This is a genomic window from Rhodococcus sp. 14C212 (assembly GCF_011058195.1).
GTDB classification, from domain to species: domain Bacteria; phylum Actinomycetota; class Actinomycetes; order Mycobacteriales; family Mycobacteriaceae; genus Rhodococcus; species Rhodococcus aetherivorans.
In genome coordinates this window covers 56,807-113,555 of record NZ_JAALEH010000003.1, presented here as the reverse complement: position 1 = coordinate 113,555, position 56,749 = coordinate 56,807, and the positions used below count along the sequence as shown (strand labels likewise).

Genomic DNA, 56,749 nt, shown 5'->3' with positions numbered 1-56,749 from the left:
CGCCGGCGGCTGCGGAACTCACCCGCGCAGACTAGCGTGTCCCCGCCACAGCGATGCCGGGGTCACAACCCGAGGTTCTTCGCGACGATTGTCTTCATGACCTCGCCGGCGTTCCTCCTCCGGGACACGGAAGCCTGGTGGCGACGAGACCGCCGCCGCGGCCGCGTCGTACCCCCGCCGGCACGGTCGCGACCGGCAGTCCCGGTCAGCGAAATAGAATTTTGTTCTACTTCTCGAGGTCATGTATTCCAGAAGTTGGGTTCTTGAACGAGCACCACTATGGACCGGATGACCAGCGAGCTTCGGATAGGGAGGAACATGATTCTATTGAACGCGCCTCCGGGGGTCGGCTACGCTGCGGGGCGGACACCCGGCGGCCTTCCCGGCACCGAGCACCCGAAGTCGTGCGCTCCCCGTCGACAGGATCGACTACCGGAGGTGCGAGCCGCCCTGCAGGGCAGTCCGCGCCCGTGCGGACCCCTCGTCCCCGGCCCATGGGGCCGACATCCACCGAAGCAAGGAGACGCCGTGAGTGACACGGACCTGACCGGCCGCACCGCCGTGGTGACGGGAGCCGGGTCCGGCCTGGGCCGGGCCGAGGCACTGGCACTCGCCGCACGGGGCGCAGCCGTCGTCGTGAACGACATCGGAGCCGCTGCACACACCGTTGCCGCCGAGATCGAGGAGCGAGGTGGCAAGGCGATCGCCGTCGAAGGTGACGTCGGAACCTGGTCGCTCGGCGACCGTCTCGTCGACGCGGCCGTCGACCGGTTCGGCAGCCTCGACGTCGTGGTGAACAACGCCGGCATCATCCGTGACGCGATGCTGGTCACCATGACCGAAGGGATGTGGGACGAGGTGATCCGCGTGCACCTGAAGGGGCATGCGGCACTGACCACCGCGGCGGCGAGATACTGGCGTGCGCAATCGAAGTCGTCGGGTTCACCGGTGTACGGACGGCTGATCAACACCACGTCGGAGGCGTTCCTCTTCGGTGGGGCGGGGCAATCGAACTACGCCGCCGCCAAGTCCGGGATCGTCGCCCTCACCCTGGCCGCGGCACAGGGGTTGTCCCGGTACGGGGTGACCGCCAACGCCATCGCCCCGAGGGCCCGCACGGGGATGACCGCGCACGTCTTCGACGAAGACCCGTCCGGTTCGCCCGTGGACATCCTGGCTCCCGAGCGGGTGGCAACCTTCGTCGCCTACCTGGCGTGCCCCGCGTCCAGCCGCGTGAACGGGCAGGTCTTCGTCGTCTACGGCGACATGGTGGCGCTGATGGCTCCGCCGGTGGTGGAGAACCGATTTACCGCCGGCTCCGGGGTCTTCACCGTCGACGAGCTCGACGTACAGGTCTCCGGATATTTCGCCGATCGTCCCGCCGACCGTACATTCTCCGCCCGCAGCGTCGCAGCCCTGGACACCACCGGCGTGCGCACCAAGCTCCCATGACGGCATCCCGCCGGGGCGGGGCGACCGGCACCGATCGTCGCCCGGAAGAACCGCCGCGCCGGTCCGGCGACGGCGCCTCCGGCCCCGGTCGGGACCCCTCGGGTACGCGATTCGTCGCCACGGCGGAAACGCCTCGACTCTGTTCGATCGCATTCCGTCGGAGCGCTCACCGCAGACGCGTTCCGTTCCCGCCGGGTGGGAGCGCCGGTGTTCCGCGTAGCGCACCAAGCAAGTGCTAGGTAATGTGAGTTGAAGGAGGCCAGACATTGACTGTGATGCATAGTGACCCGATTCCGTTGCCGGACATGCCGCGCGAGCAGCGCCCCAGTGTCGCAGAGCGGTTCACCCAGATCCTCGACGTCTTCGCGTCCGGTCCCGACCGGATGTTCCTCGAGGAGATCACGGCCGCCACCGGGCTGCCCCGCTCGACCGTCTTCCGCCTCCTCACCCAACTCGTCGACCTCCACTGGGTCGAACACGACTCCCGCGGATACGGCCCCGGTCTGCGGATGCAGACGATGGCCCGGCCCCGGGACTACTCGCAGCTGCGCGCCGCGGCCGCGGGGATGCTCAACGACCTGCAGATCGGCACGGGCGGAGTCGCGCACCTGACCGTGCTCGAAGGCTCGTCCGTGTACTTCCTCGACCGGATCGGGGGCGCGGCCAGCGCGGGCATCCCTTCTCAGGTGGCAACCCGTCTGCCGGCCGAGAGCACCGTCAGCGGACGGGCGCTGCTCGCCGGCCTCGAGCCGGAGCGGGTCGACGCCCTCATGACGGCCGGACCGCACGTACGGTCCCGGGCCGACCTGTCGGCCCTGCACGACCGCCTGAACCGCGTGCGCCAGCGGCAGGGTCTCGCGTTCGTGCCCGGCCACTCGTGCCCGATGTCCATCAGCGCCGTCGCCGCACCGGTCGTCGGCCCCGACGGCGTCGTGGGTGCGATCTCGGTGGCGTGCCGCGGAACGGTCGAACTCGCCCACATCGCACCGATGGTCTGGGCCGCCGCGCGCCGCACCTCACGGGTGCTCACCCCCGGCCGGTCCGGTTCCACCGCGCGGACCCGCCTGTCGCACCGAACGCGCTTGGGTGTCGTGAACTAGAACGCGACGGCGCGCCGGAGGCCGTCCGGCGCGCCGTGAATTCGCTTTCCCTGCAAATGTTCCGTCGACGGAACCGGTCATTCCTCCACGCGAACGAACACTCCCCGCGCCTCGACCGTGCGCTCACCGCGGCATTCGATCCAGCCCTCGGCGACGGTCTTCCGGCCCTCGGTCTCGACGATCCGCGAATACAGATCCAGCGGCTCGTCGAGCGGCGTACGCCGCAGGTAGCGCAGGTCGAGCGACGCCGTCAGCGAACGGCTGCCCCGCGCCTGCATGAGGGTGCCGAGCATGCAGTCCAGCAGGTGGGCGCTGAACCCGCCGTGCACGCTGTCGGGCGGGCCCTCGTGCAGGGCGTTCGCGACCAGCCGGGCCCGCGCCTCGTCCGCGCCGAAGTAGATCTCGAGCGGAATGCCCATCGGGTTGTGGGTGAACAGCGCCCACGGCTCGCGCCCGCCCGTGTCCCTGGACCGCGACGGTCCGCCGAACGGGGGACGCAGCACCCGCGGACGCGGCCGGCTGCCGAGGGTCTCGGCCAGTTCGGCGATCGTTGCGCGGGCGGCGCGGACGGTGTCGGCGTCCGCCGTCGTCGTCGCCGCGGCCAGCATCAGCGCGCGGGTCGCGGCGACGAGTTCCGCGGTCGCCTCCCGCAGGTCCGTGGGCACGTCGGTGGTCCCGGTCATTCGTCACCGCCCGGTAGCGTGCGCGAGACCGTGACGACAGCAGAACCTTCCGCGGCGCTCCAGCGCGTGCCGGTGACGAGCGCCGACTGCCCGTCGTTCGTCATACGGGTGCCCCGATCCTGGGCGCGGACCCGAGGACGTCTCCCAGCGCGGCCGCGGTCGCGTCCGCACCGCCGAGGGTGAAGCACAACTGCCGCCCCCACAGGAAGTAGCGGTGGATCGGGTAGTCCACGTCGGCACCGATACCACCGTGCAGGTGCTGCGTCGCGTGCACCACCCGCAGACCGCCCCGCGACGCCCACCATTTGGCGACGAGAACCGCGGACTCGGCCTCCTGCTCCCGTCCGGCGTCGAGCAGCCACGCCGCCCGCCGGGTGGTGAGCCGGATCGCCTCGGTGTCGAGGTAGGCATCGGCGGCGCGCACCGCCACCGCCTGGTTGGTCGACAGTGGCCGGCCGAATTGAATTCGCTGCGAGGTGTATTCGGCCGTCGTCTGCAGCGCCTGCTCACACACGCCCAGCTGCACCGCGGCGAGCGCGAGCTGGATCCGGCGGCGCACCCAGGCGACCGTCTCCGCGCCGTCGCCCGGCAGACGATCGACTGCAGGCACGACGACGTCGTCGAACCGGACGTTGGCGAAGCTGCCCCGGTCGGTCGCGGCGACCGGTTCCACCGTGACGCCGTCCGCCCCGGTCGGTATCACCACGACGGCGAGCGAACCGTCGTCGCACCGGACCGGAACGGTCGTCGCGGCGGCCACGGCTGCGGCGGGCACACCGGCGACGGTTCCGCTGACGACCAGGTCGTCGCCCTTGCTCACCGCCGACAGCGACGTGAGTTCACCGTAGGGGGCGTCGAATGCCGCGACGACCGGCCGGGATCCGTCCACGATGCCGGGGACCAGGCGTTCGACCTGCTCGGCCGTGCCGAACCGGGCGATCGCCGAGGCGGCCGCCGTCACCGACCACAGCGGTACCGGCGCCACGTGCCGACCCTGCTGCTCGAGCACGGTGCTCAGGCCGAGCAGACCCATCCCGGCACCCCCGGACTCCTCCGGCACCGCGATGCCGAGCAGGCCCGCGTCGGCGAGGGCACCCCACAGCGTCGCGTCGAAACCGCCCTCGTTCTGCTCCACCTCGACGACCCGCTCCACCGGCGCGAGCTGCCGGAAGAGCTGGGACGCCAGATCCTGCACACTCGTCAGGTCCTCGTCGAGTTCGAAATCCATGTCAGCTCCTCGTGCTGGTGGGGGCGTCGGTGCGGCGACGGGCGGCGAGCGTCATGCCGAGGCACTTGGCAGCGACGATCTCGCGCATCACCTCGTTGGTGCCGCCGCCGAACGTGTTGTTCTGGGCTCTGCGCGCCAGGGTTTCGACGCGTCCCTCGACGACGGCTCCGGGGCTACCGGGCCGCAGCAGGCCACGGACACCGAGGATCTCCTGCATCTTGCCGTAGGCGGTGACGACCGCCTCGGTGCCGAAGATCTTGGCGGCCGCGGAGTCACCGCCGCCGAGGGTGTTCGCGGCGACGTCCGCGACGAGCCGGAGGTTGACGAGGTCGGCGGCACTGAGCAGTGCGTACGTCTCCGCCAGATTGGTGCGCACCCAGGGCAAGTCGTAGACGGTCCCGACGCCCAGGGGCTCGGACTGCGCCCAGGCGAGCACGGCGTCGTACAGCTCGTTCGCGATGCCGCCGCGGGCCGCGAGCGCGACCCGCTCGTGGTTGAGCTGGTTGGTGATCAGGCCCCAGCCCTGGTTCAGCTCGCCCACGACGTTGGTCAGCGGCACGCGGACGTCGTCGTAGTAGGTGGCGGAGGTGCTGATGCCACCGACGGTGTGGATCTCGGTCACCGAGAACCCGGGCGCCGACGTCGGTACCAGCACCACCGAGATGCCCTGGTGCCGCGGCGCGTCCGGATCGGTGCGGACGGCCAGCCAGACCCAGTCCGCGTAGACGCCGGCGCTGGTGAAGATCTTGTTGCCGTTGATGACCAGTTCGTCGCCCTCGATGCGGGCGCGGGTCTGCAGCGAGGCGAGGTCGGTGCCCGCGTTCGGTTCGGTGTAGCCGATGGCGAAGATCAGTTCACCGGCCAGGATCGGCGGCAGGAAGAAGTCCTTCTGCGCCTGGGTCCCGTGTTTCATCAGCGCCGGCGCGACGGTGTTGAGGGTGACCAGCGACAGCGGTGCACCGGCGCGGATCACCTCGTCGTAGAACACGTACAGGGCCTCGGGATCCTCACCCCGGCCGCCGTATTCGGTGGGCCAGCCGAGACCGAGCCACCCGTCGCGGCCCATCCGCCGCAGGATGCGGTCGAACACGGGACCGCCCTCGGTCTGGTCGACGAGGGCGCGTCGATCGTCGTCGTCGATGATCTCGGCGAAGTAGTTCCGCAGCTCGGTGCGGAGCCGACGTGAATTGTCGGACAGTTCCGGGTGCATGGCCCCTCCAGGTTCGTGTGATGGATTCGGTGTCAGCGCGGCAGACCCAGCACGCGACGGGCGATCACGTTGAGCTGGATCTCGATGGTGCCGCCGCCGAAGAGCACCGCGGGCAGGCCGATGTGGTCGATCATGTGCCCGCCCTCGTCGACGGCGCCGAGCGGACCGAGCAGCGAGACCAGCCCGCGCGAGCCGTCGCGTTGGGCGATGGCGCTGAAGACCTTCTGCACGCTGATCTCCGCCCCGGCGTCGAGACCGGACAACCGGCGCAGCACGCTGCGCAGGTTCATCGCCGACAGGGCCATCTCCCGGCCGGTGTTGCGGCCGAGGACGCGCAATGCGTCGTCGCGGGCGGCGGCGTAGCGCCCCGACTCGACGACGTCGCGCACCCGCGCGGCCGCACCGTGCGCGAGCTGTGCGCCCATGCTGAGCCGTTCGTTGGCGAGGGTGGTCACCGCGAGGCGCCAGCCCTGCCCCGGTTCCGAGACCAGGCAGTCGTCGGGGACGAAGACGTCGTCGAAGAACACCTCGTTGAACTCCGCCCGTCCGGTCGCCTGTCGCAGTGGCCGCACGTCGAGCCCCTCGCTGCGCATGTCGACGAGGAAGTACGAGATGCCCTCGTGCTTGGGCGCCTCGGGATCGGTGCGAGCCAGGCAGATTCCCCAATCCGCCTCGTGGGCCATCGAATTCCACACCTTCTGTCCGGTGAGGACCCAACCGCCGTCCACCTTGCGGGCGCGGGTGGACAACCCGGCGAGGTCCGAGCCGGCGCCCGGCTCGCTGAACAACTGGCACCAGACGATCTCGCCGCGCAGGGTGGGGGTGACGAAACGCCGCTGCTGGTCCTCGGTGCCGTGCCGCAGCAGGGTGGGCAGGGCCCACTCGCCGATGACGGTGGTCGGTAGTTCGAGGCCGCGGCGCGCGAATTCGTCCGCGATCACGGCCTGTTCGTGCGGTCCGGCAGCGAGGCCGTAGGGCCGGGGATAGTGCGGGGCGACGAGTCGGGCCTCGGCGAGCCGGGCGCGACGTGCCCCGCCGCGTGCCGGCGCCCAGCCGTCGCTGCGCACCGCGTCGTCCGGCAGTGCCCGTACCTCGTCGAGGACGGCGCCGACCTGCGCACGCAGCTCCGGTAGCGCATCGGCTTCGACGAAGGAGAAGTCGCGCTCGCCCGACAGCGCGAGCTCACCGAGCCGGCGTGCCCAGACGTCCTCCGGGCCGGCGACGGAGGCGATCGACAGTGCCCGTCGCGAGTACAGGTGCGCGTCGTGTTCCCAGGTGAAGCCGATACCGCCGAGCAACGTGACGCATTCGAGCGCCACGTCGACGGCCGCCGGCACAGCCGTCAGCCCCGCCTGCGCCGCCGCGAGACGCTGCTGCTTCCGATCCTGGCGCACCGAGCGGGCGGCGTCCCACGCCGCCGCGCGGGCGATCTCGCTGCGCACCAGCATCATCGCGGCCTTGTGCTGCACGGCCTGGAAGCTGCCCACGGGGCGGCCGAACTGGTGACGGTTGCGGACGTGGTCGACGGCGGTGTCCAGCGCCCACGCCGCGATCCCGGCGGCCTCGGCGCCGAGCACGGTATTGACGATCAGGTGCACGTCCTCGTCGGCGATCGCCGGGAGCAGGTCCTCGGGCATGACCACCGCACCGGACAGCCGCAGTCGTCCCACCGACCGGGTGAGGTCCACGCCGTCGGCGACCTCGACCTCCCCGGCCGCCGGTGGGAGCCGGAACCACACGGGCGCGCCGTCGGCGGTGGCGCGCACGATCACCTCGTCGGCGCCCGGCAACCCGAGCACCGGCTCGGAGACACCGGTGACCGTCCATCCCTGCCCCGACGCGGTCGCGACGAGGCCGGGGGTGGTGACGGCGGCGCCGGTCGCGCCCTCGGCGAACCGCCGCAGCAGGTCCGCGACGAGGCCCTCGGGCGGGAGGGTGGCGACCAACGCCCCGGCCAGTACGGTCGGCACCCACGGGCCGGGAACGAGGGCGCGGCCGAACTGCTCCGCCACGACCGCGAGTTCCGGCAGTCCCGCCCCACCGCCGCCGTGCTCCTCGGGTAGGTGCAGGGCGTGCAGGCCCTGCGCGACGCACGCATCCCAGATCTCCGGTCGCTTGCCCGCCGCGAGGTCGGCGAATGCGGCCCGGGTGCGTTCGATCGGGGCGTGGCGACGGGCGAGGCCCGCGACGGAGTCGGCGAGGTCGCGGTGGTCGGCGTCGAGTGCGATCGTCATGGCCTACATCCGTTCCAGAATCATGCACGTCGTGGCGGCGGACGCGCAGATGGCGATCATCGCGACCTGCCGGTTCCGGCGTTCGAGCTCGTCGATCGCGGTGGCCAGCAACCGGATTCCCGTCGCGCCGGCCGGGTGGCCGAGGGCGATGGCACCGCCGCCGACGTTGAGCACGTCCGGGTCGATCTCGAGCACCTCGGCGAACGACATCGGCACGGCCGCGAAGGCTTCGTTGACCTCGAACAGGTCCACGTCGGCGACCGTCATCCCGGTGCGGTCGAACAGCATCTGCGCCGCGGCCACCGGGCCGTCGAGCATGAACTCGGTGTCGCCGCCGATGACGCACTGCGCGAGCAGCCGGGCCCGCGGCGCCGCACCGAGTTCTCGTGCCCTGTCCTCGGACATCAGGACCGCGGCGCTCGCGCCGTCGGACACCTGCGACGAGGTGCCGGCGGTGTGCAGGCCGCCCTCGATCGTGGGACGCAACCGCGCGAGCGCCTCCGTGCTGGTCTCGCGCAGTCCCTGGTCCCGGGTGACGGTGGTGCTGCCGTCGTCGCCGGGGACGGCGATGGGGATGATCTGCCGGTCGAACCACCCGGCATCCCAGGCGTCGCGCGCCCGCTGCTGCGACCGCAGGCCGAACGCGTCGAGGTCCTCGCGGGCGAAGCCGCGGTGCCGGGCGATGCGGTCGGCCGCGGTGTACTGGTCGGGGGTGTCCACCGACCACGACGCCGGTCGCGGGGTGCCGGCGCCCGTGCCGACCTTGTAGGTGAGCGGGACCCGCGACATCAGCTCGACGCCGCACGCCAGGCCGACCTCGAAGGTGCCGAGCGCGATCTGCCCGGCGACGAGATGCACCGCCTGCAGCGCGGTGCCGCACTGGGCGTCGATGGTGGTGGTCCCGGTGTGGGAGGGCAGGCCCGCGTGCATCCACGCGGTGCGGGTGATGTTGCCGAACTGCTCCCCGATCGGGGTGACACACCCGCCGACGGCCTGCTCGACGAGGGCGGCATCGACGCCGAGCCGGTCGAGCACGCCGCGTTGCGCGAGTCCGAGCAGCTCGGCGGCGTGCAGGCCGGAGATCCAGCCGTCGCGCTTGCCGAAGGGGGTGCGTGCGGCGTCGACGATCACGGGTTTCATGCGGGTACCTCCGGTCGGGTCCACTGTCGGTTGTCGAGCCCGCGGACCTCGAGCCCTGATTCGTCGACGAGGCCGGGGCCGGCGGTGATCCGGCCGGTGAAACGGGACGGCACGACGGTCACCGCCACTTCGCGGCGAAGGCGTGGATCGCGCCGGTCACGCGGGTGACCTCCTCGTCGGAGAGCCCGTGACTCATGCCCAGCGTCATGCCGCGTTCGAACACCGCATCGGCCTCGGGCAGCCCCTCGTCGGGCACGCGGTGCTCGACGCCCGCCATCATGGGATGGCGGGTGATGTTGCCGCTCCACACGGTTCGGGTGTCGATGCCCTGCGCTTCGACGAACTCCTGCAGGTCACTGCGGGAGAACGGGGCGTCGGCGGAGACCGTGACGGGATAGCACAGCCAGGCGGTGTCGAGGCCGTCGGTTTCGACCGGCGTGCGGAAGAACTCGGGGTAGGCGCCGTATGCGGCGGTGAACTCCGCGAAGGTCTTGCGGCGCCGCTCGTAGTTCTGCGCGAGCTTGTCCAGCTGCACGACGCCGTAGGCGGCGCCGAGTTCGGACGGTTCGAAGTTCCACGGCAGCAGATCGAAGATGAAGTCGTTGTCGTAGTCGACCCCGTCCAGATCCTCCCGGAAGACGCGTCCACCCCCGTTGCCGAACAGGTTCGGCTCGGAGCGACGCCCCCAGCGGCGCAGCAGGAGTGCACGATCGCGGGCCTGCTCGTCGTCCATCATGACCATGCCGCCGGTGCCGGCACACGTGATGATGTGGGCCATGGAGAAGCTGGTGACGCTCAGGTCGGCACGCGCGCCGGTGGGCGTGCCGTGCAGCCGGGCACCGAGGGTGTCGCAGGTGTCCTCGATCACCTTCAGGCCGTGCCGGTCGGCGACGGCCCGGATCGCGTCCCAGTCGGGGCAGTTGCCGGCGAGGTTCGGGACGAGCACGGCGCTGGTGCGGTCGGTGACCATCGCCTCGATCTTGGTGACGTCGACGTTGAACGTGTCCGGTTCGACGTCGACGAAGACCGGTACCAGGCCGGCGCGTACGAGGGGCGCGACGTCGGTGGAGAAGGTCAACGGCGAGGTGATGACCTCGCTGCCCTTCGGCAGGTCGAGCAGCTCGACCGCGAGGTACAGGCCGGAGGATCCGGAGTTGCACATCACGCCGTACTGCTTCCCGGACAGCTCGGGAATGCGGCGTTCGAGCTCGAAGACGTTCTTGCCGATGCGCAGCCCCTGATGGCCGCTGCGCAGGACGTCGACCACCGCTCGGATTTCGTCCTCGCCGTGGGTGGCGCGGGCATAGGTGAGGCGTTCGGTCATGTTCGGACTTTCTCTGGATGGGTGGTCGGTCAGTTGTCGGCGGAGAGCACGAGTGCGCTGTGCGGCACCGGGGAGCCGCCCGTGACCAGAACGTTCGACACGTCCTTGCCGGGCTGGTTCACCGACGTGCCGCGGATCAGGCGCACGCCCTCGGCGATTCCGTTGACGCCGTGGATGTATCCCTCGCCGAGTTGTCCGCCGTGGGTGTTGACGGGCAGGCGGCCGTCGAGTTCGAGGTTGCCGTCCGCGATGAAGTCCTTGGCCTCGCCGCGGGCGCAGAACCCGTACTCCTCGAGTTGCAGCAGCACCATCGGGGTGAACGCGTCGTAGAGGATCGCGGCGTCGATGTCGTCCGGATCGATGCCGGCCTGATCCCACAGCTGCCGTGCCACCAGCTCGACCTCGGGCATCTCGTCGATGTCCTCGCGGTAGTAGCTGCTCATGGAGATCTGCTGGGGCCCGACGCCTTGTGCGGCGGCGGAGACGACGGCCGGCGGGTGCGGCAGGTCGCGGGCCCGCTCGGTGCTGACGATCACCAGGGCCTGGCCGCCGTCGCTCTCCTGGCAGCAGTCGAGCAGCCGCAGCGGGTCGGCGATCATCCGGGAGTTCTGGTGGTCGTCGAGGGTGATGGGCCGCTCGTAGAACCAGGCCCTGGGGTTGACGGCGGCGTGCTTGCGCGACAGCACCGAGACGCGGCCGAAGTCGGCGCTGGTCGCCCCGTACTTGTGCATGTAGCGCCGGGCGAGGAACGCCTCCTGCTGGGCGGGGGTGAGCAGCCCGTAGGGGTTGATCCAGTTGCGGTATTCCTGATCGGTGTTGGCCGTGTAGGCGAACGGCGGCGGCCCGGCGCCGAACCGGGTGCCGGAGCGTTCGTTGAAGGCCCGGTAGACGACCACGACGTCGGCGACCCCGCTGGCCACGGCGAGTGCCGCCTGCTGCACGGGTGCGCACGCGCCGCCGCCACCGTGCGGGATGCGGCTGAAGAACTTCAGTTCGGGGATGCCGAGTGCGCGGGCGACCGCGATCTCGGGGTTGGTCTCCATCGTGAACAGCGCGAAGCCGTCCACCTCCTCGACGCCGATCTGTGCGTCCTCGAGCGCGGCGAGCACACTCTCGCAGGCCAGCTGCCATTCGCTGCGCCCGGATTTCTTGGAGAATTCGGTGGCGCCGATGCCGGCGACCGCCGCCTTGCGGGCGAAGCCCCCGCTGGGAATTATCCTGCCGCTCATCGTGTCTGTCCTTCGTACGGTGCGACGGTGACCTCGGCGGTCACGTGCGTTCCTCGGGCGTTACGGCCGAGCACCTCGACGGTGACGGCGCCGGCGTCGACGCGGGTCACCGTCCCGGTCAGGCGCATGGTGTCGCCGGGAAAGTTGGGGACTCCCAGGCGCAGCGCGACGCGGCGGATGCGGACGGCCGGGCCGGCCCAGTCGGTGATGTAACGGTCCACGAACCCGTTCGTCGAGTTGATGCTCATGAAAATATCCGGCGTACCGCGTTTTTCGGCCGCACCCGGATCGTGGTGCACGTCCTCGAAGTCCTGGGAGGCGATGGCGGTGGCGACGATGGTGCTGCGATCGAGCGGCAGATCCAGTGCCGGCAGCTCGGTGCCGACCACGACCGGTGGCAGACTCATGCGGCACCCCCGCCCGGAAGGCGCAGCTGCGGAAGGATTTCACCGTGTGCGTGCTCGGCGAAGCCGACCTCGAGCTCCATCCCGATCTGCAGCCGGTCGTGCTCGACCCCGGCGATGTCGGCGACGATCCGGATGCCCTCCTCGAGGTCGATCAGCCCGACCGCGAGGGGATAGTCGAAGGACGGGTCCTTCGGGTGATGGATCACGGTCCAGCTGTGCAGGGTGCCGCGGCGCGACGACTCGACGGTGTCCCACTTGAAGGAGCGGCACTTCGGGCACGCCGGTCCCGGCGGATGCCGGAGTGCGCCGCAGTCGCTGCAGCGCTGGATCTCGAGCCGGCCCTCGCGGGCGGCTGCGAACCAGAACTCGTTGTCCTGGGTGACGGTCAACCTGGGAACGGCCGTCATCACGCCTCCTCGGTGGTGTTCGGGTTGAAGCGGAGCAACCGGAATCGCTCCTCGACGAGCAGTTCGCCGTGCTGGTTCTCGTAGCGCTTGTGCAGGGTGACGAAGCAGCCGCGGCCCAGGCCGGTGCGCTTGACCGGGGAGATCGACTCGATGGTGAAGTGTGCGGTGACGTGGTCACCCGGGACGAGTTCGCGGTGGTAGTCCTGCTCGACGTTGGTGGCGACCACGGAGGTGAAGCCGTGCCGGTCGAGCAGCGCGAGCAGCGCGGAGTAGGCGAAGTCCTCGGTCCGTCCTTCGGCGCGCAGCCGTTGCACCTCGCGCCAGCGGCGGTAGCCGGCCATCACCCACGTCGAGATCATCGCGGGCGGGCACACCACGTCCGGTCGTCCGGTGGCACGGGCGGCGTCCCGGTCGACGTAGACGGGGTTGTCGTCGTCGTGCGCCTCCACCCAGTTCCGGATCATCGCCTCGTCGACGGCGTACCGGGCCACCCGGGCGGGCTCGGCCACCTGCCCGACGTACTGCTCGAACTCCCGTTCCAACTCCTGTTCCAGCGTCGGCACGTCCGCACCACCTTTCTTGAGCAAGCGCTTGGTGCAGTACGGTAGGCGCGGATGCCCCGCCGGGACGGCCCATTCCCACTCAGCTGGAACGGACGGCAGAAAACTCGAGCCGAACCGGCGAAACGGAAGGGAAAGTGACCATGACGTCGGACCGACGCGACGAGATCATGCGGCTCGCGGCCGAACTCTTCGCAACCAAGGGGATCGCCCCCACGACGGTCCGCGACATCGGCGAACGCGCCGGAGTGTTCTCCGGAAGCCTGTACCACTTCTTCAGATCGAAGAATGCGATCGTCGCCGAGATCCTCAGCGGCTTCATGGCCGACATCGACCAGCGCTTCCGGCGCGTGGTGGAGACATCGACGAGCGCCCGCGAGACGGTGCGCGGCCTGATTCGGCAAACGCTCGCCGTGATCGAGGAACATCCCCATCCGACGGCGATCTACCAGCAGAACCGGCAATACCTGCGCGACAACGGCCTGCTCGACGTCGTCGACGCGCCGTCACGCACGGTGCGTGACTACTGGCTCACCGCCCTCGCCGCCGGTGTCGCCGACGGCAGCTTCCGCTCCGACATTCCCGCCGAGATCTTCTACCGCACCGTGCGGGACACACTGTGGGCGAGCATGCACTGGCCGGGACGCGACGACTACACGACGGACGAGTTCACCGACCTGCTCGTCGCGCTGTTCTTCGGGGGCTTCGCGGAGGAGAAATGACGCCGTGTTCGCGGGCGTGGTGCTACGCCCCGTCGGGCCGGGCCGACGGCGCCGGCGTCCCCGCCTGGGCATCCAGGAGCGCGTCGATGCTGCCGGGTCCCAGCCCGAGTTCCGCCAGAACCTCGCGGGTGTGCTGCCCGTGCTGTGGCGCCGGGCGCGCCCCGGTGTACTTCCCGTCCCAGCGCAGCGGGGAGCGCGCCGTCGGCACCGCACCGACGCCGGGCTGCTCGACACGTTCGATCACCGCGTACTCGCGGGCGGCCACCTCGTCCATGGTCCGGTACGGCGCCCACAGCACCCGGCTGCCGGACAGTTCCTTCTCGATCTCGGCGAGCGTGCGCGCCGCGAACCACGGACGCAGGATCGCGGTGATCTCGTCCCGCGCCGCGTAGCGGTCGCCCTCGTCGGCGAATCGCAGTCCGCGATGCCGTTCGAGTGCCGCGAACACCTCGGCGGTGCCGGTGACCTCGACGAGTCCCCGCCACTGGGCGGCGGTGAGGCCGACAACCATGACGGCACGGCCGTCGGCGGTGGCGAAATCCGATCCGTAGCTGCCGTACAGCGCGTTGCCCTGCCGCTCCCGGCCGGCCCCGCGTTCCTCGGCCTCGGCCAGCCAGCCCATGCTCGCGACCGCGGACACGGCGACGTCCTCGAGGGCGAGTTCGAGGTAGGCGCCCTCACCCGTGCGATCCCGCCGGCGCAGCGCGGCGACGATGCCCAGGGCTGCCTGCACCCCGGTGATCAGATCCCAGGCCGGCAGCACGTGGTTCACCGGGACCGTCCCGTCGACGGGTCCGGTCATCAGGGGCAGGCCGACGGCGGCGTTGACGGTGTAGTCCACGGCGGGCGAGCCGTCGGCATTGCCGGCGATGTGCAGATGGATCAGGTCGGGCCGGCGTGCGGCGAGCACGTCGTGCGCGAGCCAGGGCGCCCGGGCCGCGTTCTCGAGCACGATGCCCGCCTCGGCGATCAGGTCGGTGACGACGGCACGGCCGTCCTCGCTGCGCAGATCCACCGCGACGGACCGCTTCGCCTGGTTCAGGCCCGTCCAGTACAGGCTCGCCCCCGACTCCGCGAGGGGCCAGCGACCACCGTCGACCGCGCCGCCGATCGGGTCCACGCGGATCACGTCCGCGCCGAGTTCGGCGAGGATGCGCCCGGCGGTCGGGCCGGCGACGAAACTGGACAGGTCGACGACGCGGACACCGTCGAGCGGCCGGATCGTCATGCCACCCTCTCGAAGATCGCCGTCAGGCCCTGCCCACCGCCGATGCACATCGTCTCGAGGCCGTACCGCGCTCCGCGGCGGTCGAGTTCGCGCAGCAGCGTGGCGAGGATGCGCACGCCGGTCGCCCCCACCGGGTGACCGAGCGAAATTCCCGAACCGTTGACATTCGTCCGCTCGAAATCACTTGTCCCGAAGTTCCATTCACGGGTCACCGCGAGCGCTTGCGCCGCGAACGCCTCGTTGAGTTCGACGAGGTCGATGTCGGCGAGCGTCAGGCCGGCGCGCTTCAGGGCCTTCTCGGTGGACGGCACCGGGCCGATGCCCATCTCCGCCGGCGCGACACCGGCCACCGCCCACGTCACCAGCCGGCCCAGCGGCCGCAGACCGAGCCGCTCCGCGTGGGCGCGGGTCGTGACGAGACACGCTGCGGCACCGTCGTTCTGACCGCTGGCGTTACCGGCGGTCACCGTCGCCTCCGGGTCCTGCGCCGCCATGATCGGCCGGAGCTTCGCGAGGGTGTCGACGGAGGCGTCGGCCCGCGGATGCTCGTCCCGGTCCACGATGCGGTCGTCGCCCTTGCGCTGGGGCACGGACACCGGCACGATCTCCTCCGCGAACACCCCGGAATCGATCGCCGCCACCGCGCGCCGGTGCGACTCGACCGCCAGCTCGTCCTGTTCGCGCCGGCCGATCCCGTACTTACGGCGCAGGTTCTCCGCGGTCTCGAGCATGCCGCCGGGCACGGGATGGTTGCGCCCGCCGGCGGTGACACGGCCACGGGCGAGCCGGTCGTGCAGCGCGGCCGGCGCGCCCTTGGCGCCCCACCGCATCGATTCGGTGTAGTACTCGGCACGGCTCATGGATTCCACGCCGCCGGCGATCACGACGTCGGCCACGCCCGTCTGCACGCGCATCGCGGCGTCGAGCACGGCCTGCAGACCGGAGCCGCACCGCCGGTCGAGCTGCAGGCCCGGCACGGTCACCGGTAGGCCCGCGTCGAGCGCGGCGACGCGGCCGATCGCGGGGGCCTCCCCGTTGGGATAGCACTGGCCGAAGATCACGTCGTCCACCGACTCCGGGTCGATGCCCGTGCGCGCCAGCAGTTCCGAGATCACCCCAGCGGCGAGGTCGGTGGCGGGCACGTCGACGAACACCCCGCCGTACCGCCCGACGGGCGTGCGCAGGGGTTCGCAGATCACCACGTCGTTGGCGGTCGCGTCAGTTGTGGTCACGGCGGAAATCCCTTTCCCGGTCGGTCCAGTCCTGCGCCCACTCGCGCAGCTCCACGGCACGGATCTTGGTGCCGTTGCCGCCCACCGTGGTGGGCATCGCCTCGATGACGTGAATCGCGGTGGGCACCTTGAACGCGGCGAGTGTGTCGGCACACCATTCCTTCAGCGATGCCGCATCGAAGTCGGCCGGGTCGTCGGCGTCGTCGGCGGGGACGACGAAGCCCACGGCCCGGGTGTAGCCGCCGTCGCCGGTGATGCCGACTACCTTGGCCGTCCGCACCCCGGGGTGCTCGGCCAACCGGTGCTCGATCTCGGCCGGGTCCACGAGAAACCCCCGCAGCCGCAGCACGTCTCCCATCCGGCACACGTAGGTGTAGCCGCCGTCGCCGGTCGCGACGGCGAGATCGCCGCTGCGGAACCAGCCGTCGGCGGTGAACGCGCGCGCGGCGGCGTCCGGGTTGCCGAGATACGCGTCGACGACGTTGGGGCCGCGCAGTTGCAGCTCGCCCTGCTCGCCGTCCGGCAGCACCCGGTCGTCGAGCGGGTCGGCGATACGCACCCGGATCGCCGGATCGACCGGCCGGCCGCCGCCGTTCCACCGCACCGACTCCGGGTCGTCGTCCGACCAGAGCAGAGTCAGCGCGAACACCTCGGACGAGCCGAACACCCCCGAGGTGTGGGCGGCGAACTCGTCACGGGCCCAGCGGGCGATCTCGTGGGAGCGGCCGAGGAAGTCGGCGATACCGAGCCACTTCAGCGCGAACAGGTCGGCGCGCACCTCGTCGTGCCACGTGTCGTACAGGCGCCCGAACAGGTCGTCGCCGCCGACCACGTGCGTGACGTGCAGGTGCTCCATGCGGCGCAGCGTCGCCGCCGCGTCGAAGACCGGCTCCATGAGCAGCGTGGCGCCACCTGCCAGGGCGGCCATCGCGGTGCTGTAGCCGAACACGCCGGACACCGGCAGCACGCACAGCGCGACGTCGCCGGGGGCGACCCGCATGATCGCGGCGTCCGCGCGGGCGTGCCGCACCACCGCGGAGTCCCGGTGCGCCGCGAGCTTCGGGGTGCCGGTGGAGCCGGAGGTGGTGAACGCGACGGCCAGCGGATCCGCCGGATCGTCCTCCACCCCGGCCGGGGTGGGTACGGCGGTGTCCGGGGTGTCCGGGGCGCGCACCCCGCGGGTGTCGCCGCTGCCCGCCCACCAGGAGCCCGCCCCGAGATCGAACCCGGTCGGATCGCCGGCGTCGGTGCCGGGGCCGCCTACCACGGCGACGGCGGGCGGCGGCACCGTCGCGGTGCCCGCCGCGTCGCGCAGGGTGCCGAACAGGTCGAGCCCGTGGAAGCCGGCCGCGACGGCCACGACCGCGGGCCGCGCGGCGGTGAGAATGTGGGCCACCTCGCCGGTGTTGTAGCGGGTGTTGACCCCGATGACGTGGGCGCCGAGCGCGGCGGCCGCGAACTGCCACACGAGCGCGTCGGACCAGTTGGGAAGCAGGACGGCGACGCACCGGCCGCGCTCGACGCCGACGGCCTCGAGTTCGGTCCGCAGCGCCTGCGCGCGGCGGCGCAGCTCGGCCCGAGTGCAGGCCAGCAGCCGGCCGTCGGCGACGTCGTAGGTGGCCACGGCGTCCGGATCGGCGGCGACGAGGTCGTCGAGGAAGGCGGCGAGCCCCGCGGTGGTCGTGGCGGTCACGACAGCACCTCCGTGGTGGCGGCACGTAGCTCGGTGAGCCAGGCGTCGGCGAGCGCGACGAAGTCGTCGACCTCCTCCATCGGGTAGTGGCCGATGCCGTCGAGCCGGGTGAACCGTGCGCGGCCGGGCGAGATCTCGTTGATCCGGTCGGCGAGGTCCGCGACGGCGGCCGGCTCGAGCCACGGGTCGTCCGATCCGACGACGAGGTGCAGGGGGCAGGTCAACTGTGACAGGCGGTCGCGGACGTCGTGGGTGCCCCAGCCGATGAGGTCGGACGACGAGATCTCCGGGTCCTCCCGCTTGTGCATGAGGGCGATCCGGTGCGCCGTCGCGGCGGGTACCGAATGCCCGACGGAGGCGAGGGTGCCCAGATAGGTGCGTTCGGCACGCGACGGTCCGGCGACGTCCTCGAGTTCGCGCCGCAGACCGGCGACGTTGACCCGGCCGGGGGCGGCCTCGGCCTCCATCGCGACGGCGCCGGCGAGCGGCCGCTCGGGCCGGGTGGCGAGCTCGAGGGTCAGCTTGCCGCCGATGGAGCAGCCGAGCACGTAGGGCCGGTGCACGTCGAGCGCGTCGAGCAGGGCGCCGAGCCAGTCGCCGTAGGTGGTGAGGCTGGTGACCGGTCCGGCCGGGGCCGGCTCGGAGCGGCCGTGGCCGGGCAGGTCGGGCACGAGGACGCGGTAGCCGCGGACGGCGAGGTCGCGGGCGACGTGCCGCCACTGCACTCCGCTCTGGCCGGCGGTGTGGAGGCACAGCACGGTGGGCACCGTGTCGGCGGCGGGAGTCCCGTCGGGCGTGACGATCTCGACGAACCCGAGGGCTCCGTCGATGTCCAGGTAGCGGGCCTCGATCATGAGCGGGCCTTTCTCGCGACGGCACGGGCGTGGCCGATGATCAGGTTCAGCGGTTTGGTGAGCCGGAGGTACTCGTATCCGTCCCCGGTGGCGGAGAATTCGCCACCGATCGCGCGGCGCATGAAGTCGTCGCGCGCACCGAGGACCAGATCGACCCACAGGTGGTCCGGTGCGACGAAGGTGAAGGTGGCCCCGTGCGGGGTGCGGCGGGTGACGTCGACGATGCGGCCACGGTAGATCCGCAGGTGCACCTCGCGGTCGCCGCTGCGCAGGCCGACGGTGCCGTCCCAGGTGGCCAGCGACGAGGCGAAGGCCGGATCGTCGGCGAGGCTGTCGCGCAACAACTCTCCCCACGCGGGGGTGCAGAAGTCGAGTTCGGTGGCGGTCGCGGCCGGCGAGTCGAGCTGCCAGGTCTCGGTCCCCTCCTCGCGGACGGCGCCGGCGGCGTCGAGCACGCGGACGAACCGCTCGGCGGTGGTGCCCTCGACACGGGTGACGACGGCCTCCGACCGGATCCGGTCCACCGCCGTGACCGGCGCGATCGCCGTCCAGCGCAGCCCCGTGCGATGTGCGGCCGGCACGCGCGGCGTGAGTAGCTCGGCGGCCACGGTGCCGAGAGCAAATGTGCCTGTGGGGAGGACGATTCCGGAATCGGAAAGCAGATCGACGGTCATCCGGACGGCGCCGGCGGTGCGATCGCCGACGCGGACGGTGTGCGATGTGGTCACGGTGGTGCTCATGCGGTTTCCGGCCTTCCGAGCAGCTCGTCGGAGATGATGCGCATCTGGATCTCGCTGGTGCCTTCGAAGATCTTCGTCAGGCGGGCGTCGCGCCAGTGCCGTTCGACCTGGAAGTCGGTGGTGTAGCCGGCGCCGCCGTGGATCTGCACCGCCTCGCTGGTCACCTGCTCGGCCATCTCGGTGGCGACGAGCTTGCACATCGACGCCTCGAGCGAGCAGCGGCGTCCGGTGTCGATGTCGGTGGCGACGGAGTACATGAGCTGGCGGGCCGCCTCGATGTCGGCCGCCATCTTCGCGATCTTGAACCGCAGGTGCTGGAAGTCGCCGATGGGTCGGCCGAACTGGCGCCGGGTGTGCACGTAGGCGATCGAGTCCTCGAGGGCTGCGCGGGCGAGACCGATCGCGCGGGCGGCGGTGTGGGCCCGGCCGACCTCGAGCCCGGAGACGGCGAGATAGAAGCCCTTGCCCTCCTCGCCGAGCATCTTGCCGGCGGGGATGCGGAAGTTGTCGAACGACAGTTCCCAGGTGCTCCAGCCGAAGTAGCCGATCTTGCGGACCTTGGTGCCCGAGATCCCCTCCGGGAAGACGCCGCGCTGCTTCTCGACGAGGAACGCGCTGATTCCCCGGTGCGGCTTGGCCGGATCCTTGTGCGGATCGGTGCGGGCGAACAGCACCAGGTAGTCGGCCTCGTCGGCGTAGGTGCACCACATCTTGGTGCCGTTGACGACCCATTCGTCCCCGTCGCGGACGGCCCGGCAGGAGATGTTGGCGACGTCGGAGCCGGCCTCCGCCTCGGACAGGGCGTACGCGCCGAGGTATTCGCCGCGCGCCACCTTCGGCAGCAGGGCGGCCTCCTGCTCGGGCGTGAAGCCACCGCCCATGCCGTTGCCGCGGGCGAGGAGACCGGACACGCTCATCCAGGCCCGGGACAGTTCCTCGGCGACCAGGCAGTACTCGAACACGCCGAGACCGAGGCCGCCGTGCTCCTCGGGGATCATGATGCCGAAGAACCCGGTCTCGGCCATCTCCTTCTTCAGCGAGTCGGGGATGGTGCCCTGGACGGGGTCGAGTTCGTTGGCGACGGGCAGCACCTTCGTCATGGCGAAGTCACGGGCGAGGTCGCGGATGGCGAGGCGCTCTTCGGTGAGGTACCGCGGGGTGCCGGTACGGGGCTGCGACGGCCGGTGGGTCATGGGGGACTCCCTCGGTGAACCAGAATCTGGTTATTAACGCTTGTTCACCCAGTACAGCACGACCCCGCTCGGGCGTCAACGCCGGAGTTCAGGCGGGGCGGTATCCGAGCAGGTTGAGCGCGTACCGGCCGTAGTCGTCGGCCACCTCGGCCGCGCCGAGCGGTCCGTCCGGGCGGAACCACAGCGGGATACCGGCGCACATCGTGAGGACCGCCGTCACGGCCTGGTGCACATGCGGAACGTCGAAAATCCCCATCTCCGAGCCTTGTTCGGCGATCTCGACGAACAGCTGCTCCTGCGCGTCCCGCGAACCGACCACCCGCTTGCGATCCACCTCGCCGAGGTACCGGAGCTCGGTGTTCGCAACCAGGCATTCACGCGGATTTCGGGCGGTGAACAGCGCGTGCGCCACCACGGCGGCCCGCCAGCGCTCGGCGGGGTCCGCACCGGCCTTGCGCAGCGCGTTGCGTGTGGCGGTGAACTGCTCGTCGCTGGCCGCCCGGAGGATCTCGACGAGCAACTCCGACTTGTTCTCGAAGTGGTTGTAGACGTTCGCAGCGCTGCAACCAGCACGATTGGCGATCGTGCGCATCGTGGCGCCGTGGAATCCGGCCGCGAAGAACTCGCCGAGCGCCGCGTCGAGGATCCGGTCGCGGACGCCCATCAGGGCCGTGCCCGATCGAGTGTTCATGAGGTGCAGGGTAGAGGCCCGGGTCGGGACCAGCAAGAAGTCGGTCTTGACGCTGCCATTGCGGTCCGCTTATGGTCCACCTCACATGAACATGCGTTAACCACCTCGTCGAAGGACGCACTGTGACCACCCTCCCCGACATCACGCTCGCCGATCGGATCGCCCGCCTCGAGGACCTCGAGGCGATCCGCTCGCTCGACGCCCGCTACTGCCGTCACCTCGACGACGGCGACTGGGACGCCCTGATGGACCTGTTCACCGACGACGGCGAGTTCGACGGCCTGTCCCACCCCCGCGGCAAGGCCGAGATGCGCGAATTCTTCGCCGGACTCGCCGCCGGCGGGCTGACCACGTTCTGGCACTTCATCACGAACATGGAGATCGACCTCGACGGCGACCGCGCCACCGTGCGGTCGTTCCTGTGGCAGCCCTGCGTCACCGACGGCACCCCCGCCATCGCCGCCGGCCGCTACACCGACGAGGTGGTCAAGGTCGACGGCCGTTGGCGCTACCGGGTCAAGCAGGTTCGCTTCCACTTCTTCGGTCCCCTCGAACAGGGCTGGGACGAGAACCTCTTCGCGCTGGAGACGGCACGCCGCGCGGCGGTGCGGCCGTGACCGAGCTGCAGACCGGAACGCAACCGACCTGGAGTGCCATGCTCTCCCTGCCCGAGGTCGTCGAACTGCGCCGCCGCCGGCGCACCGTCACCAACTCCCTCGGCGCCCTCGCGATCACCCTCTTCGCGTCCTTCCTCGTCGGCTTCGCCTACTTCCCCGAATTCCTCGGTGACACCGAGCTCCTCGGAGTTCCCCTCTCGCTGTGGGTCGTGTTCTCCCAGTTCGCCGGGACGTGGGTCCTCGTCTACGCCTACTTCCGGCTCACCCGCATCTACATCCAGCCCGCCGCCGACGCCGCCGTCGCGGCCGTCCTCGAGAACCAGGAGCGTGCGGCATGACCGGCGACGCCGACTACCTCGCGATCGCGATCTGCGCGGCGGTGATCTCGCTGACCCTGTGGGTCACGTTCGCCGTGTCCCGGCGGGCCCGCAGCGCCGACGGATTCTTCGCCGCCGGCCGTTCGATCTCCAGCTGGCAGAACGGCTTCGCCATCGCCGGTGAATTCATCTCGGCCGGAAGCTTTCTCGGAACCACCGGCCTGATCTTCTACAAGGGCGTCGACGGCGCCGTCATCCTCTGCACCTCGGTGATCTCGTTCCTGCCCGTGCTGTTCCTGCTGGCCGAGAAGATGCGCAACGTGGGCAAGTACACCCTCGCCGACGTGCTCGTGTTCCGCACCGAGGCACGCAGCGTGCGGGTCGTCGTGGCGTTGAGCACCATCGCCACCGGCACCTTCGTGTTGCTCGCGCAACTCGTCGCGGCCGGGGTGCTGCTCGAGTCGGTCTCCGGTATCCCGTTCTGGCTGTCCGTCATCGTCGCCGGCACGCTCATGGGCATCTACGTCTTCGTCGGCGGCATGCTTGCCACCACGTGGGTGCAGGTCATCAAGTCTACGATCCTGTCGGTCCTCGCGATCGTGGTCGGGCTGGGCATCCTCGCGCAGTTCGGGTTCAGCTTCCCGAAGGTCCTCGACACCGCGACCGAGCACGCGGTGGCGGGCGAGGCCATCCTGTCCCCGGGCCTGATCTTCGGGCAGACCAGCGCGCTGAACCTCGTCTCGTACTCGCTGGCGTTCGCGCTCGGCACGGCGGGCATGGCGCACATCCTGATCCGCTTCTTCACCGTCCCCGAGGCGAGCACCGCCCGGCGCTCGCTGGGCTGGACCGTCGCGCTGTGCAGCATGTTCTACCTGATCGTCATCGTGATGGGCTTCGGCGCCGCAGCCCTGCTGGGGGACGGCGGCGCCGATCGCGTCGGCGCCGGCGGCAACCTCGCGGCGCCCGTACTCGTCACCGAACTCGGTGGCGGTGTGGGCACGATCGGCGGCTCGATCGCCCTCGCGATGGTCGCGGCGGTCGCGTTCGCGAGCATCGTTGCCGTCGTCGCCGGCGTGGTGATCTCCGCCGCGGGCACCTTCGCCCGCGACATCTGGCCGGCGCTGACCCGCAAGCCGCCGGTGGACGAACTCGACGTCGCGGCGCGCACGCGCGAGGAGAACGCTCAGGCCCGTATTGCCCGGTTCGGTGCGGTTGCTTTCAGCGTCGTCGCGATCGTGCTGACCATGCTGATCGGCGACGACACGAACATCACCTACTTCATGGGCATGGCGTTCATGGTGGCCGGCAGCGCCCACCTGCCGTCCCTGGTGCTCAGCCTGAACTGGCGGCGCTTCAACAGCACCGGCGCCGTGTGGGGAATCCTCACCGGCCTGGTCTCGACCATCGTCAGTCTCATGCTCACCGAGGCGCTGTGGCTCGGCAGCGGCCCGGCACCACTCACGATCCAGCTGCCGGTGATCGTCACCATGCCGCTCGGCCTTGCCGCGTGCGTCGTCGGCTCACTCGTGGCCGAGAAGCGGCGCGGACGCTCCGCGCACGAGGACGAGAAGTTCGCCGAGATGCTGGTGCGCGCGGAAACCGGGATCGGGGCGGAGGTCGCGACCGCTCACTGACGACGACGGGCACCCGCACTCGGGAGATGCGAGTGCGGGTGCCCGTCATGTCAGGGCAGGTCGAACAGCGTCGGATGGTCCTGCTGCGCCTGTTCGGCGAGCACCGTGCCGTGTCTCTCGCACATCTCGCGTGCGATGTGTTCGGGGCACGCGAGTTCGCGACCGATCTGTTCCCAGTCCCACCCGGACGCGTGCAGTTCCCAGGCGACGCGGCCGTCTTCGTCCCAGAGTGCCGACATGGCCCGATACTGCTCCGTGTCGAGCGCACGGCCAACGACATTCGTGCGCGTGTCGCGGATCGGGCTGCCGTCCGCGACCGAAAGTGCTTCCTGCGCGCGTGAGAACGCGCGCATCGAGCACCACGGCGCGCGGCGCAGTGACGCGGGGCGAATCGTCTAGTCGAAGGTCATCCCCGCGTCGGTGCCCTGCTGCCTGGTGGTGTTCGCGCCGTCGAGGGATTCGCGGATGATGTCGGCATGACCGCTGTGGTGGGCGGTCTCCCGGATGATGTGCAGCAGCACCTTTCGGGCGCTCCACCACTGTCGCTCCGGCGCCCACGGCGCGGTGGGCAGCGGCACCTGCAGGTCGAGGTCCGCGAGGCCGGCGACGAAGGCCTCCGTCTGTTCCGCGATCGCCTCGTACCGCTCGAGCAGGCCGGCGACGGTCTCGTCGTCGCGCAGGTAGTACTGCTCCATCGCGGACTCCATGTCGAACTCGGCGGTGTCGTCGAGCGTGCGGATGGTGTCGATCCAGTGCTGCTCGGTGGTCGAGACGTGCTTGAGCAGACCACCCAGGGTCAGGTCGCTGACGGTGCTGCGGGTGCGGGCCTGCTCGTCGTCGAGGTTGCGGAGGGTGATCAGGAACATCCTCCGCTGCTCGGCCAGCATGTCGAGGATGTCGGCGCGTTCTCCGGAGAGGGTCCGCTCGGTCATGTCGCTTCCGCCCTTCGTGATGTCGATTCTGCTGCTACGACTACGACGGTAGGGAGGAATGCGGACAGTTTCGGTCCTCGATAGGTGACCGGACATCAGGTAGCGAAGAAGACCGCGCCGGTCACCGGCACGAGCGTCAGGAACAGGACCGACAGGACGAACAGCGTGATCGTCAGCTTCCTGTTCCATCCGCCGCGCGTTCCACTCGCGGCGAGCACGAAGAGCACGAATCCGACGCAGATGGACACGATGCCCACGATCACGGGTGTCTCGATCATCTGTTCATCATCGCGGAGGCCCGCGCACCGCGCCCACGGTGGGCGGCGTCGGGAACGGCGACGTCCCCGACGCCGCCCGTGCTCAGCCCGGGCAGTGGATGGTCACGTGGCCGCATTTGACGGACGCGCTGGCGGTGGCGGCGTTCGCGGCGCCTGCGGTGCCGAGGACGACGGTGAACAAGGTCGCGACGACCGCGACGGTGGTGCGGATCCGGGTCTTCATGGCAGCCTCCTGCAGGTGGTGAGAAACGGGGTTCGCCCATCGTCGGCCGCCGTCCGGGTCCTCGACAGGCACCCTGTGGTGCCGATGCGGCCACCCCGGATCGCCTGCGGAGCGCAGGACCACCCCGAGGCGGATCATGAAGCCATGACGACCGCCCCTTCCGCGACGACCGTCGCGACCATCGCCGAGGCCGCCGAGCGCACCGGTCTGACCACCCACACCCTCCGCTATTACGAGCGCGACGGCCTCATGCTGCGCGAGATCGGCCGCTCCTCCTCCGGCCACCGGCTCTACACCGAGGACGACCTCTCCTGGGTGGTGTTGCTGACCCGGCTGCGGGCGACGGGCATGCCGATCCGCGAGATCCGCGAGTACGCGGCCCTCTGCCGGGCCGGCAGCGGCAACGAACAGGACCGCCTCGCGCTGCTCCGCGCGCACCGGGCGCGGGTGCTCACCCAGCTCGACGAGGTGACCGAGCACCTCGCCGCGATCGACGGCAAGATCGACATCTACCTCTCCCGGACGAGCGGCCTCGACGACGGACCGTGCGAGAGCGCTCGCGCTTGACTTCGAGCGCGCTCGAAGGTCTTGACTCGACGCCATGACCACGAACAACACCTCTCGGCCCCCACTCGGCACCCGCACGCTCGGCACCGCGTCGCCGCTGACGGTCTCGGCGATGGGACTCGGGTGCATGGGCATGTCCGAGTTCTACGGCACCGGGGACGAAGCCGATGCCGTCGCCACCATCCACCGGGCCCTCGAGCTCGGCGTGACGTTGCTCGACACCGCCGACATGTACGGCCCGTTCACCAACGAGAACCTCGTCGGCCGCGCCGTCGCGGATCGCCGCGACCGCGTGGTCCTCGCGACCAAGTTCGGCAACGAGCGCGCCGAGGACGGCACCCGCCTCGGCATCAACGGCCGGCCCGAGTACGTCCGCACGGCCTGCGACGCGTCGCTCCGCCGCCTCGGCGTCGACCACATCGATCTCTACTACCAGCACCGCGTGGACAGGACCGTGCCGATCGAGGACACCGTCGGCGCGATGGCCGAACTGGTGCAGGCCGGGAAGGTCCGCCATCTGGGTCTGTCGGAGGCATCCGCGGAGACGATCCGCCGGGCCCACGCCGTCCACCCGATCACCGCGCTGCAGACCGAGTACTCGCTGTTCACCCGCGACATCGAGGACGAGATCCTGCCGACTCTGCGTGACCTCGGCATCGGGCTCGTGCCGTATTCGCCGCTCGGGCGCGGCATCCTGACGGGCGCGATCACGGCACCGTCCGATCTCGAGAGCTCGGATTCTCGCCGCACCGCCTATTTCCCGCGATTCCAGGGTGCGGCGCTGGAGGCGAACCTGGCGCTCGTGGCCGCCGTCCGCCGCCTGGCCCGATCCAAGAACTGCACCCCTGGTCAGCTGGCACTGGCATGGGTCCTCGCCCAGGGCGACGACGTGGTCCCCATCCCGGGGACGAAGCGGGTGCGTTTCCTCGAGGAGAACATCGCGGCCGCGGACGTGTCGCTCACCGCGGACGAGCTGGGCGCGATCGAGTCGGCGGTGCCCCGGGAGGCGGTCGTCGGGGAGCGCTACGGGGACATGTCCAGCATCGACGCGTGAGCGACGCGTCGCCCGCCGGGAACGGGCGACGCCCACGCCGATCCTCCGTGCAAGCGGTTACATGAAGCTTGACAAAGCGATGTAACCGCTTGCACAGTGGGTGGACCCCACCCCCGAGGAGAACCCATGGCGACGCTTCGCGAGGTCGCGGCGCGCGCCGGCGTCTCGACCGCCACGGTCTCCCGTGTGTTCTCCCGACCGGAGGCCGTCAGTCCCGACACCCGCGCGAAGGTCTTCACCGCCGCAGAGGCGCTGTCCTTCACTCCGAATCCCACCGCCCGCTCGCTCGCCCTCGGTCGCACCCACAACCTGGGCTTCCTCGTCCCCGACATCCGCAATCCCGTGTTCGGTCCCGCCGTCGAAACCGCGCAGGACCGGGCGCGCGAGCGCGGCTACTCCCTCTTCGTCGCGGCGGGCGAAGGACGGTCCGCCGACGAGCTCGACCTCGTCCGGGCGATCGCCCGGCAGGTCGACGGACTGGTGCTCATCGCCCCGCGCATGTCCGACACCGACCTCGAGGATCTCGCACGGGTCACCCCCGTCGTACTGGTCAACCACACCTGCGGGGAGCTGCCCGCCGTGCTGCTGACCTCCGACGACGGCATGTCCCAAGCAGTGGACCACCTCGCCGACGCCGGGCACACCGCCGTCACATACCTCGGCGGCCCCGAGTACTGGCTCGCCCAGCGACGCCGCCTCGCCGCCTTCGTGAAGGCCTGCGCCGACCGGGGGATCACCGGCACGGTGCTCGGCCCCCTCGAGCCCGACTTCGTCGTCGCGGGCCGGAAGGCGGCCGAGGAACTGGTCGGCACCGGGACGACGGCCGTCGTCGCATACAACGACCAGGCCGCCGTCGGCCTCATGCAAGGCTTCGCCGAGCACGGACTGCGGGCGGGCCGCGACTACTCCGTCGTCGGATTCGACGACTCGTGGCTCTGCGAGATGACCTCGCCGCCGCTGACCACCGTGCATCTGGCGTTCGACGAGGCCGGCGTGACTGCAATCGACCTGCTGTGCGACGTCCTCGACGGAAAGACCACACCCCGCGCGGCGCCCGTGGAACTCGGCACCCACCTCGTCGTGCGCTCGAGCACAGTGACCGCCGGCCTGCCCGTCGGCTGACAGACCCGTCCGGGAGTTGACCCCCGGAACACGCAGAAAACAAAGGAGATTCGCCCATGACCTCGGTGCTCGTCCTCAACGGCCCCAACCTCAACCTGCTCGGCACCCGCGAGCCCGGCGTGTACGGCGCGCAGACCCTCGAGGACGTGGAGACCCTGTGCCGCAACGTCGGCAAGGAACTGGGCGTCGACATCGACTTCCGGCAGTCCAACCACGAGGGCGTCCTCATCGACGCCCTCCACGACGCCGGCGCCGCGGTCGCCCGCGGGGAGTCCCTCGGGGTGGTGTTCAACGCGGGCGCCTACACGCACACCTCGGTGGCCCTGCACGATGCGATCAAGGGCGCCCACGTGCCGCTCATCGAGGTACACATCTCCAACGTCCATGCCCGCGAGGAGTTCCGCCACCACTCCTACATCTCCCCGGTCGCCTCCGGGATCATCGTGGGCCTCGGCGTCGCCGGCTACGAATGGGCGCTGCGCGCACTCGTGGCCCAGCGCACGACGCAGGCGTAACCGGCGCCGTCACCGGTCCCCTCGCGCGTGACCCGCAGCGAGCCGTCCGAACCGATACCGCCGGAGCGGACCCGTCCCGGCGTACCGGTCCCCGATTCCGCGCCCGCCCGCACAGGCGGCCGCCTTGGAGGAGCCCGACCATGACCCACCCCCGTCCTGGGACCAAGCGCGCCAAAGCAATCGCCACCGTGTGCCTGTCCGGCACCCTCGAGGACAAGCTCGTCGCCGCCGCCCACGCCGGGTTCGACGGCATCGAACTGTTCGAACCCGACCTGCTCGGCTCCCCGCTCACCCCCGCGGCGGTGCGCGAGCGCTGCGCCGAACTCGGGCTGAGCATCCCGCTGTATCAGCCCTTCCGCGACTTCGAGGCCGTCCCGGCCGAGATCTACGCCCGCAACATGCGCCGCGCGCGGCGCAAGTTCGACGTGATGGAACAGCTCGGCACCGACCTCGTGCTGGTCTGCTCGTCGGTGTCGCCGCACACCGTCGACGATGTCGATCTCGCCGCCACCCAGCTGCGGGAACTAGCGGATGCGGCAGCGCAGCGGGGCATGCGGATCGCCTTCGAGGCCCTGGCATGGGGCCGCCACGTGAACACCTGGCAGCGCTCGTGGGAGATCGTGCGCCGGGCCGATCATCCGGCCCTCGGGCTGTGCCTCGACAGCTTCCACATATTCTCCCGCACCAAGGACGTCGCCGGCATCGCGGACATCCCGGGCGAGAAGATCTTCTTCCTGCAACTCTCCGACGCACCGGAGATGGACATGAACGTCCTGCAGTGGAGCCGCCATTACCGGGTGTTCCCGGGCGAGGGCGAGTTCGATCTCGTCGGACTCGTCGGGCACGTCCTCGCGGCCGGCTACACCGGTCCGCTCTCGCTCGAGGTGTTCAACGATGTGTTCCGCCAGTCGGCGCCGGTGCCGACGGCGATCGACGCGATGCGCTCGCTGCTCGATCTGGAACTGCGTCTCGACGGTGATCCCGACCCGGTGCAGGTGCGCGGGCACGCGTTCACGGAGATCGGAACCCCGCCCACCGCCGCGGAGCCGGTCCGTGCGGCCCTCGCCTCGCTCGGCTTCACCCACTCGGGGCAGCACCACAGCAAGCCGGTGGAGCTGTGGGAGCAGGGGGACGCGCGGGTGCTGGTGAACACCTCGAACCCGGCCCACAGCGCGGCCGAGGGCGCGGCCGTCACCGCTCTGGGGATCGAGGTCGCGGACGTCGGCGCCGTCTCCCGGCACGCCCACGAACTGCTGGCACCACAGCTGGCGCGGGTCGTCGGCCCGGGTGAGGCACCGTTGTCCGCAGTGGTCTCCCCGGACGGCACCGCCCTGTTCCTGTCGTCGCGGGGCGACGGCCCTGTCGACTGGCGCAACGACTTCCGCCCCACCGGCACGACGCCGACGACAGCGGTGGGCGTGCGGTGCACCGAGTACGTCGCGCTGACCCAGGCCTATGACCGATTCGACGAAGCCACCCTGTTCTACCGGTCGGTGCTGGGCCTGACCGACGCCGAGGCCGCCGAGTACGCGGGACCGTTCGGCTTGGTGCGCAGCCGCGTCCTGGCCACGGACGGTTTCGAGGTCGGCCTGGTCGCCCCCGTGCTCCGTCGCGGCGAATGGGCACCGGGCGTGCGGCACCCGCAGCACATCGCGTTCGGCGTCGACGATGCGGTGGAAGCCGCTCGTGCCCTGCATGATTCGGGAGCGCCGGTGCTCGAGATCCCCCGCAACTACTACGACGATCTGGATGCGCGCCTGGCTCCGGACCCGGAAATGCTTTCCGCCCTTAGGCAATACAAGGTGCTCTACGATCGGGACGAGGACGGCGGCGAGCTGTTCCAGGTGTTCACCAAGGTCGTCAGCGCCCGGGTGTTCTTCGAGTTGGTGCAGCGGCGCGGCGGCTACCGGGGCCACGGCACCGTCAACGCCCCGATCCGCATGGCCGCGCACGCGGCCGCGCGACGCTGACCCACTGCACCGCTACCGGGTGGCACCCACCGCCTGCGCCAGCGCCGCGAGGGTCTGGGCGCTCGTGTAGCGCGGCTGCCAGCCGAGCTGTGTCCGGGCCTTCGTCGTGTCCATCACGACGGACGTACGACCGGTGTGGATCCACTCGACCACCGAGGGCATGAACGGCAACCGCGCCACCACGGCCGACGCCGCCGTCGCGACCGACGCCGGAACCCGGATCGGCTGGGCGCCGAGCGCGGTCGCGACGTCCGAGAGGGACACCACCCCGTCGCCGGCGATGTTGTACGCGCCGGGCGGCCCTTCGGACGTCACGGCGGCGACGACGGCACTCGCGACGTCGTCGTGGTGCACGAGCTGGAGCGGATGACCGGGGTCGGGGAACACCGGACGCGGCAGGGGCAGGGCGCCGGCGGCCTTCCGCACGGCCCCGGGCAGGTGCTCGGCGATCTGTCGCCACGGCATGGCGTCGGCCAGGGCGGTCGCGTTCGGGCCCGCGACGATGCACGGTCGCAGCACGAACACCTCGAGATCCGATCCGCGGGTGACCTCGTCGAGGGCGTGCTCGAGTTCGGCCTTCTGTTCGGAGTAGTAGTGCTCGTGCGAGCCGCGGGTGGGCACGTCCTCGGTGATCGGGGTCGGATTGTCGGGGTGGTAGCCGTACGCGGCGACGGACGAGGTGTACACGAGACGCCGCGGCCGGGCGGCGGCAACCGTCGCCTCGAAGACGTTGCGAGTCCCGGCGATGTTGATCCGGTGACTCTCGGCGCGCGAGCCCATGATGACGAAGGCCAGGTGCACGACGACGTCGGCCTCCGCGACGAGGGCGTCGACGGCACCGCGGTCGAGGATGTCACCCTGCCGGTACTCGGTCTTGGTCCACCCATGCGCGGCCGGGTCGAACGGGCTTCGTGCCATGCCGAGGATCCGGTCGATGCGCGGGTCCTGCTCGAGGGCCGCGACCGCGGCCCTGCCGATCTCGCCGGTGGGGCCGGTGACCGCAACCGTCGTTCCCATGGAATCCCCTTCGCTCGTGACGCCGTCCGTGCGATTCATACCGCGTTCCCGGGCCGGTCCGGGGGCAAACCACGGTCCGGGTCGTGCCGTTAGACTCACCGCCACTGCGGACAGGGGGCGAACGGTGGGCGACGGCGGGTTGACGCAGATCGGCGACGGGGTGTGGGCGTTCGTGCGGACGCCGGGCGGCTGGGGCGAGGCGAACACCGGTCTCGTCGTCGACGCGGGCACGGCGTCGCTGGTCGTGGACACCGCGTGGGACACGCGGCTGGCGCACCGGATCGCGGAGGCACAGCACCCGCTGGTGTCGCGGGCACCGATCACCGAGGCCGTCAACACCCATTCCGACGGCGACCACTGGTGGGGCAACGACACGCTGCCGGCGACGACCCGCATCACGACCAGTGCGGCCGCGCTGCGCGGCATGCGCGAGGATCTCCCTCCCGCCGCAGTGGCGGCACTGGCGACGGCGGGCCGGTGGCTGGGCGCGGTGCCCGGTCGGGTCGGCGCCGCGGCCGCCTACATGCGCCGGGTTCCGGGCGGCGCCCACCTGCCGTGGCGGTCACCCCGGCTCCCCGACCACACCTTCGACATCGATCTGCGGCTCGAGGTGGGACAACGTCCGGTGGCGTTGGAGCGGCTCGGGCCGTGCCACACCGCCGGGGACGCGATCGTGCACGTGCCGGACGCCGGCGTCGTCTTCGCCGGCGATCTGCTGTTCATCGGCTCGACGCCGATTCTGTGGCACGGGCCGCTCGAGAACTGGATTGCCGCGATCGATCGGCTGCTGGCGCTGGACGCAGACGTCTACGTGCCGGGCCACGGGCCGCTGTGCGGACCGGACGAGATCCGCGAGTTGCGCGCCTACTGGGTGTGGCTCGAGCAGGCCGGTCGGGAACAGTACGCGCGCGGCGCCGGGCCGCTCGAGGCGGCCCGGCGGCTGGTGCGCGATCCCGAGTTCGTCCGGTGGGGCGACTGGATCCACCCGGAGCGGATCGCCCTGAGTCTGAGCACGCTGTTCCACGGGTGGGGCGGGCATCCCCCGGCGCCGCCCACCGTCGTGCGACGGGCGCGGGCGTTCGCCGACGCCGAGACGCTGCTGCGCGAGTCGTCCGTGACGCGGTGAGGATCCCGTGATCGGTGCGGACGCCCGGGTGTGCAGACGTGGGTGGCTACTTGCGGCCCGGCGCCCAGTTCATGCCCCAGCCGTAGGCACGATCGAGGTCGGACTGGCTGCCGTCGACGTACTCGACGAGCCGCGAGGCGCTGATCTCCCGGCCGGTGTTCTGCAGCATCGCGATGGCACAGATCCGTGCACCGTTGTTCGGCGAGTCGAGGCGCACCTCGATCTGCGGTCCGGAGGGCGGAGTGAGGGTGACGACACCGTCCACGGCAGCCCAGTTCGGGGCGCCCTCGTAGATCATCGCGAAGATCAGGATCCGGCGGAATCGTTCGGGTCGGCCCAGGTCGATGCGCATGGTCTCACCGGCCGAGACGGCGCCGGTGCGGTCGTCGCCGTCGAGCGCGATGAACGGGGGTTTCTCCAGCGCACCGAAGCTGTTGCCGAGGGCCTGGACGACACCCTTGGAGCCGTCGGCAAGCTCGTAGAGGCAGCCGAGGTCGAGGTCGACGCCGCGTCCCGTCGCGCCCCCGGTGAGCTTGGCGAGAAATCCCTTCTTCGGTGGCATCGGGGATCCGCCCTGTGACCAGTTCAGGTTCACCTGGGTGATCCCTCGCTCCGCTCCGGTCTTGGCGAGACTGACCGTCGGAGCAGCCTTGGTGAGACTGATCCTGCTCGGGCCGACTCCGCCCTGGTTGTCGCCGGGGTTCTTCGGGGGTCGGGTGTAATCGATTGCCATGGGTAAGACCTTTCCCTGGATACGAAGATGGGAACCCTCGATCGCTCGAACCGATCGAGGATTCCCATCGAAGTCGTGCGGTCAGGCGGCGACGGACGCCTTCGCCTCCTGGCGATTGCGGCGGATGCTGCTGGCGAACGCGGCACCGATGAGCGCGACCCCCACCAGACCCGTGACGATCTCGTTCACGTGGTGGCCGATCGAGTACAGCAGGATGAACGCGAGCGCACCGATCGCCCAGTGTGCGCCGTGCTCGAGGTAGCGGTACTCCGACAGGGTGCCCTTGCGAACGAGGAACACCGTGATCGAGCGGACGAACATCGCGCCGATGAAACCGAGGCCCAGGGCGATGATGATCGGGTCCGAGGTGATGGCGAACGCACCGATCACGCCGTCGAAGGAGAACGACGCGTCGAGCACCTCGAGGTAGAGGAACAGGAAGAACCCGGCCTTGCCGGTAGCCTTGGCCAGCTGGGTGGGCCCGCCCGTCGGCTCTTCCTCCTCTTCGGGGATGTGGAACAGCTCGCCGAGCCCGTTGACGACGATGTAGGTGATCATGCCGAGCACGCCGGCGATCATCACGGTGGCGACCTTGTCCTCGGGAGCGAGGATCGTGGCGGTCAGCACCAGCAGCACCGAGGCGACGACGACCTCGAGCTGGTCCAGCTTGCCGGCCCGCGCGAGCGGGCGCTCGAGCCAGGCCAGCCACTTGATCTCGCGTTCCTCGAAGATGAAGTTCAGGAACAGCATCAGCAGGAACATGCCACCGAACCCGGCGATCTGCGGGTGTGCGTCGGTGATGATGGTTTCGTAGCTGGGGCTGCCGTCGGGGAAGTACGCGGCGTCGTTCGGCGGCGGGTTCAGGGCGAGATCGAGTGCCTCGATCGGACCGAGGCCGGAGGCGATCCACACGATGAGCAGCGGGAAGATCAGCCGCATGCCGAACACGGCGATGAGGATGCCGATGGTGAGGAAGATCTTCTGCCAGAACTCGCTCATCCGCTGCAGCACGGTGGCGTTGATGACCGCGTTGTCGAACGAGAGCGAGACCTCGAGGACGCCGAGGATCGCGGCGAGGAACAGGGCCTGGGGTCCGCCGTAGAGGAAGGCGACCACCAGAGAGACGACGGTGACGGCGAACGATATGCCGAAGATGCGCAGAACCACGAAGCGTGGCCTTTCTGTCTGGATCGGGGCGGTGCAGGGTGGTTACTGCAGCAAATTATCGGTGAACCAAGGAAAGCGGCCCCCGGCGGCGAAGCCGGGGGCCGGATCCGGAATCCGGATGCGACGTCAGACGTTGACGCCGTAGTCGCGGGCGATGCCGGCCAGGCCGGACGCGTAGCCCTGACCGATGGCGCGGAACTTCCACTCCGCACCGTGCCGGTACAGCTCACCGAAGACCATGGCGGTCTCGGTGGAGGCGTCCTCCGACAGGTCGTAGCGGGCGAGCTCGTTGCCGTTGGCGCGGTCGACGACGCGAATGTACGCGTTGCGGACCTGTCCGAACGACTGGCTGCGGGAGTCGGCGTCGTAGATCGAGACCGGGAAGAAGATGCTCTCGATGTTGGCCGGCACGGCACTCAGGTCGACGTTGACGACCTCGTCGTCGCCCTCGCCCTCGCCCGTGCGGTTGTCGCCGATGTGCTCGATCGAGCCGTCCGGGGACTTGAGGTTGTTGAAGAAGACGAAGTGCTGGTCCGAGACGACCTTCTTGTCGGCGCCGGTCGCGATCGCGCTGGCATCGAGGTCGAAGTCGGCACCGGTGGTGCTGCGGATGTCCCAGCCGAGGCCGACGGCCACGGCGGTGAGGTTCGGTGCTTCCTTGGTGAGGGAAACGTTGCCGCCCTTGGTCAAGCTGACGCCCATGCGGGGTCCTTTCGATCTGTCGGTCCGGACGAGGTGCCCGGGCGGGCACGCCCGATTTGCGCGTGTCACTCCACCCTAATAGCTGTTCCGCGCCGACGCCCCACCCTCGGCGCGCACGCACGGGGCCGAACCGCGCGGGCCAGTACCATTCGGGGCGTGGCGAGCCGATGGACGCGCCGCCTCTTCGGCGGTGGGAGCACCGACGATCCGGTGGCCCGTGGCGCCTACGACGCGATGGTCGCCGCGTTCCTCGACATGGACCGCCGCCAGTCCGTCGCCGAGGCCGGCGTCACGGCCTCGCACGAACTCGCTCCGCAGCGCGGCCTGCGCCGCGAGTGGGAGCCCGTCCGCGAAGCCTGTTACCGCGCGGCCGAGACGTACCTGCACCTCGCCCGCACCGAACCGACCGACCCGCTCGCTCCCGCCCCGGCCTACGAACAGGCTCTGCAGCAGATCGGTCTCGCCACCCGCACCCTCGACCAGTTCTACGACCGCCACCGCGCACACCTCGAGCATTCGGTCGCGGTGGCACAGACCGTCCCGCAGCTCGCCCGGCAGGTCCGCACCGAGGCGCAGGCTGCGGCGGCGCTGGTGGACGCCCCCGAGCACGCCGCATACGCCGGCTACCCGTCCGTGCGGGCCGCGGCGAACGCGCTCGACGCGGAGGTCCGCGCCCTGGATTCGGCGGTGGGAACCGGCGCCGTCCGAACGGCGGCACGGCGGGCCGAGGAGGCGGCCACCGCCCTGCGTCGCGCCCTCGCGCAGGCGCCGGACAAGGCCGAGTCCGCCCGGAAAGCTGTGGCATCCGTCACCACCCGCCTGTCGGCGGTCCGCACCCGCGCCGAGAGCCTGGCGCCGGCGTTCTCGGCACTGCTGCGCGAGTTCAACGCGGCCAGCTCCGCCGACCTGTCCGGCAACGAACGCGCCGCCTGCGAGTTCCTCGACCGGGCCGACGCCGACGTGACCGCGGCGCGAACGGCTTCGGCCGGGAACCGGCCCGAACAGGCGCTCGAGCTCACCGCGGCGGCCCGGGCATCGCTCACCCAGGCGGAACGCTACGTCGACGCCGTCACCGAGCGGCTGTCCGTCCTCCGCGCGGTCCGCCGTGATCCGGCCGCAAAGGTGGAGCAGGTACGGTTCCGTCTGCGCGACGCGCAACAACTCGCGGTGCAACGGGGGTTGACCGCAGAATGGGGATCGGTGCTCGACGCGCAGCTCGATCGGATCGACCGGGCAGTCGGTTCGCTCACCGGCGTACACCCCGACTACTGGGCGTACGTCCGAGAGCTCGACGCCGTTTCGCGCTTCATCGCCGGCGTGGTGCAACGAATGAGAGGACGAACGGAAGAGGCATGAGTGGGGGAACCTTCGCCGATATGCGCACGATGCACCATTTCCACCACATGGACCGCGCGACCCGGGACACGCTGTTCCTGCATCCGCCGCAGGCATTCTCCGATGCCGACGAGCGCGATCGGCTCGCCGTTGCGCTCGGGGCCACCCTGTACGTCCCGGCCACCCGCGCGGATCTGACCGCCACGATCGTCCGCCGAGCCCGCGAGGGTGTCGCCTCGATGGTGATCGACCTCGAGGACGCCGTCGCCGATCACGAGGTCGAGGACGGCCTGCGCAACGCGGTCGCCACCCTCGACGAGCTCGCCGGCACCGCGGCCGCGACCATGCTGCTGTTCGTCCGGGTGCGCACCCCCGACGGTGTCGACCGCATCGCCGACATCCTCGGGCCCGGCGTCACCGCGTTGACCGGATTCGTGCTGCCCAAGTTCACCGCGGCGTCGGGGCCGGTATTCCTCGATGCGGTGGCGGCGGCGTCCGAGCGGCTCGGCAAGCACCTGTACGCGATGCCGGTGCTCGAGTCCGCCGAGCTGGTGCACCGGCAGACCCGCGACGGCGAGCTGCAGCAGATCGCGGCGCTGCTCGCCGGGCACCGTGATCGCGTGCTGGCGGTACGGATCGGGGCCACCGACATGTGTGCCACGTTCGGCATCCGCCGCGACCGCGACCTGACCATCTACGACGTGCGCGTGGTCGTCGACGTCATTGCGGATATCGTCAACTACCTCGGCCGCACCGACGGCACCGGATTCGTCATCACCGGTCCCGTCTGGGAGTACTTCGCCGATCACGAGCGCATGTTCCGCCCGATGCTGCGGGCCACCCCCTTCGCCGAGCACGACGCGGTGATGTTCCGCCAGCAGCTCGTCAGCCGGGATCTCGACGGGCTGCTCCGCGAGATCGCCCTCGACCGGGCGAACGGCATCCAGGGCAAGACCGTGATCCATCCCTCCCATGTGGCCGCGGTGCACGCGCTGTCCGCGGTCACGCACGAGGAGTACCACGACGCGGTCGACATCCTCGGCGGCGACGCGGGTGGCGTGCAGGCCTCCGGTTACCGCAACAAGATGAACGAGCGGCGCCCGCACCGCACCTGGGCGCAGCAGACGTTGCTGCGCGCCTCGGTGTTCGGCGTCACCAACAAGGGAGTCACTTTCGTGGACCTGCTGACGGCATTGGTGGACCGGTGACCGCGGGGTTGCAGTCACCGTGGGCGACGGAGCAATTCGGCCTGGAACTGCAGCACTTCGACTCGGCCACCGGCGACACCGTGCCGGACCTCGTCTTACCGGGACTGCGCCGCAACCCCCGTCGCGCCCACCTGCTGGTCTCCACGGTGCTCGGCAAGCACATTCCCACCGACCCGGCCGCGGTCATCGGCGCGGGCGACCGGCTCGGCGATCTCGTCGCGGACCTGCTGGGCTCCGCCGCGCAGGACACGGTCGTACTCGGATTCGCCGAAACCGCAACGGGCCTGGGTCATTGTGTGGCGAGCCGGCTGCGAGCGCGCTGCTACCTGCACTCCACCCGGCGCGACGTGCCCGGCGCCGGCACCTTCGCCGGGTTCGAGGAGGGCCACTCGCACGCCACGTCGCACCTGCTCCAGCCGACGTCGCCGGAGCTGTTCGCCAACGACGCACCACTGGTCCTGGTGGACGACGAGATCTCCACCGGCGCCACCGCCGTCGACGCGATCCGGTCCCTGCACCGGCACAGTCCCCGCGCCCGGTACGTCGTCGCGTCGCTGGTGGACATGCGCACCGCCGATCACCGTCGGGCGGTCGACGAGGCGGCCGCCGAACTCGGCACCCGGATCGACCACGTGAGCCTCGCGGCGGGACACACGATCCTTCCCGACGGACTCGTCGAGCGGGTCGCCGCGCTGCCCGATCCGGATATGAATCCCGTTGCCTCACAACGAGGCTCCGTGGACTTCGTGACGTTGCCGTGGCCGGCGACCGTGCCCGACGGCGGGCGGCACGGCTTCCTGCGCACCGACACTGCGGCTTTCGACGCCGCAATCGCGCACGCGACCGAGGCCGTGGCCACCGCCCTCGGACCGGGACGGCCGGTCGTCGTCGTGGGCCACGAGGAACTGATGTACCTGCCGCTGCGCATCGCCGACGCGCTCGCCCGCCGGGGGATCCCCACGCGGTTCCAGACCACCACCCGCTCCCCCGCGTACGTCCGGGACGTGCCCTGCTACCCCCTGCGCCGCGGATTCATGTTCGCCGCACCCGAACCCGACGACGTCCCGCGTTATCTGTACAACGCGCGGTGGCCGGAGGAACGGGCACGGCTGCTGCTGGTGCTCGACGATCCCGCCGACACCGATCGCCTCCGCGCCGACGGGGGCCTGCTCGACGTGCTGACCGCCGCCGGGGAGGACGTGGTCGTCGCCGTCGTGCCCGCCACCGACCCGTCGGTGCTGCGCGCCGCCCGGGAGGGACGTTAACGCCTCTCCTTCCTGAAGGCAGGAGATTCCCGACTCAGACCGCAACCGCACCACCACCCGGAGGGAGGTGATCCGCTTGACTCACGTCGTCGACACCGGTGTGGCCACGCTCCGCCACAGCCAGAACGACTCTGGCAGCGTTCCGGTCCCGGCACGCGGTGTGCCCGCACGCCCGGCACCGGAATGTTCGTTCCTCGAGTCCGAGGGGTTGCTTGGCTCTCGCGAAACACCTCGAACACGTCATGGTCGTGTACGCGGGCCGCACCGACACCACCTTCCGGCCGGCCCGCCTGCCCTGCTCGATCAACTCCCGCTTCACCGTCGCGACCGCGGCATCGGCGGCCTTGCGCGCCATCGTGGATTTCGTCAGAAACCTGGGTTTGAAATCCTCCACCGCGACGAGACGATGCGCCTCGACCACGGTCCTGGCCCAGATCCGGCCGTCGTGCCGGTTCTGCCGGGCCGCCTTCTTCTGCACCTTCGCGGCCTGGGTGCGGGCCCGCCGATAGCCCCTCGAGAGTGGGTGTCCCTTCCCCCGGCGACGCCGCGCCATCTTCCGCTGCGCTCTCGCCAACTCCGCCGCACACCGTTTCCGGTGCCCGTGATGCGGCAGATCGAACCGCTCCTCGGTGGCCGTCGCGGTCCGGGCCACTCCCCAGTCGATCCCGACCGCGCTGCCCGGGTCGGCGACCGGGATCGGCTCGGCGTCGCGGGTCACCACGAACGAGGCATACCAGTGCCCCAACGAATCGCGGGTAATCCGCACACTCGACGGCTCCGCCGGCAGTGCCCGCGACCACACCACCGCAACACGCACGCCTTTGGGCAGCACCAACCGGCCGTCGCGGATCCGGAACCCGCGGCGGGTGTACTCGAGCGACGGCAGGGTCTTCTTCCGCGCCTTGAAGCGCGGCCGGCCCCGGCCCTTGACCGTGCACGACGCGTCCAACGCCTGCGCGTAGGTGCGCAGCATCTGCTGCTGGGCGACCTGGGAACCGTCCCGCAACCACGACGAGCGGGCCCGGGCTTCGGTCAACTGCCTGCCGGGTGTCCCGAAACTCGGCTTGCGGCCCGTGGTGAACTGGTGGACGGCTTCGTTCCACAGGAACCGGCAGCGATGCCACTCCTCGATCAGGGCAGCGGCGGCGGTGGCGCCCGGCCGCAACCGGTAGTTGTAGCGCACCACCTCGACCCCCATGCCCGGCACGCTAACCGACCCCACCGACAGGTTTGCCCGACACCACCACTCCCCCCGAAAGGAGGACGGCGCTTCCTCTCCCTCGTGAACAAGGGAGTATCCGCGCCGCACATCAGATGACCGTTCCGCTGGCCGGACCCGACTTCGGCTCCTACGCCCCGGACGAGGTGCGGTGGCTCCTCAAGGACCTCTCGCACGTCGCCCTCGAGGCCGACATCGCCGAGCGCGAGCGCCGCATCCAGGCGGGTCTCGCCCACTACGCCGAGACGCTGCCGATCGAATACCAGCCGGACGCCGCTTACCGCGAACTGTTCGACAAGGTGCTCGCCGCGACGGCGGGCCGCCTCGCCCACGCCGTCGGCACGGTCACCGAACTGCTGCTCGCCGAACGGGGCCGGGATCTGACGCTCGTGTCCCTCGCCCGCGCCGGCACTCCCGTCGGCATCCTGATCCGCCGCTGGGCGCAGCGGCACCACGGGCTGGACCTGCCGCACTATGCGGTGTCGATCGTACGGGGCCGCGGCATCGACTTCGCCGCCCTCGACTACGTGACGGCGCGTCACGATCCGGCGTCGGTGGTGTTCGTCGACGGCTGGACCGGCAAGGGCGCCATCGCCCGCGAACTCACGGCGGCCCTCGCCGAATACCGGGCCGCGGCCGGCCCGGAACTCTCCGGCGACCTCGCCGTGCTCGCGGATCCCGGATACTGCGTGCGGACCTACGGCACCCGCGACGACTTCCTCATCGCCTCGGCATGCCTGAATTCCACTGTCTCCGGGCTCGTCTCGCGTACGGTCCTCAACGACACCCTGATCGGTGCGGGCGAGTTCCACGGTGCGAAGTTCTACGCCGAACTCGCCGGCGAGGACGCCTCGGCCGTGCTTCTCGACACCGTCGCCGCGGAATTCGGCGATCGGGACGCCGCAGTCGCCGCCGCCGGGGACATCCTGCGGTCCGACCGCACCCCCACGTGGGCGGGCTGGGAGTCGGTGGAGAAGGTACGGGCCGCGTACGGCATCTCCACCGTCAACTACGTCAAACCCGGTGTCGGCGAGACCACCCGGGTGCTGTTGCGGCGCGTGCCGTGGCGGGTGCTGGTCCGCGAGGCCGACGCCGAGGAGCACGCCCACATCCGGATGCTCGCCGCAGCCCGCGACGTGCCGGTCGAAACGGTTCCCGACCTGGCGTATTCCTGCATGGGACTGATCAAGGATCTGCCGTGACCACCACCCTCGTCGCCACCGACCTCGACCGCACGATGATCTACTCGCGCGCCGCGATGGGCGAATCACCCGTCGTCGACGGCGATCTGGTGTGTGTCGAGCACTACGACGGTGCGCCCCTGTCGTACCTGACCGTCACATCCGCGCAGCGCCTGCGCGACCTGGCCGCCGCCGCGGTGGTGGTGCCGACCACCACGCGCACCCCGGAACAGTTCCGGCGCATCGCGCTGCCCGGCGCACCGTGGCGCTACGCGATCGCCAGCAACGGCGGCATGATCCTCGCCGACGGGGTACCGGACACCGGGTGGCGGCAGGCGGTGGACACGGCCGTGCGCACCGAGGGCGCCGGACTCGACGAGGTCACCGCCGAACTGCGCCGCCGCATCTCCGACGACTGGGTGCACAAGTTCCGGGTCGCCGACGATCTGTTCTGCTATCTCGTGATCGACGTCGCCGCGCAGCCCGTCGGCTTCCTCGACGAATGGGACCACTGGTGCCGGCGCCGCGGATGGAACGCGTCCCAGCAGGGCCGCAAGCTGTACACGATGCCGTCGGCGGTGTGCAAGAGCCGCGCGGTCGCCGAGGTCCGACGGCGTCTGGTCGGCGACGGCACGCTCGCTCCGGACGCCGTCGTACTGGCCGCCGGGGACGGCGCACTCGACGCCGAGATGCTGACCGCCGCCGACGCCGCGATCCGGCCGCGACACGGCGAACTCGAGGCGCTGGACTGGCGGCACCCGACGGTGACGGTGACCAGGCAGGCGGGGATCCGGGCCGGCGAGGAGATCCTGGCCTGGTTCGCCCGATCCGCCCGGATCCGTGCGGCTTCGTACAGTGGCAGTGACGCTCCACGTTCCCCGAGACAGAGTATCCAGTAACAGTGAGGACCCCACCCGTGCCCGTATCTCTCGCCAAGGGTCAGAACGGCCCCCTCACCGCCACCGACGTCGTCGTCTCGCTCGAGCTGACCACCCCGGCCGACCTGTCTGCCCTGTTGGTCAAGCCCGACGGCAAGGTGCGCTCCGACGCCGACTTCGTCTTCTTCAACCAGCCCACCGGGCCGGGGGTGCGGCTCGTGCCGGGCGCCCCCGGACAGGCCGCCTCGCTGGCCGTGTCGCTGAACCAGGTGCCGGCAGACATCGACCAGGTGCGCGCGGTCATCACCCTCGACGACGCGTCGAGCAGCTTCGGTCGTTTCGCCCCGCCGTCCGCGCGGGTCTCCGACACCGCGGGCAACGTCCTCTACGAGTACCGGATCGACGGACTGAGCAGCGAGTCGATCGTGATCGCCCTCGAGCTGTACCGACGGCAGGGCGCGTGGAAGGTGCGGGCCGTCGGCCAGGGATACGCGGGCGGGTTCGCCGCGCTCGTGAGCGATCACGGGGTGAGCGTCGACGACGCGCCCGCGGCCGCGCCGCAACCGGTTCAGCCCGCACCGCAACCGGCTCGGGCCGTGCCGCCCTCGGCCCCGGCCGCGCCGCCCGTACCGCCGGCCTACGCCACGCCGCCGGCTTCTGCTCCGCAGCCCTACCAGCAGCCGGCCCCGCCGCAGCCGTACGTGCAGGCCTCCGCGCCGCAGCCGGCGCAGGACGCCCAACCCGAGGTCAGCCTCACCAAGAGCCGGCCGGTCAGCCTCGTCAAGGGCCAGAAGGTCACCCTCCGCAAGGAGGGCGGTGTGGCCCTGACCTACCTGCGCATGGGGCTGGGCTGGGATCCGGTCGCGAAGCGCGGTCTGTTCGGCAACCGTGCCGCCGACATCGACCTCGACGCGTCGGCCGTGCTGTTCGCCGACCAGAACCTCGTCGACGTCGCGTACTACGGCCAGCTGCGGTCCAAGGACGGCTCGGTCCAGCACCAGGGGGACAACCTCACCGGCGAGGGCGCCGGCGACGACGAGGTCGTGCTCGTCGACCTCACCCGGGTCCCGGCCCACATCACGACGGTCATGTTCATCGTCACCTCGTACAAGGGGCACACCTTCGAGCAGGTCGCGAACGCGTTCTGCCGGCTGGTGGACGGCACCAACAACGCAGAGCTGGCCCGCTACACCCTGCAGGGCGGCATGCCGTTCACCGGCATGGTGATGGCCAAGGTGTACCGGCAGGGGCAGGACTGGAAGCTCCAGGCCATCGGCGAGGGCATCCAGGCCAAGCACCCCGGTGAGGCCGCGCCGCAGCTCGGCCGGTTCCTGGTGTCCTGACGCCGTGACGGGGAGATTCACGGCGGGGCAGAACGCCCCGCTGACGGCGCGCCGGGTCCGCTTCACGGCCCGCGCGGCGGGGCCGCTGGACGTGTGCGCGCTGGTGGTGGACGCGAACCTGCAGGTACGCACCGCCGCGGACGCCGTGTTCTACAACCAGCCCGGGGCGACGGGCGTGGATCTGGCCGGCGACGCCGTCGTCGTGGATCTCGACCGGGTGTGCCCGGAGGCCGCCGCGGTGCTGCTGGCAGTCTCCTCGGACCGAGGGCCCGTGGGCGCGCTGACCACCGACCTGACCGGGCCGCCGGGATCCGGGCCGGCCACGTTCGACGCGCCCGTTGCCGATGGCGAGTCGGCGGTGATCTGCTGGGAGGTGTACCGCCGCGACGGCGGATGGAAGTTGCGGGCGGTGGGCCAGGGGTATGCCGGTGGACTCGCCGAACTGTTCCACGCGCACGGCGTGGACGTCGACGACGAGCCGGCCCCGCCCACGCCGGATACCCCGGCGACGGTGCCGGTCGAGCCGGAGCAGGCGTGGGAGCGGACCTGGCAGATCTTCGAGGACGCCTCCCGTTCCGCCGCCGCGTTCGTCTCCGCGCACGACTACGCATTGCACCGGCTCGACGAGGAACTGTCCGCGGCCGTCTCCGACCCGGCCCGCCGCACCGGACCGGCCGCCGACCGGGCCCGGGCCGAGGCGAATCGGCGATGCGACGAACTGATCGCCGCGGCTCGCGCCCGGCACGCCGCCGACACCGCGTTGTTGACCGAGGAACTGCGCGCCGTCGGCGCGGCCCTGCCCGCGGCGATGGCCTCGTGGGACGCACCGGCGTGGCAGCGGCCGGGTCTCGGCGGAAACGGGCTGCGGATCGGCGAACTCGCGTCCCCGGACCGTGACTCGCCGATCCTTCCGCTGTGCCTCGCGTTGCCACTGCGACGCCCGCTGTGGGTCGACGGGGACCCTGCCGTCGCCGCCCCAGTGGTGTCGGCCCTCGTGGTCCGGCTCCTTGCGGCGTACCCCGGCGCGCGCCTCGATGTCGTCGACACGGCCGGTGCGTTGTCCGCCCTCGCCGATGTGGTGTCCTTCGCAGTGACGGGCCCGGTCGTCCGCGACGTTCCCGGCATCGGGCCCCGGTTGCGCGACGTGGCGCACGCGGTCGATCTCGCCGCGCTGGCCGCGACCGCGGATCCGGGCGCCGAGCCACCGGCGCCACGGATCGTGGTGCTCTCGGGTATCCCGCACGGCTACACTCGTGACGATCTGATGCACATCGTCCGGATCGTGGAAGCGGTTGCAACAAAGCCGGTTTCGGTGATCATCGTCGGCGAGGACGACGGTGTGACGGACGAGCCGTTGCTGGACCTGCTCTCGCAGGAAGCTCAGCACCTACCGGTGGCGCCGGGCACCCACATGGCCGATCCGTGGACCGGCACCGACTGGCAGCTCACGCCGGACACTGCGCCCGACCTCGACGGGCTCCGCCACGTCGTCGCTGCGCTCGGGCGCTGAACCGTCGCGGACGACGCCGGCCGATCCGGAACCACAGCGCCACAAGGGAATCCGCAGAGTGGAACGCTCGGCGGCGGGCGACTCCACATGGTCGGCCGGCGAGCGTTCGCCACAGCATGCCGCCGGAAGGCGGAGTGCGAGCCCGCCCGCGACGACAAGACTCCCACCCAGCCGAAATGACAGTCTCAATTCCGGAAACGAGCCGGAAGCAGGCGAGGTGATGCCCCTGCCCTCCGGTACAGTGCACACACGTTCTCGTCACGACAGGGGAGTGGATCAGGCCGTGACCGGCACCGAAGAGCCCGCATGGAAGCAACGGGCAGTCGAGCGCTCCATCCGCACCGCCAAACTCCGCGCCGAGCAGCGCGTCCAGCGATTCCTCGACGCCGCGCAGGCGATCATGATCGAAAAGGGCAGCACCGATTTCACGGTGCAGGAGGTGGTAGAACGCTCGAAGCAGTCACTCCGCAGCTTCTACCTCCAGTTCAGCGGCAAGCACGAACTCCTGCTGGCCATTTACGAGGACGCCCTGACCCGTTCGGCCGATCGGATCCGCGCCGCCGCGTCAGTCCAGGCGGAGCCGCTCGATCAGCTACGTGTGTCCGTCGAACTGCTCTTCGAGCAATCGCGACCCGATTCCCACGCCGAGCGGCCGCTGTTCACGGACTTCGCGCCACAACTGCTGGTGTCCCACCCAGCCGAGGTCAAGGTGGCCCACGCCGCCCTGCTCGACCTCTTCACCGAACTCGTGGAGAACGTGGCGGCAGCCGGCAAGCTACGATCCGGACTCGACCCGCGCCGTATCGCCACTATGACGATGCAGACGGTCATGTGCATCGCGCAGTCGACTGGCGGGAGCGACAACGCGACTTCCCCCATCACGGCAGAGGAGACGTGGGAGTTCTGCACGCGAGGGTTCACGACATCGGAGTGAGGGTACTGATTTCGGAGTACCTCCGGGAACGCCGTTAGGAGGTCCCGATGTACGGGCCGGCACGCGGGTGGAGGAACACGGGCGACACCCGATTCCGAGCCGACGCCCCGTCGACGCGTCGCCCGCGTAGGCACGAGGGACGCCCACATTCGCCGTGCTCCTCGCGCGCGTCCGCCGTACCCGCGCAGGAAGCACTTCGGCGCGCAAGGACAGTCGCCCGCTGCCGGGCCCCGACATAGGCACTCCCTATCGGTCGCTGTGGATCTTGGTCTTTGTTCCGCCGAGGCGGCGGTGATCGACTGATCGGGCACGGCGGGCCCGACATCGAGGCGCTCGCCGAACGGAACGAGGAGTGGGATGTGAGCGGTCTGCACCTTCCGCAGCGGGTCCGGCAGCACGCGGCGGAACGGCCGGACGCACTCGCACTGACCTGCGGCGACACCACCGTCACCTTCGCCGAACTCGACCGGCGCACCAACCGGCTCGCGACCGCCCTGAGCGGGCTGGCCCGTCGCGGCGGTCGGATCGGGGCGCTGCTGCGCATGCGGCTCGAGGCCGGCGAGACGTTCGTCGCCTGCGGAAAAGCGGGGCTGGTGTTCGTCCCCCTGAACTGGCGGCTCACCCCCGCGGAGGCCGCCCGCATCGCCGAGGACGCGGAACTCGACGTGCTCGTCGTCGAATCCGGGTTCGCAGCGGCAGCCGAGGCGATCCGCGCCGCACTGCCCGGCCTGCCCGTCGTCCTCGTCGACACCGAGCCCGGCGACGACCTGCTGCCCGGGGCGTGGACGTGGGAACGGCTCACCGCCACCGGCGCCGACACCGATCCCGGCTGCGGCGACGACCCCGACACGACGCTGTTGCAGCTGTACACCTCCGGCACCACCGGCATGCCGAAGGGGGTGCTCATCACCCACCGCAACCTCCACAACGACGAGGAGGGACAGCGCATCTACCACTGGCAGCCCGACTCGGTGGCGCTGAACGCGATGCCGCTGTTCCACATCGCCGGGGCCGGATGGCTGAGCACCTGCCTGTCCGCCGGTGTGCACGCCGTCCTGCTCGGCGAGTTCCAGCCGCGCACCGTCGCGGCGCTCGTCGAACGCCATCGCATCACCCATGCGTTCCTGGTGCCCGCGACCGTCCAGATGCTGCTCGACCTGCCCGGCCTGGACACGTTCGACCTGTCGAGCCTGCAGTTGATCTTCTACGGCGCCTCCCCCGTCACCCCGTCGATGCTGCGCCGCGCCGTGCACACCCTCGGCTGCGGATTCGTCCAGCGCTACGGGATGACGGAGACGAGCGGCTCCGTCACCGCGCTGCGCGTCGAGGACCACGACCCGACCGGTCCCCGCTCCTACCTGCTGCGCTCGGCGGGCCGTCCCATGCCCGGTGTGGAGATCGCCATCCGCGACGTGGCGACCGGGGAGGACCTGCCGGTGGGCGGGTCCGGCGAGATCGTGTGCCGCTCCCGCCACAACACGTCCGGCTACTGGCGGCGCCCGGAGGAGACCGCGGCGCTGTTCACCCACGACGGGTTCCTGCGCACCGGCGACGCCGGCCACCTCGACGAGGACGGCTACCTGTTCGTCACCGACCGGGTGAAGGACATGATCATCACCGGCGGGGAGAACGTCTACCCGATCGAGGTGGAGTCGGTGCTCGCCGAGCATCCCGCCGTCGCCGAGGTCGCCGTGGTCGGGGTCCCCGACCGCAAGTGGGGCGAGGCCGTCACCGCCGTCGTGCGCGTGACCGACGGTGCCGCCGTGCCGGACGAGAGCGAACTGGTCGCGTTCACCACCGGCCGGCTCGCCTCCTACAAGAAGCCGCAGCGCATCCACTTCGTCAGCGAGCTGCCGCGCAACGCCAGCGGCAAGATCCTCAAACGCACGCTGCGCGACACCCTCGCGGAGGAGGTGTCATGACCGCGGTCGAGGTCGTCGGGGTCGTGCAGCAGGAGGCGTGGCGGCGCGGCGAACTGCCACCGGTCGAGCAGGTCCGGCCCGGGCTGTGGTCGATTCCCGTGCCCATGCCGAAGAACCCGCTGCGCTACGTGCTGGTCTACGCCCTGGCCCTGCCGGACGGCCTGGCCCTGATCGACGTCGGCTGGGACTCGGAACAGTCGTGGCAGGCCCTGGTCGACGGGATCCGGCAGACCGGGCACGACATCACCGAGGTCCGGTTCGCGGCGATCACCCACCTGCACCCGGACCACTTCGGTCTGGCGCCGCGGCTGCGCGAGGTCAGCGGTGCCGCCCTGGCGATGCATGCCGCCGACGCGTCGCTGCTCGGCCACCACACCGCGACGGACCGGGAAGGGTACGCCGCGTCGTGGGCCCGGCAACTGGCCCGGCTCGGAGCGCCCGAGGACGTCCGATCGGGCGAGGTCATGGAACTGGTCCGTTTCGGGCCGCGCGAATCGCTCGACGTCGTGCTCGACGACGGCACACCCCTGGATCTGCCGGGTTGGGACCTGCACGCCGTGTGGACGCCCGGCCACACCCCCGGACACCTGTGCTTCGTCGACGAAACCCACGAACTTGTGTTCAGCGGCGACCACATGCTCCCCCGCATCAGTCCCAACATCTCCACCATCCCGGGTGAGCTGCCGAATCCGTTGCACCGCTACCTGCTGTCGCTGCACGCCACCACGAGCCTGCCCGACGGTGAGGTCTTCCCCGCGCACGAATACCGTTTCCGCGGTGTCGCTTCCCGCGCGCAGGCGCTGCTCGGCCACCACGAGGAACGGCTGGCCGAGATCGCCGACGTCGTGTCCCGGCATCCCGGTTCCACGGCGTGGGAGGTCTCCACGCGGATCTCGTGGTCCCGTCCGTTCGAGACGATGCCGCCGCGGCTGCGCCGGCTCGCGGTGCGCGAGACCGACGCCCACCTGCTGGTTCTCGCAGACCGGGAAGTGGTCACCGGGTGCGGCACCGATCCGGACCGCTGGACGCCGGCCGTCGGCACCCCCGTACGATGATCGGGTGGACCTTCACCTCATCACCTATTTCGTCGCGGTCGTCGACCGGGGTGGAATCACGAAGGCCGCCCAGTCCCTCTACATTTCGCAGCCGTCGCTGTCGCAGGCCATCCGCACACTCGAACGTCGGCTCGGCACAACCCTGTTCGACCGGACCGGGCGCCGGCTCACGCTCACCGAGGACGGTCGCCGGCTCGACGTAGCGGCGCGCCGCATCCTCGCCGACGTCGAGCGGGCGAAGGCGAAGGTCGCTGCGGTACGCGAACTCGCCTCGGGCCGCGTCGACGTGGTGACGTACTCGTCGTTCTCGTTCGACCCGATGATCGAGCTCGCCCGCCGCTTCCGGGACCGCTACCCGCACATCCTGGTGCGGATCGTCGACACGGACGGTCCCGCCGGGGTGCACACCGCGTTGCGCCGCGGCGAGGCGGAGATCGGCGTGACCGACCTGTCGGTCGAGCACGCGGGCATGATCACCGTGCCGCTGTTCGAGCAGGAGCTCGTGCTCGCCCTCCACCACGACCTCGCGGCCGACCTGCCGGACCCGATCCCGCGCACCCGTGTGCGGGACGTACCCCTCGTCGTCGATCTCGGCGACCGGACCAACGCCGCGAAGGCGGGCGAGCTGCTCGCCGAGAATGCCGCCAATGTCGTCGTCGACTGCGCCCACCCGGCGGCGACGTGGGAACTGGTGTGCCTGGGCACCGGCGCAACGGTGGTGCCCAGGCCGGTGGCCGAACAGCAGATGCCCACGGTGACGGTGCGGCCCCTGGAGCCGCCACTGACCCGGCCCGTCGGACTCGTGCTGCGGGCGGGCGAGCCGTCGCCGGCCGCGGCGGCGTTCCTCGACGTCGCCTCGACACTGCGACAGGGAGGGTAGGACTGTGGATTTCCGGCAGGTGGAGTACTTCCTCGCGGTCGTCGAGAACAACGGCATCAACGGGGCCGCGGCCGCGCTCGGCGTCGCGCAGCCGACGGTGTCGCAGGCCCTGCGCAGCCTCGAACGCGAGCTCGGCGTCGAGCTGTTCCACCGCATCGGTCGCGGCATGGTTCTCACCGCGGCGGGCCGCAGCCTCATCGGCCCGAGCCGGCAGATCCTGCGTGACGTGACCGCGGTCGAGGAGCTGCTCACGACGTCGGACGGCGCGGTGGCGGGCCGGCTCGACATCATGGCCTTCCCGGCGCTGTCCGTCGGCCCGCTGGTGGAGCTGATCGCCCGGTTCCGCCGCGAATACCCCAAGGTCGCCGTGCGGTTCTCGGCACTGCGGGACGAGGAGCTGGTCGCGTCGCTGATCCGCGACGGCCACTGCGAGTTCGTCGTCGCGCACCTGCCTCTCGAGGGCGGCGACGGACTCGAGGTAATCGAGCTGGGCGAGCAGGAGTGGTGGCTGGCGTATCCGCCGGGGTCCGAGCTGCCGGAGGGCCCGATCCACCTGTCCGAGCTGCCGGACATCCCCATGGTGTTCGCGCCGACCGGTGCGTCGATGGTCGATGCGGTGGAGTCGGCGCTGCGCGCGGCCGGTGCCCGTCCGGAGATTTCCGTCCTCGTCGGCCAGCGCGAAGTCCGGCTGCCGATGGTGGCAGCCGGACTCGGCGGGTCGATCGTGGATCGGGTGCCGGCGGAGGCCGCAGAGGACCGGCTCGTGGTGCGCGCATGCGAGCCGCGGCTGGCGGGCACGTACGGGCTCGCGTTCGATCCGGCGACCCTGTCTGCGGTCGGTCAGGCGTTCGTCGACCTGGTCCGTCGGCGCTGACGCGCCCGTTCGTCCTACGGCGCTGACGCGCCGGTGTGTCCTTTGGGTTGCTCCCACAGCCCGAAGGACACACCGGCCGCGAAGCGGCCTACACCCTCTCGAACACCGCGGCCAGGCCCTGGCCGCCGCCGATGCACATCGTCTCGAGACCGTAGCGGCCGTCGCGGCGGTGCAGTTCCCGGGCGAGCGTCGCCAGCATGCGGCCGCCGGTCGCGCCAACCGGGTGGCCCAGCGAGATACCGGACCCGTGGACGTTGGTCCGCTCGAAATCGGCTGCGCCGAACTTCCATTCGCGGGTCACGGCGAGCGCCTGCGCCGCGAAGGCCTCGTTGAGTTCGATCACGTCGACGTCGGCGAGCGTGATACCGGCCTTGGCGAGGGCCTTCTCCGTGGCCGGAACCGGGCCGATGCCCATGATCTTCGGAGCCACCCCGGCCAGGCCCCAGGACACGACCCGCACGAGCGGGGTCAGGCCCAGCGCCGCGGCGCGCTCGGGAGTGGTGACGAGGCACATCGACGCGGCGTCGTTCTGGCCGCTGGCGTTACCGGCGGTGACCGTGGCCTCGGGATCCTGCTTGCCCATGATCGGCTTCAGCTTCGCCAGCGACTCGACGGTGACGTCCGAACGGGGATGCTCGTCGGTGTCGATGACGTCATCGCCGGAGCGGGTCGTGACGGTGACCGGGACGATCTCCTCGGCGAGGATGCCGTTCTTCTGCGCGGCGACGGCGCGGGCGTGGGAGGAGACCGCGAGCTCGTCCTGTTCGAGCCGGCTGATGCCGTAGTCGCGGCGCAGGTTCTCGGCGGTCTCGATCATGCCGCCGGGCACCGGGTAGTGGCGGCCACCGGCGGTGGCGCGGGCGCGGACGAGGCTGTCGTGCATCTGCACGCCGGTGCGGGCGCCACCCCAGCGCATGTCGACGGAGTAGAACGAGGCGTTGCTCATCGACTCGGCGCCGCCGGCGACGACGACCTCGTTGTCACCGTTGCCCACCTGGAACGCGGCCTGGATGACGGCCTGCAGACCGGAACCGCAGCGACGGTCGATGTGCATGCCGGGCACCGTGATCGGCAGACCGGCGTCGAGCGCGATGACACGGCCGATGGCCGGAGCCTCGCTGTTGCCGTTGCAGTGGCCGAGAATGACGTCCTCGATCGCGTCGGGGGCGATCCCGGTGCGCTCGATCAAGCCCTTCAGTGCGGCGACACCGAGGTCGACGGCGGTGAGGGACTTGAACATTCCGCCGTAGCGGCCGATGGGGGTGCGGACGGGCTCGCAGATGACTACTTCGCGCATGACGACCTTCGTGAGGGGAGAGTGATTGTGGAAGGGGCTGTGGGACAATGACTCACATGAATCGGCCGCCGGTGACCTCGAGTACCGTACCGGTCATGTACGAGGACATGTCGGACGCGAGGAAGAGGGCCACGGACGCGATCTCGGACACCTCGCCGGGCCGGCCCATGGGGATCTCGCTCATCTTCTGATCCCACGCCTTCTGCGGCATCGCCTCGGTCATCGCGGAACGGATCAGGCCCGGCTGGATCGCGTTGACCCGCACGCCGTGGTGCGCCATCTCCTTCGCGGCCGCCTTGGTGAGGCCGACGATGCCCGCTTTCGCGGCCGAGTAGTTGGTCTGGCCGATCATGCCGACCTTGCCGGAGAGCGAGGAGATGTTGACGATGGCGCCGCGCTTCGACTCGCGCATGATCGCCGACGCCTTGCGGGTGCCGTGCCAGGTGCCCTTGAGGTGGACGGCGATCACCAGGTCGAAGTCCTCCTCGGTCATGGTGCGCATCGTCGCGTCACGGGTGATGCCGGCGTTGTTGACGACGACGTCGAGCGAGCCGAACCCGTCGACGGCCTCCGCGAGGAGCGCGTCCCACTCGTCCGCGTTCACCACGTTGCACCGCACCGCCCGTGCCACCTCGCGGCCACCGAGCTTCTCGGCAGCGGCCGTCGCGGCGTCGAGGTCGAGGTCGCCGAGGACGACCCGAGCCCCGGCGTCGACGAACTCCTGTGCGATCGCGAAACCGATGCCCTGAGCGCCCCCGGTGATGACGGCGGTTCGGTTCTCCAGCAGTGACATGAGGTTCCTTTCGCACGAGCCTGCCCGGTCCGGGGACGGCGGGAAGGCACCGATGAATCGAGGACGCGGGCGACGCCCGTCGGCTGATGCTCCGAATATACCGAGAGGACCGGTGATTCGACCCCGCCCGATTCATCGACAGTGCCTATGTGGCGATGGGGTGATTCGTATTGGACACCCGCCGCCCCGGAAACCGATGGTTGATTCATGACAACCCCGACTGCGACGCCGGCTGCCCAGGTCGACGACGACGACTTCCAGGAAATCCTCGCCCAGACCCGCGCGTTCGTGCGTGACGTGGTGGTGCCGCGTGAGCAGGAGATCGCCGACACCAACGCGATTCCGGACGACATCCGCACCGCCGCCAAGGAGATGGGCCTGTTCGGGTACGCCATCCCGCAGGAGTGGGGCGGGCTGGGCCTGAACCTGCGGCAGGACGCCGAACTGGCGATGGAACTGGGCTACACCACGCTGTCGCTGCGGTCGATGTTCGGCACCAACAACGGCATCGCCGGCCAGGTCCTCGTCGGGTTCGGCACCGACGAGCAGAAGGCGCGGTGGCTCGAGAAGATCGCCTCCGGCGAGGTCGTCGCCTCGTTCGCGCTCACCGAGCCCGGCGCCGGCTCGAACCCGGCCGGGCTGCGCACCAAGGCCGTGCGCGACGGCGACGACTGGATTATCACCGGCGAGAAGCGGTTCATCACCAACGCCCCGCTCGCGGACCTGTTCGTCGTCTTCGCCCGCACCCGCCCCGCCGACGCGAACGGCACCGGCATCGCGGTGTTCCTGGTCCCGGCCGACACCGACGGGGTGCAGGTCGGCGCCAAGGACGCCAAGATGGGCCAGGAGGGTGCCTGGACCGCGGACGTGCACTTCGATCAGGTGCGGGTGCCGGCGGCGGCGCTGGTCGGCGGCAGCGAGGACGTCGGCTACAAGGCCGCGATGATCTCCCTGGCCCGCGGCCGGGTGCACATCGCGGCGCTGTCGGTGGGGCAGGCGCAGCGCGCCCTGGACGAGTCGGTGGCGTACGCGGCGACCGCGACGCAGGGCGGCACCGCGATCGGCGACTTCCAGCTGGTGCAGGCGATGCTCGCCGATCAGCAGACCGGGGTGATGGCCGGGCGGGCGCTGGTGCGCGACGCGGCGCGGGCGTGGGTGGCAGGCACCGACCGGCGGATCGCGCCGTCGGTGGCCAAGCTGTTCTGCACCGAGATGGTCGGCAAGGTCGCCGACCTGGCGGTGCAGATCCACGGCGGCACCGGCTACATGCGGGAGGTGCCGGTCGAGCGGATCTACCGGGACGTGCGGCTGCTGCGCCTGTACGAGGGCACCAGCGAGATCCAGCGCCTGATCATCGGCGGCGGACTGGTCAAGCAGGCCCAGCGCGGCTGACCCCGGAACGCGACGAGGGGCGGTGCCTGTCGAAGGCACCGCCCCTGCTCGTCCTTCGTCCGAGCGAATGTATCGCTCACCTCGTCAGACCGACAGTATGGTCCATTCGCTCGGGGACGCGGCTCACTCGGGGACGCGGCAGCAGCCGGGCACCGTCGCGGTACCCGGCTGCCGATTCAGCGTGAGGCCGCGGCCTGCTCGATCCGGGCCCGCAGATCCGTCTTGAGCACCTTGCCCGCCGCGGAGGTGGGCAGTGCGTCCACGAGGACGACCTCGCGAATCTTCTTGTAGGGCAGGACCTGCTCGGCGACGAACGCCATCAGCTCGGCAGGGTCGGGCTGCGCGCCCGGCACCGGCACCACGAAGGCGACCGGTTCCTGCCCGACGTTTCCGGCCTCGCGGCCGACCACCGCCGCCGTCGACACCGCCGGATGGGACACCAGGATCTCCTCGAGCTCACGCGGATACACGTTGTAGCCCTTGTAGATCAGCATGTCCTTGGCGCGGTCGCAGATGTAGAGATAGCCGTCGGCGTCGCGGTAGGCGATGTCGCCGGTGTCGAGCCAGCCGTCCACGTACTGCTGGGCCGTGATCTCGGGATGGCCGAGGTAGCCGTCGGTCACCTGAGGCCCCCGGACCCACAGTTCGCCGCGCTCGCCCTCGCCGAGGACGACGCTCGGATCGTCCTGTGCCCGGATCTCGACCTCGGTGTCGAAGAGGGGCAGGCCCACACTGCCGAGACGATAGGTGGACCCGATGATCAGCGGCATGGCGGTGACCACACACGTGCCCTCGGTCAGGCCGTAGCCCTCGGCCACGCGGGCGTTCGGGAACGCCGCACCGAGCGCCTCGAGCGTGACGTGGTCGATCGGCGCCGCCCCCGACGACACGACCCGCACCGACGTGGTGTCACGGCGTGCGACGTCGGGGTGGGTGGCCAGCGCATGCCACATCGCCGGGCTGCCGGTGATGTAGCTGGCGCGGTGCCGCTCGACGAGCTCGAGCATGCGGGCGGGGTCGAAGCGGCCCGCGAGCACCTGGGTGAGGCCGCACAGCAGCAGGAACGACGTGTTGATCAGCGCGTGGGCATGGAACAGCGGCGACACGACGACGGTGGCGCCCTCGCCGGGGATCACCCCGTGCACGTCGAGACCCTCGATCGGGCGCAACGCGACCAGCCCGTCGCCGGTGGTGACGACCTGGTGGGCGGCCCGCCACCCGCACATCTGGGTCACGTTGGCGACCACGTTGCGGTGCAGCACGCGCACGCCCTTGGAGATGCCGGTGGTACCGCCGGTGTAGGCCAGGTGCGCGACGTCCGTTCCGGCGACCTCCGCCGGCGTGAACGCGGTGGGCTGCCCGACCAGGAACTCGTCGAACCGCACGACCGCCGCGGACGTGGGGGCCACCTCCACCGGCTCGTCGGACACCACCACGATCGTCGCGGCCGTGGTGCCCGCCGCGGCGCCGAGCAGGACACCCAGCTGCTGCGGCTGGGTCACCGCCGCCACGGCACCCGTCTCCTCGATCTGCTTGCGCAGGCCCGGTTCCGGTTGCAGCGGGTTGACCAGCGTCACGGTGGCGCCGGCCCGCAGCGCACCGTAGTAGGCCACGATGAACTCGATGCAGTTGCCCACGTGCATCAGCACCACGTCGCGCGGGGCGACACCGGCGCCCTGCAGGGCGGAGGCGAACTGCGCGGACCGCTCGTCGAGCTCGCGGTACGTGCACACCCGTTCCCCGTCGACGATCGCCGGGCGGTCGCCGTAGAGGGCGGCCATGCTCGGCGCCCACACACCCATCGTCACGTCCGGGTAGGACAGCGACATCGTCGACGGATCCGGCATGTTCATGGTCATCCGTCCCACCTCAGCGCGGGGCCATGCGGATGGCACCGTCGAGGCGGATGGTCTCACCGTTGATGTAGCCGTTCTCGAGGATGTTGGTGGCCAGCCGGCCGAACTCGTCGGGGCGGCCCAGGCGCGCCGGGTTCGGCACGGTCTTCTCGAGCGAGGCACGCACGTCGTCGCGCAGGCGCGCGAGCAGCGGGGTGTCCATGATGCCCGGGGCGATGGTGTTGACGCGGATGTTCTTGCTGGCCAGGTCGCGGGCGGCGACGACGGTCATGCCGACGATGCCGGCCTTGGACGCCGAGTAGTTGATCTGGCCGATCTGTCCCTCGAAGGCGGCGACCGACGCGGTCATGACGATGGCGCCACGCTCGCCGTCGACCGGCTCGAGCGCGGCCATGCGCTCGGCACCGAGACGCAGCGCGTTGAACGAGCCGATCAGGTTCAGCCGGATCACGAACTCGAAGTCCTCGAGCGAACCGGCCTTGCCCTCCTTGTCGAGGACGCGCATC

Annotated in this window: 55 protein-coding genes (1 of these 55 only partly in view); 25 read left to right on the top strand and 30 right to left on the bottom strand. The window is 70.6% G+C overall.

The window, feature by feature from the left end; translation table 11 throughout:
- Positions 1-528: 528 nt before the first annotated feature.
- Together G6038_RS02645 and G6038_RS02640 are read left to right on the top strand one after the other, a co-directional pair.
- Positions 529-1,452: an SDR family NAD(P)-dependent oxidoreductase gene (locus tag G6038_RS02645; protein WP_165035784.1), complete on the top strand. Its 924-nt coding sequence runs from the start codon at positions 529-531 to the stop codon at positions 1,450-1,452.
- 275 nt (positions 1,453-1,727) lie between these two features.
- Positions 1,728-2,552: a helix-turn-helix domain-containing protein gene (locus G6038_RS02640; protein WP_165035855.1), complete on the top strand. Its 825-nt coding sequence runs from the start codon at positions 1,728-1,730 to the stop codon at positions 2,550-2,552.
- Positions 2,553-2,629: 77 nt separating this feature from the next.
- Here G6038_RS02640 and G6038_RS02635 read toward each other — a convergent pair whose 3' ends face one another.
- From G6038_RS02635 to G6038_RS02590, 10 genes are all read right to left on the bottom strand, one after another.
- Positions 2,630-3,235 carry a PaaI family thioesterase gene (locus tag G6038_RS02635; protein ID WP_165035783.1) on the bottom strand — a complete coding sequence of 202 codons (606 nt, stop codon included), beginning with the start codon at positions 3,233-3,235 and terminating at the stop codon, positions 2,630-2,632.
- A gap of 100 nt (positions 3,236-3,335) precedes the next feature.
- On the bottom strand, positions 3,336-4,463 hold the full coding sequence (locus G6038_RS02630; RefSeq protein WP_165035782.1) for an acyl-CoA dehydrogenase family protein: 1,128 nt from the start codon (positions 4,461-4,463) through the stop codon (positions 3,336-3,338).
- A 1-nt stretch (position 4,464) separates the two neighbouring features.
- The gene (locus G6038_RS02625; protein ID WP_165035781.1) at positions 4,465-5,673 is read right to left on the bottom strand and encodes an acyl-CoA dehydrogenase family protein; all 1,209 of its coding nucleotides are present in this window, start codon (positions 5,671-5,673) and stop codon (positions 4,465-4,467) included.
- Between the two features lie 32 nt (positions 5,674-5,705).
- Positions 5,706-7,907: an acyl-CoA dehydrogenase gene (locus tag G6038_RS02620; protein WP_165035780.1), complete on the bottom strand. Its 2,202-nt coding sequence runs from the start codon at positions 7,905-7,907 to the stop codon at positions 5,706-5,708.
- 3 nt (positions 7,908-7,910) lie between these two features.
- Positions 7,911-9,047: a steroid 3-ketoacyl-CoA thiolase gene (locus G6038_RS02615; protein WP_165035779.1), complete on the bottom strand. Its 1,137-nt coding sequence runs from the start codon at positions 9,045-9,047 to the stop codon at positions 7,911-7,913.
- A gap of 118 nt (positions 9,048-9,165) precedes the next feature.
- Positions 9,166-10,371, bottom strand: a complete 1,206-nt coding sequence (locus tag G6038_RS02610) for a DegT/DnrJ/EryC1/StrS family aminotransferase (RefSeq protein ID WP_165035778.1) — start codon at positions 10,369-10,371, stop codon at positions 9,166-9,168.
- A gap of 29 nt (positions 10,372-10,400) precedes the next feature.
- Positions 10,401-11,600: a lipid-transfer protein gene (locus tag G6038_RS02605; RefSeq protein ID WP_165035777.1), complete on the bottom strand. Its 1,200-nt coding sequence runs from the start codon at positions 11,598-11,600 to the stop codon at positions 10,401-10,403.
- Positions 11,597-12,007 (bottom strand): MaoC/PaaZ C-terminal domain-containing protein, encoded by a 411-nt coding sequence (locus G6038_RS02600; protein ID WP_165035776.1) that lies wholly within the window; start codon positions 12,005-12,007, stop codon positions 11,597-11,599. Before G6038_RS02600 ends, G6038_RS02605 begins: the two co-directional genes overlap by 4 nt.
- On the bottom strand, positions 12,004-12,414 hold the full coding sequence (locus G6038_RS02595; protein ID WP_043803139.1) for a Zn-ribbon domain-containing OB-fold protein: 411 nt from the start codon (positions 12,412-12,414) through the stop codon (positions 12,004-12,006). Before G6038_RS02595 ends, G6038_RS02600 begins: the two co-directional genes overlap by 4 nt.
- Positions 12,414-12,977, bottom strand: coding sequence for a MaoC family dehydratase N-terminal domain-containing protein (locus G6038_RS02590; RefSeq protein ID WP_165035775.1), 564 nt, complete (start codon positions 12,975-12,977; stop codon positions 12,414-12,416). The genes G6038_RS02595 and G6038_RS02590 overlap by 1 nt, the downstream gene beginning before the upstream one ends.
- A gap of 140 nt (positions 12,978-13,117) precedes the next feature.
- Between G6038_RS02590 and G6038_RS02585 the strand changes: the two genes are divergently transcribed.
- Positions 13,118-13,696 carry a TetR/AcrR family transcriptional regulator gene (locus G6038_RS02585; RefSeq protein ID WP_165035774.1) on the top strand — a complete coding sequence of 193 codons (579 nt, stop codon included), beginning with the start codon at positions 13,118-13,120 and terminating at the stop codon, positions 13,694-13,696.
- Positions 13,697-13,718: 22 nt separating this feature from the next.
- Here G6038_RS02585 and G6038_RS02580 read toward each other — a convergent pair whose 3' ends face one another.
- The 7 genes from G6038_RS02580 to G6038_RS02550 all read right to left on the bottom strand — a co-directional run bounded on the left by G6038_RS02580 (position 13,719) and on the right by G6038_RS02550 (position 21,327).
- Complete coding sequence (locus tag G6038_RS02580) at positions 13,719-14,924, bottom strand: CoA transferase (protein WP_165035773.1); 1,206 nt, start codon at positions 14,922-14,924, stop codon at positions 13,719-13,721.
- On the bottom strand, positions 14,921-16,156 hold the full coding sequence (locus G6038_RS02575; protein WP_165035772.1) for an acetyl-CoA C-acetyltransferase: 1,236 nt from the start codon (positions 16,154-16,156) through the stop codon (positions 14,921-14,923). The genes G6038_RS02580 and G6038_RS02575 overlap by 4 nt, the downstream gene beginning before the upstream one ends.
- On the bottom strand, positions 16,143-17,849 hold the full coding sequence (locus tag G6038_RS02570; protein ID WP_165035771.1) for an AMP-binding protein: 1,707 nt from the start codon (positions 17,847-17,849) through the stop codon (positions 16,143-16,145). Before G6038_RS02570 ends, G6038_RS02575 begins: the two co-directional genes overlap by 14 nt.
- Entirely contained in the window at positions 17,846-18,703 is an 858-nt protein-coding gene (locus tag G6038_RS02565) for an alpha/beta hydrolase (RefSeq protein ID WP_165035770.1), read from the bottom strand. The genes G6038_RS02570 and G6038_RS02565 overlap by 4 nt, the downstream gene beginning before the upstream one ends.
- Positions 18,700-19,443, bottom strand: coding sequence for a hypothetical protein (locus tag G6038_RS02560; RefSeq protein WP_165035769.1), 744 nt, complete (start codon positions 19,441-19,443; stop codon positions 18,700-18,702). The genes G6038_RS02565 and G6038_RS02560 overlap by 4 nt, the downstream gene beginning before the upstream one ends.
- Positions 19,440-20,636 (bottom strand): acyl-CoA dehydrogenase family protein, encoded by a 1,197-nt coding sequence (locus tag G6038_RS02555; protein ID WP_165035768.1) that lies wholly within the window; start codon positions 20,634-20,636, stop codon positions 19,440-19,442. Before G6038_RS02555 ends, G6038_RS02560 begins: the two co-directional genes overlap by 4 nt.
- Before the next feature lie 88 nt (positions 20,637-20,724).
- Positions 20,725-21,327, bottom strand: coding sequence for a TetR/AcrR family transcriptional regulator (locus tag G6038_RS02550; RefSeq protein WP_165035767.1), 603 nt, complete (start codon positions 21,325-21,327; stop codon positions 20,725-20,727).
- 122 nt (positions 21,328-21,449) lie between these two features.
- Here G6038_RS02550 and G6038_RS02545 point away from each other — a divergent pair, with 122 nt between their 5' ends.
- From G6038_RS02545 to G6038_RS02535, 3 genes are read left to right on the top strand one after another with little or no spacing between them, the layout of a single operon-like run.
- The gene (locus G6038_RS02545; protein ID WP_165035766.1) at positions 21,450-21,944 is read left to right on the top strand and encodes a nuclear transport factor 2 family protein; all 495 of its coding nucleotides are present in this window, start codon (positions 21,450-21,452) and stop codon (positions 21,942-21,944) included.
- Positions 21,941-22,282, top strand: coding sequence for a DUF485 domain-containing protein (locus tag G6038_RS02540; protein WP_006941716.1), 342 nt, complete (start codon positions 21,941-21,943; stop codon positions 22,280-22,282). The genes G6038_RS02545 and G6038_RS02540 overlap by 4 nt, the downstream gene beginning before the upstream one ends.
- Positions 22,279-23,895: a cation acetate symporter gene (locus G6038_RS02535; protein WP_165035765.1), complete on the top strand. Its 1,617-nt coding sequence runs from the start codon at positions 22,279-22,281 to the stop codon at positions 23,893-23,895. The genes G6038_RS02540 and G6038_RS02535 overlap by 4 nt, the downstream gene beginning before the upstream one ends.
- Before the next feature lie 50 nt (positions 23,896-23,945).
- On the opposite strand, the gene G6038_RS31115 is transcribed toward G6038_RS02535, so the two are convergent.
- The 4 genes from G6038_RS31115 to G6038_RS02515 all read right to left on the bottom strand — a co-directional run bounded on the left by G6038_RS31115 (position 23,946) and on the right by G6038_RS02515 (position 25,328).
- Positions 23,946-24,248 carry a hypothetical protein gene (locus G6038_RS31115; protein WP_240918262.1) on the bottom strand — a complete coding sequence of 101 codons (303 nt, stop codon included), beginning with the start codon at positions 24,246-24,248 and terminating at the stop codon, positions 23,946-23,948.
- Positions 24,249-24,290: 42 nt separating this feature from the next.
- Complete coding sequence (locus G6038_RS02525; protein ID WP_165035764.1) at positions 24,291-24,827, bottom strand: DinB family protein; 537 nt, start codon at positions 24,825-24,827, stop codon at positions 24,291-24,293.
- A 95-nt stretch (positions 24,828-24,922) separates the two neighbouring features.
- Positions 24,923-25,105: a hypothetical protein gene (locus G6038_RS02520; RefSeq protein WP_006941721.1), complete on the bottom strand. Its 183-nt coding sequence runs from the start codon at positions 25,103-25,105 to the stop codon at positions 24,923-24,925.
- An 82-nt stretch (positions 25,106-25,187) separates the two neighbouring features.
- The gene (locus tag G6038_RS02515) at positions 25,188-25,328 is read right to left on the bottom strand and encodes a hypothetical protein (RefSeq protein ID WP_006941722.1); all 141 of its coding nucleotides are present in this window, start codon (positions 25,326-25,328) and stop codon (positions 25,188-25,190) included.
- A 144-nt stretch (positions 25,329-25,472) separates the two neighbouring features.
- Here G6038_RS02515 and G6038_RS02510 point away from each other — a divergent pair, with 144 nt between their 5' ends.
- From G6038_RS02510 to G6038_RS02490, 5 genes are all read left to right on the top strand, one after another.
- Positions 25,473-25,895, top strand: a complete 423-nt coding sequence (locus tag G6038_RS02510) for a MerR family transcriptional regulator (protein WP_165035763.1) — start codon at positions 25,473-25,475, stop codon at positions 25,893-25,895.
- 112 nt (positions 25,896-26,007) lie between these two features.
- A complete protein-coding gene (locus G6038_RS02505) occupies positions 26,008-26,949 on the top strand; it encodes an aldo/keto reductase (protein ID WP_240918269.1) in 942 nt (313 codons plus the stop codon).
- A 126-nt stretch (positions 26,950-27,075) separates the two neighbouring features.
- The gene (locus G6038_RS02500; RefSeq protein WP_165035761.1) at positions 27,076-28,071 is read left to right on the top strand and encodes a LacI family DNA-binding transcriptional regulator; all 996 of its coding nucleotides are present in this window, start codon (positions 27,076-27,078) and stop codon (positions 28,069-28,071) included.
- Positions 28,072-28,127: 56 nt separating this feature from the next.
- On the top strand, positions 28,128-28,586 hold the full coding sequence (aroQ, locus tag G6038_RS02495; protein ID WP_003938779.1) for a type II 3-dehydroquinate dehydratase: 459 nt from the start codon (positions 28,128-28,130) through the stop codon (positions 28,584-28,586).
- A gap of 140 nt (positions 28,587-28,726) precedes the next feature.
- On the top strand, positions 28,727-30,556 hold the full coding sequence (locus G6038_RS02490) for a sugar phosphate isomerase/epimerase and 4-hydroxyphenylpyruvate domain-containing protein (protein ID WP_165035760.1): 1,830 nt from the start codon (positions 28,727-28,729) through the stop codon (positions 30,554-30,556).
- Positions 30,557-30,568: 12 nt separating this feature from the next.
- Here G6038_RS02490 and G6038_RS02485 read toward each other — a convergent pair whose 3' ends face one another.
- Positions 30,569-31,573, bottom strand: coding sequence for an NAD-dependent epimerase/dehydratase family protein (locus G6038_RS02485; RefSeq protein ID WP_165035759.1), 1,005 nt, complete (start codon positions 31,571-31,573; stop codon positions 30,569-30,571).
- Positions 31,574-31,697: 124 nt separating this feature from the next.
- Here G6038_RS02485 and G6038_RS02480 point away from each other — a divergent pair, with 124 nt between their 5' ends.
- Complete coding sequence (locus G6038_RS02480; protein WP_165035758.1) at positions 31,698-32,699, top strand: MBL fold metallo-hydrolase; 1,002 nt, start codon at positions 31,698-31,700, stop codon at positions 32,697-32,699.
- 46 nt (positions 32,700-32,745) lie between these two features.
- Here G6038_RS02480 and G6038_RS02475 read toward each other — a convergent pair whose 3' ends face one another.
- The 3 genes from G6038_RS02475 to G6038_RS02465 all read right to left on the bottom strand — a co-directional run bounded on the left by G6038_RS02475 (position 32,746) and on the right by G6038_RS02465 (position 35,301).
- Complete coding sequence (locus G6038_RS02475; protein WP_165035757.1) at positions 32,746-33,432, bottom strand: tellurium resistance protein; 687 nt, start codon at positions 33,430-33,432, stop codon at positions 32,746-32,748.
- A gap of 81 nt (positions 33,433-33,513) precedes the next feature.
- Positions 33,514-34,599, bottom strand: coding sequence for a DUF475 domain-containing protein (locus tag G6038_RS02470; protein ID WP_165035756.1), 1,086 nt, complete (start codon positions 34,597-34,599; stop codon positions 33,514-33,516).
- A gap of 126 nt (positions 34,600-34,725) precedes the next feature.
- The gene (locus G6038_RS02465; RefSeq protein WP_006941734.1) at positions 34,726-35,301 is read right to left on the bottom strand and encodes a TerD family protein; all 576 of its coding nucleotides are present in this window, start codon (positions 35,299-35,301) and stop codon (positions 34,726-34,728) included.
- Between the two features lie 234 nt (positions 35,302-35,535).
- Here G6038_RS02465 and G6038_RS02460 point away from each other — a divergent pair, with 234 nt between their 5' ends.
- From G6038_RS02460 to G6038_RS02450, 3 genes are read left to right on the top strand one after another with little or no spacing between them, the layout of a single operon-like run.
- On the top strand, positions 35,536-36,657 hold the full coding sequence (locus G6038_RS02460; RefSeq protein WP_206024191.1) for a hypothetical protein: 1,122 nt from the start codon (positions 35,536-35,538) through the stop codon (positions 36,655-36,657).
- On the top strand, positions 36,654-37,844 hold the full coding sequence (locus G6038_RS02455) for an HpcH/HpaI aldolase/citrate lyase family protein (RefSeq protein WP_240918261.1): 1,191 nt from the start codon (positions 36,654-36,656) through the stop codon (positions 37,842-37,844). The genes G6038_RS02460 and G6038_RS02455 overlap by 4 nt, the downstream gene beginning before the upstream one ends.
- The gene (locus G6038_RS02450; RefSeq protein WP_165035754.1) at positions 37,841-39,109 is read left to right on the top strand and encodes a phosphoribosyltransferase family protein; all 1,269 of its coding nucleotides are present in this window, start codon (positions 37,841-37,843) and stop codon (positions 39,107-39,109) included. The genes G6038_RS02455 and G6038_RS02450 overlap by 4 nt, the downstream gene beginning before the upstream one ends.
- A gap of 34 nt (positions 39,110-39,143) precedes the next feature.
- Here G6038_RS02450 and G6038_RS02445 read toward each other — a convergent pair whose 3' ends face one another.
- Complete coding sequence (locus G6038_RS02445; protein WP_165035753.1) at positions 39,144-40,307, bottom strand: RNA-guided endonuclease TnpB family protein; 1,164 nt, start codon at positions 40,305-40,307, stop codon at positions 39,144-39,146.
- Between the two features lie 116 nt (positions 40,308-40,423).
- Between G6038_RS02445 and G6038_RS02440 the strand changes: the two genes are divergently transcribed.
- The 9 genes from G6038_RS02440 to G6038_RS02400 all read left to right on the top strand — a co-directional run bounded on the left by G6038_RS02440 (position 40,424) and on the right by G6038_RS02400 (position 50,905).
- Complete coding sequence (locus G6038_RS02440) at positions 40,424-41,530, top strand: cysteine protease StiP family protein (RefSeq protein WP_165035752.1); 1,107 nt, start codon at positions 40,424-40,426, stop codon at positions 41,528-41,530.
- A gap of 35 nt (positions 41,531-41,565) precedes the next feature.
- Entirely contained in the window at positions 41,566-42,408 is an 843-nt protein-coding gene (locus G6038_RS02435; RefSeq protein ID WP_206024189.1) for an HAD family hydrolase, read from the top strand.
- Between the two features lie 17 nt (positions 42,409-42,425).
- Positions 42,426-43,730 carry a TerD family protein gene (locus G6038_RS02430; RefSeq protein WP_165035750.1) on the top strand — a complete coding sequence of 435 codons (1,305 nt, stop codon included), beginning with the start codon at positions 42,426-42,428 and terminating at the stop codon, positions 43,728-43,730.
- Positions 43,731-43,734: 4 nt separating this feature from the next.
- Entirely contained in the window at positions 43,735-45,240 is a 1,506-nt protein-coding gene (locus G6038_RS02425) for a TerD family protein (RefSeq protein ID WP_165035749.1), read from the top strand.
- Positions 45,241-45,523: 283 nt separating this feature from the next.
- Positions 45,524-46,174 carry a TetR/AcrR family transcriptional regulator gene (locus G6038_RS02420; protein ID WP_346772728.1) on the top strand — a complete coding sequence of 217 codons (651 nt, stop codon included), beginning with the start codon at positions 45,524-45,526 and terminating at the stop codon, positions 46,172-46,174.
- A 359-nt stretch (positions 46,175-46,533) separates the two neighbouring features.
- Positions 46,534-48,096, top strand: coding sequence for a long-chain-fatty-acid--CoA ligase (locus G6038_RS02415; RefSeq protein WP_165035748.1), 1,563 nt, complete (start codon positions 46,534-46,536; stop codon positions 48,094-48,096).
- Positions 48,093-49,151: an MBL fold metallo-hydrolase gene (locus G6038_RS02410; protein WP_165035747.1), complete on the top strand. Its 1,059-nt coding sequence runs from the start codon at positions 48,093-48,095 to the stop codon at positions 49,149-49,151. Before G6038_RS02415 ends, G6038_RS02410 begins: the two co-directional genes overlap by 4 nt.
- A gap of 4 nt (positions 49,152-49,155) precedes the next feature.
- Positions 49,156-50,031 carry a LysR family transcriptional regulator gene (locus G6038_RS02405; protein WP_165035746.1) on the top strand — a complete coding sequence of 292 codons (876 nt, stop codon included), beginning with the start codon at positions 49,156-49,158 and terminating at the stop codon, positions 50,029-50,031.
- Positions 50,032-50,035: 4 nt separating this feature from the next.
- Entirely contained in the window at positions 50,036-50,905 is an 870-nt protein-coding gene (locus G6038_RS02400; protein ID WP_165035745.1) for a LysR family transcriptional regulator, read from the top strand.
- 88 nt (positions 50,906-50,993) lie between these two features.
- Here G6038_RS02400 and G6038_RS02395 read toward each other — a convergent pair whose 3' ends face one another.
- Together G6038_RS02395 and fabG are read right to left on the bottom strand one after the other, a co-directional pair.
- Complete coding sequence (locus G6038_RS02395; protein WP_165035744.1) at positions 50,994-52,202, bottom strand: acetyl-CoA C-acetyltransferase; 1,209 nt, start codon at positions 52,200-52,202, stop codon at positions 50,994-50,996.
- Positions 52,203-52,254: 52 nt separating this feature from the next.
- On the bottom strand, positions 52,255-52,995 hold the full coding sequence (fabG, locus tag G6038_RS02390) for a 3-oxoacyl-ACP reductase FabG (RefSeq protein ID WP_165035743.1): 741 nt from the start codon (positions 52,993-52,995) through the stop codon (positions 52,255-52,257).
- A gap of 207 nt (positions 52,996-53,202) precedes the next feature.
- On the opposite strand from fabG, the gene G6038_RS02385 reads away from it, so the two are divergent.
- A complete protein-coding gene (locus G6038_RS02385) occupies positions 53,203-54,387 on the top strand; it encodes an acyl-CoA dehydrogenase family protein (RefSeq protein ID WP_165035742.1) in 1,185 nt (394 codons plus the stop codon).
- A gap of 176 nt (positions 54,388-54,563) precedes the next feature.
- Here the strand turns inward: G6038_RS02385 and G6038_RS02380 are convergent, their stop codons facing one another.
- Positions 54,564-56,246 (bottom strand): AMP-binding protein, encoded by a 1,683-nt coding sequence (locus tag G6038_RS02380; RefSeq protein ID WP_165035741.1) that lies wholly within the window; start codon positions 56,244-56,246, stop codon positions 54,564-54,566.
- 10 nt (positions 56,247-56,256) lie between these two features.
- Positions 56,257-56,749, bottom strand: the 3' portion of a protein-coding gene (locus G6038_RS02375; RefSeq protein WP_165035740.1) for an SDR family NAD(P)-dependent oxidoreductase. It continues 272 nt past the right edge of the window; the window shows 493 of its 765 coding nt (coding positions 273-765); the start codon falls outside the window, past its right edge; its stop codon occupies positions 56,257-56,259.

Coding starts and splice junctions, on each gene's coding strand:
- G6038_RS02525 (WP_165035764.1), bottom strand. CDS start 24,827: ATGACCGAGCGGACCCTCTCCGGAGAACGCGCCGACATCCTCGACATG.
- G6038_RS02380 (WP_165035741.1), bottom strand. CDS start 56,246: ATGACCATGAACATGCCGGATCCGTCGACGATGTCGCTGTCCTACCCG.
- G6038_RS02455 (WP_240918261.1), top strand. CDS start 36,654: ATGAGTGGGGGAACCTTCGCCGATATGCGCACGATGCACCATTTCCAC.
- G6038_RS02440 (WP_165035752.1), top strand. CDS start 40,424: ATGACCGTTCCGCTGGCCGGACCCGACTTCGGCTCCTACGCCCCGGAC.
- G6038_RS02630 (WP_165035782.1), bottom strand. CDS start 4,463: ATGGATTTCGAACTCGACGAGGACCTGACGAGTGTGCAGGATCTGGCG.
- G6038_RS02595 (WP_043803139.1), bottom strand. CDS start 12,414: ATGACGGCCGTTCCCAGGTTGACCGTCACCCAGGACAACGAGTTCTGG.
- G6038_RS02560 (WP_165035769.1), bottom strand. CDS start 19,443: ATGAGCACCACCGTGACCACATCGCACACCGTCCGCGTCGGCGATCGC.
- G6038_RS02485 (WP_165035759.1), bottom strand. CDS start 31,573: ATGGGAACGACGGTTGCGGTCACCGGCCCCACCGGCGAGATCGGCAGG.
- G6038_RS02610 (WP_165035778.1), bottom strand. CDS start 10,371: ATGACCGAACGCCTCACCTATGCCCGCGCCACCCACGGCGAGGACGAA.
- fabG (WP_165035743.1), bottom strand. CDS start 52,995: ATGTCACTGCTGGAGAACCGAACCGCCGTCATCACCGGGGGCGCTCAG.
- G6038_RS02605 (WP_165035777.1), bottom strand. CDS start 11,600: ATGAGCGGCAGGATAATTCCCAGCGGGGGCTTCGCCCGCAAGGCGGCG.
- G6038_RS02550 (WP_165035767.1), bottom strand. CDS start 21,327: ATGAACACTCGATCGGGCACGGCCCTGATGGGCGTCCGCGACCGGATC.
- G6038_RS02580 (WP_165035773.1), bottom strand. CDS start 14,924: ATGACGATCCGGCCGCTCGACGGTGTCCGCGTCGTCGACCTGTCCAGT.
- G6038_RS02490 (WP_165035760.1), top strand. CDS start 28,727: ATGACCCACCCCCGTCCTGGGACCAAGCGCGCCAAAGCAATCGCCACC.
- G6038_RS02510 (WP_165035763.1), top strand. CDS start 25,473: ATGACGACCGCCCCTTCCGCGACGACCGTCGCGACCATCGCCGAGGCC.
- G6038_RS02600 (WP_165035776.1), bottom strand. CDS start 12,007: ATGAGTCTGCCACCGGTCGTGGTCGGCACCGAGCTGCCGGCACTGGAT.
- G6038_RS02505 (WP_240918269.1), top strand. CDS start 26,008: ATGGGACTCGGGTGCATGGGCATGTCCGAGTTCTACGGCACCGGGGAC.
- G6038_RS02620 (WP_165035780.1), bottom strand. CDS start 7,907: ATGACGATCGCACTCGACGCCGACCACCGCGACCTCGCCGACTCCGTC.
- G6038_RS02445 (WP_165035753.1), bottom strand. CDS start 40,307: ATGGGGGTCGAGGTGGTGCGCTACAACTACCGGTTGCGGCCGGGCGCC.
- G6038_RS02410 (WP_165035747.1), top strand. CDS start 48,093: ATGACCGCGGTCGAGGTCGTCGGGGTCGTGCAGCAGGAGGCGTGGCGG.
- G6038_RS02555 (WP_165035768.1), bottom strand. CDS start 20,636: ATGACCCACCGGCCGTCGCAGCCCCGTACCGGCACCCCGCGGTACCTC.
- G6038_RS02615 (WP_165035779.1), bottom strand. CDS start 9,047: ATGAAACCCGTGATCGTCGACGCCGCACGCACCCCCTTCGGCAAGCGC.
- G6038_RS02640 (WP_165035855.1), top strand. CDS start 1,728: ATGCATAGTGACCCGATTCCGTTGCCGGACATGCCGCGCGAGCAGCGC.
- G6038_RS02515 (WP_006941722.1), bottom strand. CDS start 25,328: ATGAAGACCCGGATCCGCACCACCGTCGCGGTCGTCGCGACCTTGTTC.
- G6038_RS02460 (WP_206024191.1), top strand. CDS start 35,536: ATGGTCGCCGCGTTCCTCGACATGGACCGCCGCCAGTCCGTCGCCGAG.
- G6038_RS02500 (WP_165035761.1), top strand. CDS start 27,076: ATGGCGACGCTTCGCGAGGTCGCGGCGCGCGCCGGCGTCTCGACCGCC.
- G6038_RS02635 (WP_165035783.1), bottom strand. CDS start 3,235: ATGACCGGGACCACCGACGTGCCCACGGACCTGCGGGAGGCGACCGCG.
- G6038_RS02625 (WP_165035781.1), bottom strand. CDS start 5,673: ATGCACCCGGAACTGTCCGACAATTCACGTCGGCTCCGCACCGAGCTG.
- G6038_RS02395 (WP_165035744.1), bottom strand. CDS start 52,202: ATGCGCGAAGTAGTCATCTGCGAGCCCGTCCGCACCCCCATCGGCCGC.
- G6038_RS02385 (WP_165035742.1), top strand. CDS start 53,203: ATGACAACCCCGACTGCGACGCCGGCTGCCCAGGTCGACGACGACGAC.
- G6038_RS02565 (WP_165035770.1), bottom strand. CDS start 18,703: ATGATCGAGGCCCGCTACCTGGACATCGACGGAGCCCTCGGGTTCGTC.
- G6038_RS02435 (WP_206024189.1), top strand. CDS start 41,566: ATGATCTACTCGCGCGCCGCGATGGGCGAATCACCCGTCGTCGACGGC.
- G6038_RS31115 (WP_240918262.1), bottom strand. CDS start 24,248: ATGCGCGCGTTCTCACGCGCGCAGGAAGCACTTTCGGTCGCGGACGGC.
- G6038_RS02585 (WP_165035774.1), top strand. CDS start 13,118: ATGACGTCGGACCGACGCGACGAGATCATGCGGCTCGCGGCCGAACTC.
- G6038_RS02475 (WP_165035757.1), bottom strand. CDS start 33,432: ATGGCAATCGATTACACCCGACCCCCGAAGAACCCCGGCGACAACCAG.
- G6038_RS02465 (WP_006941734.1), bottom strand. CDS start 35,301: ATGGGCGTCAGCTTGACCAAGGGCGGCAACGTTTCCCTCACCAAGGAA.
- G6038_RS02520 (WP_006941721.1), bottom strand. CDS start 25,105: ATGATCGAGACACCCGTGATCGTGGGCATCGTGTCCATCTGCGTCGGA.
- aroQ (WP_003938779.1), top strand. CDS start 28,128: ATGACCTCGGTGCTCGTCCTCAACGGCCCCAACCTCAACCTGCTCGGC.
- G6038_RS02535 (WP_165035765.1), top strand. CDS start 22,279: ATGACCGGCGACGCCGACTACCTCGCGATCGCGATCTGCGCGGCGGTG.